The following is a 48,282-nucleotide window of genomic DNA, read 5'->3' as shown; positions in this document are numbered from 1 at the left end:
GGACGCGGAGGGCTGGCCCCGGCCGGGCCTCGCGCGCAGTTCGGGATCAGGCGGTCGCCGTCAGCGTGGCCGAGCGGCGGGGGATCGCGAAGGCGTCCAGCTCCGCGCGGGTCAGGCCGGTCAGGGCGGTGACCTCCTCGGCGCCGACGGCGCCGCAGTCCAGGCCGCGGACCAGGTAGCCGGCCAGGGCCTTGGCGGTGGCGGGCTCGTCCATCACGTCGCCCTCGATCTTGGCGACGTACGCCTTCAGACGCGCGGCGGCGGTTTCGAGGCCCTCGCGGTAGAAGGTGAAGACGGCCGCGTAGCGGGTCGGCAGGTGCGCCGGGTGCATGTCCCAGCCCTGGTAGTAGGCGCGGGCCAGGGCGCGGCGGGTGAGGCCGTAGTGCAGCTTCCAGCCCTCGTGGACCTTCTCGGTGGTGCCGATGGGCAGCACGTTGGTGGAGCCGTCGGAGACGCGTACGCCGGTGCCGGCGGCCGCGACCTGCATGATCGCCTTGGCGTGGTCGGCGGCGGGGTGGTCGCTGGCCTGGTAGGCGGCGGAGACGCCGACGCAGGCGCTGTAGTCGAAGGTGCCGTAGTGCAGTCCGGTGGCGCGTCCCTTGGAGGCCTCGATCATGCGGGCCACGGTGGCGGTGCCGTCGGAGGCCAGGATGGACTGGCTGGTCTCGATCTGGATCTCGAAGCCGATCCGCCCCGGGCGCAGGCCGCGGGCCGTCTCGAAGGCCTCCAGCAGCTGGACGAAGGCGGTGACCTGCTCGGCGTACGTGACCTTGGGCAGGGTCAGGACCAGGTTGTCCGGGAGCCCGCCGTGGGCGAGCAGGCCGGACAGGAAGATGTCCGTGGTGCGGATGCCGCGGTCGCGGACGTTGGACTCCATGCACTTCATGCGGATGCCCATGTAGGGGGCATTGGTGCCGTTGGAGTACGCCTCGGAGATCAGGCGGGCGGCGCGGGCCGCGGCCTGGTCCTCCTCCTCGTCGGAGCGGACGCCGAAGCCGTCCTCGAAGTCCACGCGGAGGTCCTCGATGGGCTCGGAGGCGAGCTTGGCGCGGACGCGGTCGTAGACCGGCACGGCCAGTTCGTCGGAGATGCCGAGTACCTTGGCGAAGGTGGCCGCGTCCGGGGCGTGCTCGTCGAGGGCCGCGAGGGCCTGGTCGCCCCAGGAGCGGATGGTGTCCGCCGCGAAGACGTCACCCGGTACGTAGACCGTGTGGATGGGCTGACGGGTGCCGGGGTCGCCCGGGTAGTGGCGCGCGAGTTCCGCGTCCACCGGCGCGAGGGAGGCGCTGATGCCCTCGCTGACCGCGCCTGCGAGGCTCGTCGCCACCTTCTCCTGCTGACCCATCGTGCACTCTCCTCTTTTCCGCTTCACGGAAGCTTAGATCCGCATAGCAGAATTTAGTCACGGGGTTCCGCTCCGTCAATGGTCCCTCCGACGCGTGGGACAAACGACTCGGGGCCGCGCGGTGAGAAACACCACACGGCCCCGGAGAAGTGGAGCTACGAAGAGAAGCGCAGGTCAGCCCTTGCGCGCCTTGATCTCCTCGGTCAGCTGCGGGACGACGGCGAACAGGTCGCCGACCACGCCGTAGTCGACCAGGTCGAAGATCGGGGCCTCGGCGTCCTTGTTGATGGCAACGATGGTCTTCGAGGTCTGCATGCCGGCCCGGTGCTGGATCGCGCCCGAGATGCCGGAGGCGATGTACAGCTGCGGGGAGACCGACTTGCCGGTCTGGCCGACCTGGTTGGTGTGCGGGTACCAACCGGCGTCGACGGCGGCACGCGAGGCGCCGACGGCCGCACCGAGGGAGTCCGCGAGGTCCTCGATGATGTGGAAGTTCTCGGCACCGTTGACGCCGCGGCCGCCGGAGACCACGATCGCGGCCTCGGTCAGCTCGGGGCGGCCGGTCGACTCGCGCGGGGTGCGGGAGACGACCTTGGTGCCGGTGGCCAGGGCGCCGAAGGTGACGGCGAGCGCCTCGACGGCGCCGGCGGCCGGAGCGGCCTCGACCGGGGCCGAGTTCGGCTTCACGGTGATGACCGGGGTGCCCTTGGAGACACGGGACTTGGTGGTGAACGAGGCGGCGAAGGCGGCCTGCGTCGCGACCGGACCCTCGTCACCCGCCTCCAGGTCGGTGGCGTCGGTGATGATGCCGGAGCCGATGCGGACGGCCAGGCGGGCGGCGATCTCCTTGCCCTCGGCGGAGGACGGGACGAGCACGGCGGCCGGGGAAACGGCGTCGTACGCGGCCTGGAGCGCGTCCACCTTCGGCACCACGAGGTACTCGGTGAACTCGGGGGCGTCGGCGGTGAGGACCTTGACCGCACCGTGCTCGGCGAGCACGGCGGCGGTGTCGGCGGCACCGGCACCCAGGGCGACGGCGACGGGCTCGCCGATGCGGCGGGCCAGCGTCAGCAGCTCGAGGGTGGGCTTGCGGACGGCGCCGTCCACGTGGTCGACGTAGACGAGAACTTCAGCCATGGGACTGCTCTCCTGCTATTGCGAAGTGTCTGGGGGCTATGAGGGGTGGCCGAAGCTCTTAGATGAACTTCTGGCCGGCCAGGAACTCGGCCAGCTGCTTGCCGCCCTCGCCCTCGTCCTTGACGATCGTGCCGGCGGTACGGGCCGGGCGCTGCGCCGCGGAGTCGACCGCGGTCCAGGAGCCCTCCAGGCCGACCTCGTCGGCCTCGATCTCCAGCTCCTCCAGGTCCCAGGACTCGACCGGCTTCTTCTTGGCGGCCATGATGCCCTTGAAGGAGGGGTAGCGGGCCTCGCCCGACTGGTCGGTCACGGAGACGACCGCGGGGAGGGAGGCCTCGAGCTGCTCGCTCGCGGTGTCGCCGTCACGGCGGCCGGTCACGGTGCCGTCCTCGACCTTGACCTCGGAGAGCAGGGTGACCTGCGGGACGCCCAGGCGCTCGGCCAGGATCGCCGGCAGCACGCCCATGGTGCCGTCGGTCGACGCCATGCCCGTGATGACCAGGTCGTAACCGGCCTTCTCGATGGCCTTGGCGAGCACCAGCGAGGTGCCGATGACGTCGGTGCCGTGCAGGTCGTCGTCCTCGACGTGGATGGCCTTGTCGGCGCCCATCGAAAGCGCCTTGCGCAGCGCGTCCTTGGCGTCCTCGGGGCCCACCGTCAGGACGGTGATCTCGGCGTCGTCGGCCTCATCGGCGATCTGCAGCGCCTGCTCGACGGCGTACTCGTCGAGCTCCGACAGCAGGCCGTCGACGTCGTCGCGGTCGACGGTCAGGTCATCGGCGAAGTGCCGGTCGCCGGTGGCGTCGGGCACGTACTTCACACAGACAACGATCCTCAGGCTCACGCCGGCTCTCCTACCGCATCGTCTTTTTCTGATACCGCCTTGTGCAGGCAGCATAGGCGCCTTGTCGGGCGGATCCCGGTCGGGGCGGCCCGCGCTCCGATGGGAATGTTACTCGTCAGTACACCGTGGGTTCCACCAAGTCGCAAGGCCGGTGAACTGTGATCTGTCCAACGCCCTCCAACCCGCCCCAACAGGGACGATTCAGTCGCGCAACGCGTTGAAGCGCCCCTGGTGGTACAGGAGGGGCAGGCCTTGCCCCGTGGGATCCCCTGCCGGGTTCCCGGCGACCGCCTCCGCGATGATCACACGGTGCTCGCCGGCGGGCACACGCGCCACGACCCGGCAGACCAGCCACGCCAGCACACCGTCCAGGACCGGGACCCCGTGCGGGCCGACGCTCCAGTCGGTGGCCGGACCGAAGCGGTCGGCTCCGCTCCGGGCGAACAGGCCCGCCACCTCCCGCTGGTGCTCGCCGAGTATGTGGACGCCGAGGTACTCGCTGTCGCGCACCGCGGGCCAGCTGGAGGACCCGGTGCCGATCGTGAACGACAGCAGGGGCGGCTCGGCGGAGACGGAGTTGAGCGAGGTGGCGGTGAAGCCCACCGGCCGCCCGCCGTCCGCGGCGGTGATCACGGCAACGCCGGCGGCGTGCCGACGGAAGACGGAGCGCAGGAGTTCGGGCGAGCCGGGGCGGACGGTGTCGAGGCGGGGGGACGGAGCCGTCGGGGCGGTCATGTGTCTTCCTTCTGCCGCTGCGATCGCGGGCACGGTCGGGGATCAGGGGTCGGGGCGTTCAGTGATCCCAACAGCGCGCGCTCGCGTGGCGGACGAGGTCTATGTGGACCCGGCCGAAGAGCAGGAGTTCAAACCGCATGCCGCCAGCCTGGCGATCTCCCGTGTACACAGTCAAGCGGGACGGGACAGATGTCAGGCGCGTCACGCTGCGTGCGGGCGCGCGCACCGGCGCGTCCGGGCCCGGCGGTCGAGCGGGCGCCATGTCATACCGCGGCCCCGAGGGCGGCGATCACGTCCACCTTGCGCGGCATCCCGGCCGCCCGCCGCACGACACGGCCCGCCGAGTCCAGTACGAGCACGGTCGGGGTCTTCTCGATGCCGAGGGCCCGTACGAGGTCCAGCCGTTCCTCGGCGTCGATCTCGATGTGTGCGACCCCCTCGACCATCGCCGCGACCTCGGCGAGGATCCGCCGGGTGGCCCGGCAGGGCTGGCAGAAGGCGCTGGAGAACTGCACGAGGCTGGCCCGCTCCCCCGGGTCCGCACCCAGTTCCGCCGCGCCCAGCCTGGTCGGCCCGTCCGCTCGCCCGAGCACCCGCACTCCGCCTCCGCCCGCCTTCATCGGCCTTCGTCTCGGCCTTCGTCCACGTACATCATCGCCGTACGCTCGTCCGAGGATCGGAGCGCGGCTCGGACCTGCGGAATTCCCGGCGTGACGAGAATCTCCCCGGGCGCGGGCCTCTGGACTGGCCAGCAGCCCGCGTATGGGGCACGATCCCCATGGCCGCGTACCTACGCTGCCGTAACTTCCGGCCGGGAGCACCTCCCCAGGCAGAAAGCGGGGTTCCGCACCATGGCTGAGCTCGTCTACCCCCCGGTGATCGGCGCCGCGCACACGCTGTTCCGGGCGCTCGACATCCGTATCGACATGAAGGGCACCGAGAACATCCCGCGCCAGGGCGGGGCGGTCCTGGTGTCGAACCACATCGGATATCTCGACTTCATCTTCGCCGGCTTGACCGCGCGGCCGCAGAAGCGGCTCGTGCGCTTCATGGCGAAGGAGTCGGTCTTCCGGCACCGGGTGTCGGGCCCGCTGATGCGCGCGATGAAGCACATCCCCGTGGACCGCAAGCAGGGTGAGACGGCGTACCAGCACGCCCTCGACTCGCTGCGGTCCGGCGAGATCATCGGGGTCTTCCCGGAGGCGACGATCTCCCAGTCCTTCACCCTCAAGAGCTTCAAGTCGGGTGCGGCGCGGATGGCGCAGGAGGCCGGTGTCCCGCTGATCCCGGTGGCGCTGTGGGGCACCCAGCGCCTGTGGACCAAGGGGCGGCCGAAGGACCTGAAGCGCAGCCACATCCCGGTGACGATGCGGGTGGGCGAGCCGATCGAGGCGCCGACCGACCAGTACGCCGGTGCGATCACGCGCAGGCTGCGCGAGCGGGTCCAGGAGCTGCTCGACTCCGCGCAGCGCGCCTATCCGACCAAGCCCAAGGACGCCACCGACTCCTGGTGGCTCCCGGCGCACCTCGGCGGCACCGCGCCGACGGCGGCCGAGGCCAAGGAGCGGGGCTGACCCCGCAGAAGCCATGAGCGACGGCCCCGCACACGGTGCGGGGCCGTCGCTCGGCCGTGCCCGGAGCTCAGTTGGGGTTCGCGGCGTGGGTCAGGGTCTCCCAGGCCTCGAAGTGGTTCTCGGTGCCCGCGGGGCGCCGTCCCTCGGTGAGCCTGCGGGTGTTCTCCATGGTGACGCCGAGCCGGGTGTGCAGGGCGTTGTAGCCGACCTCGGTGGCCGGCCCGATCCCCTTGACGACCTTGCCGCCGCAGAGCCAGGACGGGACCGCCTCGCCGAGTTCGTACTTCGCGTGGAAGCCCAGCGCGTGCCGGAACCGGTCCTTGAACTGCGGGTACAGGTCGCGGCCTTGGATCCGTGAGGTCTCGGCGACGTGCATGGTCGCCGCGATGGCCATGCCGGTGTGACCGAAGTCCCGGCAGGTCTCCTGGGCGAGTCCGTCCACGAAGGTGCTCTGGCCGTGCCAGTAGTCGATCAGCTCGCTCCTGGTGTCGATGTTCGAACGCGGCGGGTAGGCGGGCTGCGCGCCGTCGGACGCCAGGTAGAAGTAGGCGGGGACGCGGCCGAGGTAGATGCCCATCGCCTTGTCGTAGCTCGCGCGGTCGTCGAGGTGGACCGAGATGCCGACGGCCGCGTCCATCATGATCAGTTCCCAGTTGCCGTTGCTGTTCGGCTTCCCGCCGATCACCTCGGGCAGGTAGACCTCGCGCAGCATGGTGGCGAAACGCCCCTGGTTCGGCCAGCCGCCGGTGTACGTGTGCTTGATGATCTCGGCGGCGCGCGGCCAGGTGGAGCCGGCCCAGCCGCTCTGCAGCGGCGCGTTGCTGTTGGTGTGTTCCTTGATGATCGCGGACCAGGCGTCCATCAGCTCGATGGACTTCCTCGCGTGCGCGGCGTCCTTGGTGACGTACCAGGCGAGTGCGTGGCTGTAGGCGGCGATGGCGTCCTCGCGCTCGTCGGAGCAGCCGAGGTTCGGGTTGGAGTACGAGCCGCACTCGACTACCGCGCGGGGTTTCGCGGTCCGGGTCGGCGAGGCGTATGTGCTCGCCAGCATCTGGTCGTACGCAGCCTTCCAGGGCTGCCGACCGGCCTGTACCTGAGTACGGACGAACTCCAACTGGGCGCGGCTGCTGAGGACTCCGGGGTGCGCGAACTGCGCGGGGGCGGCCGGACGGGCGGGGGCCACGGGGGCTGCGGGCTCTGCGGGCGCCGCCGAGGTCGGGGCGGGAAGCAGGGTCACGGCTAAGCCGAGGGTCAGGGCGGCGAGCCCTGCGGGGATTCCGAAACGCATGGGGGCCTTCCGGTGGGAGGGGTTCCGGTGGGAGGGGTTCCGGTCGCCCGAAGATACTCATGCCCATGCCAAGTTGACAACGATGTCCGACAAGAAAGTTTCCTATCAGCCGTCAGCGTTCGCGCATCCGGCGGCGATGGGCCGCCACCCGGGCGCGGGTGGCGCACGTGCCGGAGCAGTACCGGCGAGCACTGCCCGGCCCCGTGGCCAGGAAGAACCGCCCGCAGCCCGTGGCGGCGCAGGCCCCCCAGGCGATCCGCCCGTACTCGGTGAGCAGTTGGGCGAGGGCGAGGGCGCCGGAGGCCAGGAACCAGTCGCCCCAGCCTGCCCCTTCGCCCCGGTCCACGTGCAGGTGCCAGGGGTGGCCGTCGTGCCGGGTCAGCCGGGGTCGGGTGGCGCATTCCTCGAACAGCGCGTTGAGCGCCTCGGCGGCCCGGTCCTCGTCGTTCTCGGCGAGCACCTCCCCCATCCGCCGGGCGGCGGCGCGCAGTTCCGCCGCGCTCGCCTCGGGGAAGGCCTCCTCGGTGAGGTCGGCCGGGCGTTCTCCGTGTCCGGCGAGCAGCTCCGCGAGTTCGGCGCGGGACAGTTCGGGGGTGGTGCGGACCGCCTCGGCGAGGTCGATCAGCCGCCGGGCGACCGAGAAGCCCCCTCCGGAGTCCACCATGCCTGGATCCTTTCCCCGTACACTCGAATGACGTAACGTCTTGTTCGCCTATCACGTTACACAATGCGGGGAGGGCCGGAATGGGCGGGTTCGGGCGTTACCTGGCGGCGGCGCTGGCCGCGCGGTTCGCCAACGAGGGCATGGGCATGGCCGTGGTGCTGCTCGCCCTGGAGCGCACCGGGAGCGCGGCGCACGGGGCGTTCGTCCTGACGGCCTGGCTGGTTCCGAACGTGCTGGCGGCCCCCCTCGCGGGCGCCGCCGCGGCCCGGACGCGCAGGCCGCGGCTGTTCCACGTGGGCGCGCTGGCGGGATTCACGGCCGCCGTGGCGGCCCTGTCCGTACTGCTGGGGCGGGCGCCGGCGGCGCTGGTGTTCGCGGTGGCGGTGCTCGGCGGGACCTGTGGGCCGATGGTCACGGGTGGGCTGTCCAGCCTGGTCACGGGACTGGTCCCGGCGGGGCCCGGGCGAGACCGGGCGTACGGCTGGGACGCCTCCACCTACAACGCCGCGGCGGTCACCGCCCCGGCGGCGGTCAGCCTGGTCGCGGCGGTGGTCTCGGCAGCGCCGGCGATGGGGGTCCTGGCGGCGTCCGGGGCGCTGGCGGCGGCGATGGCCGCGACCCTCGCGTACGAGGACCGGGGCGCGGGGGTGCCGAGGCGCGGGGCCCTGTCCGGAGCCGGCGCGGGGCTCACGGCGCTGTGGCGGGTCCGGGAGCTGCGGGCGATCACCTCGGCCACGACCCTGGCCTTCGTCGGCATCGGCTCGCTCACGACCACCTCGGTGCTGCTCGCCGCCGGGCTCGGCAGCCCGGGCGCCGGGGGCGTGCTGATGACGGCCTTCGCGGTGGGCGCCCTGGCGGGTTCGCTCACGCTGGGCCGGATGACGTCGGTGGAGCCCGGCCGGCTGGTGCGGTGGGCGCTGGTGGGGACGGGGGTGGCGCTGACGGCGGCCGCGTTCACGCCTTCCGTCGCGGTCACGGCCGTGCTGTTCGCGGTGGCCGGGGTGTGCGACGGGCCGCTGCTGACGGCCACGCTCCGGATCCGCTCGGAGTACGCCCCGGACGGGGTGCGCACGCAGGTGTTCACCCTGGGGGCGGGGCTGAAGATGACGGCCGCGTCGGCCGGCGCGGCCTTGGTGGGGCTCGCGGCCGACGCGCCCGCGGGGCTGCTGCTGACCGGGATCGCCGGACTTCAGTTCGCCGCGGCGCTGCTGCACGTGCTGACGGTGGGGCGCGGGCGCGTACCGGCGAAGGCGGTCACAGGGCCGTCGGCAGGTTTCGCCACAACTCCGGCCGGTCGGCGGAGCCCTGGAGCGCCTTGAGGGTGGCCGGGTGCGGGGCGGCGTACAGCTCGGGGTAGTCGATCTCGCCGAGCTCCGGGCGTACGGGGAAGGCCAGTTGCTCCGCCTCGATGTCGAACCGGGCGTCCACCCCGGGCTTGTTGCCGCGCGGGTCGACACGGGCCCAGCTCTCGCTGCCGGGCAGCCGGACCGCGACGAGCCCGTGGATCACGAGGTCGCTGCCGTCGTCGTCCGCGAGGAGGAGCTGGTAGCACAGGCCCGCCGGGATGCCCTGGGCGCGGAGCAGGGCGACGAGGGCGTGGGACTTGGCGTAGCAGATGCCGTTGCGCGTGCTCAGTACGTCGGAGGCGCGCCAGGAGACCCGCATGTCCCCGGAGTCGGCCGAGTGCGGGATGGTGTCACGGACGAACTCAAAGGCCGTCTTGGCGTATGAGTATGCGTCTCCGGTGGCGGACCAGAGGGCATCGGCGGTTTCCTGCACCAACGGATGCCAGTGGTCGATTACCTCATCCGAGGCAAGATAGGCATGGATATCGGGGTTCTGCTGGATCAGCTGCATGATCCGGAGCATAACCATGCCCCCGACCGTAGATCAATAGATTTACGGTCGGGGGCATAGCTATGCAGCATTCGACTCTATCGAGCCATCTCTTCCTTCAGCGCCTGGAGGAAGGCGTCGACGTCCTCTTCCTGCGTGTCGTAACTGCACATCCAGCGGACATCGCCGGCGCTCTCGTCCCAGAAGTAGAAGCGGAAACGCTTCTGCAGTCGCAGCGACACCTCGTGCGGCAGCCGCGCGAACACACCGTTCGCCTGCACCGGATAGAGGATCTCCACGCCGTCGGTCTCGCGGACGCCCGCCGCCAGCCGCTGCGCCATCGCATTGGCGTGCCGGGCGTTGCGCAGCCACAGGTCCTTGGCGAGCAGGGCCTCCAGCTGCACCGACACGAACCGCATCTTGGACGCCAGCTGCATCGACATCTTGCGGATGTGCTTCATCTGCCGGACCGAGTCCGGGTTCAGCACCACCACGGCCTCGCCGAACATCATGCCGTTCTTCGTGCCGCCGTACGACAGCACGTCGACGCCGACCGCGTTGGTGAAGGCGCGCATCGGCACGTCGAGCGAGGCCGCGGCGTTGGCTATCCGGGCACCGTCGAGGTGCACCTTCATGCCCTTGGCGTGCGCGTGCTCGCAGATCGCACGGATCTCGTCGACCGTGTAGACCGTGCCGAGCTCGGTGTTCTGGGTGATCGACACGACCTGCGGCATGGCACGGTGCTCGTCCTCCCAGCCCCAGGCCTGCCGGTCGATCAGCTCGGGGGTGAGCTTGCCGTCCGGAGTGGGGACCGTGAGCAGCTTGAGGCCCGCCATCCGCTCCGGCGCGCCGCCCTCGTCGACGTTGATGTGCGCCGTCTCGGCGCAGATCACGGCGCCCCAGCGGTCGGTGAGGGCCTGCAGGGCCGTCACGTTCGCGCCGGTGCCGTTGAAGACGGGGAAGGCCTCCGCGTACGGCCCGAAGTGGCTGCGGAAGATCCTCTGCAGGTGTTCGGTGTACTCGTCGTCGCCGTAGGAGACCTGGTGGCCGCCGTTGGCGAGCGCGACGGCGGCCAGGACCTCCGGGTGCACCCCGGCGTAGTTGTCGCTCGCGAAACCGCGTACCGCGGGATCGTGGTGGCGGCGGGCGTCGGTCTTCCCGGTATCGGTTCTCACGGTTGCGGAGTGAGCCACAGACGCTGTCCGTTCACATCGATTGCGGGCCGCTCCCAGACGCCGGCGATGGCCTCGGCCAGCTCCTTCACGTCGGTGAAGCCCGCGAACTTCGCATTGGGACGCTCGGCGCGCATCGCGTCGTGCACCAGTGCCTTGATCACCAGGATCGCAGCCGCCGCTCCGGGGCCCTCGTCTCCCCCGGCCTTGCGGAAGGAGTCGGCCATGGCGAGGGTCCACGCCTCGGCCGCCGCCTTGCCCGCGTTGTACGCGGCGTTGTTGGCGACCGGCTTGTGCGCGCCGGACTGACTGACCAGCACGTAGCGGCCGCGCTCGCTGCGCAGCAGCCCGTCGTGGAAGGCGAGCGAGGTGTGCTGGACGGTGCGGATGAGGAGCTTCTCCAGGAAGTCCCAGTCCGCGAGGTCGACGTCGGTGAAGGTCTTGCTGCCGCGCCAGCCTCCGACGAGGTGGACCAGGCCGTCGATCCGGCCGAACTCCTTCTCGGTCTGCTCGGCCCAGGCCTTCGTGGCCTCCAGGTCGAGCAGGTCCACGGTGTCGCCGGTGATCGTGGCGCCGCCGTGTGCGTAGCGGGCCGCGTCGACGGCCTCCGCCAGCCGCGCCGGATCCGCGTCGGAGGCGACGACGATCGCGCCCGCCTCGGCGAGGCGGAGCAGGGTGGCGCGGCCGGCGGGCCCGCCGGCCCCGGCCACCGCCACCACCGCTCCGTGCAGCTTTCCGTTGCCGTTCCCGGAGCCGTTCATCTGTGCAGCCTCCTGTGGGCGAGCGCTCACGCGGCGACTCGCTCGGCCTGCTCTGCATTCAGGGCGGTGATGCCCTTCGTGGAAGTAGTTCGCCCGTGCGTTTCAGATTTCACAACATCCTCCGCCGAAACGTCAATCACACCGGAAATTTTCATGGGAGGCAGAGTGTATCCGTCAGGAGCTGCGGTTCCTTCGTACGGGCCCATCATTTCCAGCGCACCCGCATACATGCCCTCCGAGAACCAGCGGCGACCGAGGCGGTAGAAGAAGCCCCAGCCCTTCCCGCCCATACGCTCGTCGCGGTCGTAGTCATGCCACCCCTTGTCGTGGCGCAGCTTCTCCAGCAGCATCTCGAAGCATGGGCGGTCCTCCGGCTTGGGCTTCCGTCCTCCTGCCAGGATGCTCTCGACTCGCCCCCACTGCTCGTCGGAGACGGTGAACGGGATCTTGACCCCGTTACCTCGGTGCCACTCCAGCATCGGGTCCTTGCTTCCACCGGCCCGACCGGACTTGCTCTCGCCGACGATGTCGACCCGGACCTGGAGCAGCTCCAAGATCCGCTTCTTGTCGGCTCGGTCAAGATCGTGGACGTTGGCGCCGACACGGTCGATCAGCGCGCGCATGCTCTCGGCTCGCCCCTCCTTGTGCTCGGCGTCCTCCAGCCATTCGGCGATGCGCTCCTGCTCCTCGCGGAGCTCCTTCTCCTTGGTGGCGATCTCTTCCTTGAGCTCAGTGATCAGCTTCGCGTCCTCCTCGTCGTCCTCGTCGAGCGAGGCGACCAGCATGGCGATCTTCTTGCGGCGGGTGTTCCGCAGCTTGTGTAGCTTGCCGTCGATCTCCAGCAAGCGGTCCCGGTAGGACTCTGCTCGCTCGGGAACGCTGCCCAGCCATTCGTCGATCAGCCCCTTGATGGCCTCGGGGTCGGTCAGGAGCTTCGCGACCTCGTCCCAGACCACCTTCTCCGTCTCCTCGCCGGGGATCTGCTTGCAGGTGTGTCCCTCTTCGGCGGTGGCCGCGTTCGAGCACCGGTAGATCACGTCGCCGTGCTGGTGGCGGGCCGAGCCGTACCGACTGTGGCCGCACGCGCTCACCAGGTGGCCGGAGAGCAAGTGGTTGCTGTAGGTGGTCCGAGGGGTGCCCTTCATGTCGTCGAGGGCCGCCTCCAGGGCCTTGCGCCGGTCTTCGGGCATGAGCTCGGGGAGGTCGATGCGGTACGAGGTGGTGATCTCCTCACCGTCCTCGTTCATGCCGGAGAAGCTGAAGTCCACGTAACCGCGGACAGCCACGCGCAGGCGGAGGACCAGGTTGTTGCCTTCCCAGAGCTTTCCGGTGCGGGTCCGGTACTTCAGCTCGTTCAGCTCCTTGGCGGCCTCGCCTCGGCTCAGCTTCTGGTCGATCATCAGCTCGGCGGCCTTGACGATCACCTTCTGCTCGTCGGGGTTGACGATGGGCTCGCCTTCCTCGTCGAGCATGTAGCCGAAGGGCGGGGCGCCGCTGGCCCAGCCTCCCCCGGAGACCTTCTTGATCCGGCCGCCCAGGGTGCGCTCCAGGATCAGCGCGTGCTCGACCTCGGCCATGTACGCCAGAAGAGAGAGCTGGATGCCGAACATGTCGTCGTTGGAGTCGATCCGCCCATCGGCGGTGGCGATGCGCACCTTCCGGCCTGTGACCTCGTCCAGCACGATGTCGGTCACGTCGTAGACCCAGCGGTGGATGTTGCGCATGGTTCGGCCGATGCGGTCCAGCTTGGCGAAGACGACGACGTCGATCAGGCCGGCATCAATGTCGGCAGTCATGCGATCCAGATCGTCGCGGTGTGCAAGTTTGCCGGACACTCCCTCGTCGCGGTAAACGTCCACAATGGTGTGCGGCACGCCCTTGAACTGGTAGTCGATCCATGCTCGGCATCGCTCGTCTTGCACATCCAGGCCGTAGCCGTCGAGCTGTCCGGATGTGGAAACGCGTAGGTAGATGGCGATTCGCAGGGTCTTGGTCTGACGGGGAAGTGTCTTGGTTCGCATGTGTCCCCCCTGGGCTCACGTATCAGAACGCACGAAGCCCCCCGGCCAGCAGGCTCGGGGGGCGTATCGCCGTGTGTGTAACTGTACCTACGTCAGTCCTTCTTTACCACCGGTCCGAGAAGGATTCGGGCGAGGCGTTCCCGCTCGGCTGGTGTCCACCCGGTCCTGCGCCACTCGACGCTCACGATGGGGCTCTGGCTCACGGCGCCACCCGCCCGTGCTTCTCGAACGCAGCGTGGGTGATGGGCATGCACCCGGCGAAGTGCTGCTCCATCTTCTCGGCGACCAGCTCGATCTCGCGCTGCGGAAAGCTCGGGAAGGTGCTCGCCTCATTCCTCGTCCGAAGGGACAGGAAGTGCATCAGGGAGCGGGCGTTGCAGGTGGCGTAGAAGGAGGTGAAGATGCCGACCGGCAGGACCATGCGGGCCACCTCGCGGGCAATGCCGGCCTTCAGCATGTCCTCGTAGCACTCGTAAGCCTCGGAGTAGGCGGCGAGCATGTTCGTTGCCATCCGGGCGAAGTGGGCGTCGCTCCCGTTACGGAACTCGTACGCCCCCGGCTTGCCCTCCTGTATCAGCGCCCGCTCTCGCGCTGGCACGTAGAACGTGGGGGCGAGTTCCTTGTAGCGGCCCGACTCCTCGTTGTAGGACCAGCCGGCGCGGTGGCGCATGAACTCGCGGGCCACGAAGATCGGCGCCTCGATGTAGAAGGTGAACGACGTGTGCTCGAACGGGCTGCCGTGCCGGTCCCGCACCAGGTAGTTGATCAGGCCCTCGGTCGGGCGGTCAGCGTCAAGGCTGTCGCCTCCGATGGTGGAGACTCGGGCCGCCGCGGTGACGTCGTAGTCCATGGCGCTGGTGCGGAACGCCTGCACCGTCACGTCGGAGCGGTAATTGAGCTTGGTCATGGAGTGCAGACCTCCCGGGTCTCGTTGACCTGGCGAGCCCAGGCGTGGTCGGTGATCAGGGAGCCGCTGAGCAGCCCGAGGATGAAGATGGCGAGCATGAACGTCACGATGACGGGGGTGTCGTTACGCCTCACTGGCGACCTCGTCGTACATGTGGAGCTCGTTGACGTGGTGCACCGTGGTGCCGTGCAGCGCCTCCAGCCGCGCGAGTTCTTCGCGGAGTCGGCCAGCCTCCCGACTCAGGCCGAGGCCGGTGTGGAAGACCCTCTTGGGTCGCCTGCCGCGGAGCTGGGCGAAGGCGGCGACTCCGTGCAGTGTGAAGACCTTGTCCCGGTTGAACTCGGGGTAGGCGCGAGCCTGATGAAACCCGTAGACGATCAGAATGTCGTCCTCGTTGACCGGCTCAAGGGGTCCGATGTTCAGCGTCACTTACACAGCCTCCCCGGCGTGTATCAGGGCCTCGCGCAGCGCGGCCACCGTCTTGGTTCCGTTGTTCTTCAGGTCGTGCCGCTCCTTGCGGAGCGCTTCGATCTCGCCGGCCATGCGCTGGACCCCCTCGACCACCCGCATCATGTTGCGAGGGCTCCAGACGTTCCCGTCCAAGGGGTTGGTGCTGAGCTCGACGCCAGCCGCTTTGGCGATCAGCGCGACGATCTGCCGGGCCTCGCCGCCCCTGCTGTTCTCGGCATACGCCGCGTCGCAGAACCCGTCTTCGCGGCAGGGGCGTGCGCGCCTGGTCGGCGACGCCAGGGGCTCACTCGCGGGGCAGTCGCGAGCAGTCTCGAAGACGATCGACTCGCTTCGGATGTCCTCGGTCAGGCTGGCGATCCCGCGGGCCTGCTCCTTGACGCGCTGGCCTTCCTCGATCCAGTCCCACCCGTTCATCACGCGGCCACCCGGGCCTCGTAGGAGCTGCGGGACTCTGCGGTGAGGTGGAACCCGCCGAACTCGCAGGAGTAGACGCGGTGCTCGATCCTCAGCCCGCGCCTGGTGCCCTGCGCGTCACCTCGCCGGCCTCGCTTGGCCTGCGCCTTACCGAGCGCCTTCTCGGCGTTGGAGCGGCTCATGAAATCCCGCTTCACGCCGCACTCGCACTGCTTCCAGTTCGTCACAGCTCGTTTACTCCCTTCGCTGCACCGCGCTTGGCGGTGGTCTTCTTGGCCTTCTTGGCGGCCGGGTCGTCCTTCACGAACTTGTTACAGTTGCACGTCGAGAGGTGGCACTTGCCGCGGCTCGCCCCGTCGACCGCGTGACTCCACGGCGCATGCCCGCAGCCCTCTGCGTAGCAGTAGCCGGGCCAGTTCTCCTTGCCCTCGGCGTTGGCCAGGGCAATGCCGGAGGATGTCAGGGGCACGACTCGGCCGGTGCCCCCGACGCTCATCTTCTTGGCGAAGCTCTCCGCTTCAGCGACGGCGCCGAAGGGGCCGAAGTTCAGGCCCTTGGTGCCGTCCGCCCACGTGTGGACCATGACAAACAGGTCCCGCATCTGGAGCATGTCCCCAACTTCCTTGATCACAGCCTTGGCGAGCTGCTCAGGACTGTCGAAGGTGGGGTCTTCGAGGATGTCGACCACCCTCTTGATCTCGTGCGCCCTTGGGGTGATCCTCACTGGCGCTCGCCCGCGGGGACCTGGCCCTCCTCCACGACCTCATGGCCCCAGGCGTACTCCTGGTTGACCATGTCCTGCGCCATCGCCACCAGCTCCTCTTCGCTGTAGTCGGCGCCTTCGTCGAGCGGGCTGTAGAGGGTGCTGTCGGTGCCGATGTACTTGCCTTCGATCTCGACCTTCAGGTATCTCACTGCCGGCCTCCTCTCGTCTGCCATCCTCAGGCCGGGGGCGACACCCCCCGACGACCCCCCTCCGGAGGTTTCGGCTTCACTTGCACACTCAGGCCAGTGGGGCGACCAGCTCCCCAAGGAGAGGCCCACTCCCGGCCTCACGCCTGTCGGACGCCTCCGCGTACCGCATGACCAGCCCCTTCAGTCTTCCGGTCTCGCTCACTTCTCGCTCCCCTTCTCGATGACTCGCACGCCCCACCGGCGGACGTTGACGTAGGCGATCATGTTCTGTGTCGCCACCTTGCTTGGGCTGCACCAGTCGCCGCCCCGCTTGAACAGGGGTGTATCCCGCTTGTCCTGAATCTCGATCTCCGTACCGTCAGGCAGTTCGTCGAGTTCCCGGATCGTTCTGATGGTCACAGTGTCACACCAGCGCAGGTTGCACAAGTTCCGCGACTCCGTGGAGCTTGGCGTGCAGCTCCTCCACCGTGCCGTCGTTCACCAGGACGTGGTCGAAGGGCCAGTCGTCGAGAGCGGTCTCGCTTACGTGCACTCGGCCGTACTTGTCCTTCGTTGGGCCGACCCCGGGCCTCTCCAATCGGATCACCACTCCCCCGCGGTCGGCAATGGCCTGCGCCTCGTTGGGGAAGCGCACGTCAGTCACGACCAGGCCGGCCGCGTCGATGTGCGAGGCGAGCAGAGCTTCCACCCAGACCTCCGAGCCGAGCACCTTCCGGCCGGCATCCGTCCCGGTGCGCTGGAGCAGGGCCCGCACCTCCGGATACGTCACCTTGGCGTACTCCCAGCCAGTCGCATCGACCAGCGTCCGCAGGCGCAGGTTCCCGGCGCCGTACTTGCCAGGGATCAGGGGGTTCACCGCGTACAGGAACTCGCGCAGCTTGTCGGCGAAGGCTGCCTGCCTCCAGCCCCTCTCGATCAGGGCGTTGGCCGCCTCGTCCTTCCCGCTGCGGGCGTAGCCCGCCAGTCCCACGATCAGGTCGGTCACTCCCCCGCCTCCTTCTTCCACAGTCGCCGTTCACGGCGCCGAACCAGGCGCCGAATCCAGTGGCCCTTGTCGCCCTCGTCGGCGTAGCGGCCCTCCACGACGCGACTGCCCGCGCTCACGCTGTCACCGTTCTTGGACTTGGCCTTGGTTCGCAGTGCGGCCGGACTCTTGCGGCCGGTGCCGGGTACGGGCTCGCTCACTCGTCCTCCTCCTCGTCGTACTCGGGGTCGAAATCGACGGTCACTCTGGCGATCCGCCCGTTCTGGATCTCGGCGTAGACGGGGTAGCCACCATCACCCCAGAGGGTCGGGATGGACAGGGCGATGCCGGGCCCCGCGGGTTCGGTCACGTCATACGGCTTCTCGCCGAACGGCGACCGGTCGCACCAGTCGGACCACGTCTTGATGTGGTGGCTCGCATCGCCCGTGACCGTGTAGCAGGGATCACCGATCATGATCGTGCCGGAGTCCACGGACACCGTGCCGATCTGCACTCGCTGGTCACTCACTGTCAGTCTCCTCGGGGTAGTAGGGGAAGATCAGGCGGGCCGCTTCCTCGTGGCCTGCCTCGCTCAGCTTCTGGGCGGCGTCACGCTGGACGGCTCGCACCAGGTCCATCAGCTCGGCCTCCTTGTCCTGGAGGTCGTGGCCGTAGAGGTCGTACGTCATGCCAGCCAGGGCTACCGATGTGGTCGGCGCCCAGCGGGGGCCGTCCTCGGTGTACTCCCAACCATCTCGGTCCCGTGCCACTCAGACCCCCGCGGTCTCGTAGTGAAAGTCCTGGTTCAGGTCGCCAGCCTTGACGAACTCGCCCTCCAGGCCGACGAACTCGCGGTTCTGAGTGACGGCAACCGACTGGACGCGGGTGCGACCCTCAATGAACGCGATGCCCTGGTCGGTGATCGACCACCTCAGCCCCTCCTCGCGCCGGGCGAGGCCGAACCAGCCCAGCTTCGCGAAGACCGCGTACTCCGAGTTCGTCAGGCCGATCTCCTCGCGCTTCAGCGCGTCCCCTCCGCTCACGTACAGCTTGCCGAGACCGCTGACCTCGGACTTGCCCAGGCGGTACCGCTTCTCCACTGTCGTGCTCCTCTCGGATGGCAGGCTCATCAGCATCGGGATGCCAGCCCGATGGACCGCACCCCCGAAGGGGCGGGTTTCGCCTTACGTTGGTCTGATCCAGCGGGCATACACGGCTCGCCCGTCTGCTCTCATGCGCACTCGGCGCTCCCAGCCGTTCGGGTAGGTCTTCACCCATACGCGGTCGGTCAGCCGGGCGTCCCTCCATCCAGAATGGGCGAAGACGATGCCCTGCCGGCCGAGGTCGAAGCGTTCGATGTGATTCACGATCAGCCCTTCAGCGGGGGAAGTCGGAGGGCGCCTGTTCGGGGCGGCTGAGGCAGCGGTGGGAGCTGGTACTGATACGCAATCAGGGTCGGGATCTCGTCGGGAGCGGCCACCCTGTTCGCGACGGCCACCTGGTAGACCTCGGCGAAGAGGGCGACGCTGCGCTTGACGATGTCGCTGTAGCTCAGGCCGGTAGGGGCCAGCGTCGCGATGTCTTTGGCCAGGGCCTCGTCGATGCGGGCGGCCAACTGGCGGGGCAGCTTGTTCATGCCGGGATCAGCTCCTCCAGCACGTCGCCCACCTCGTTGACGATCCCCTGGTCGATCAGGGCCTGGGCCACGCGACCGTAGTGACCCTGAAGGGTCCAAACCAGGCCGCTTCCGATCAGGACGGCGAACAACTCGACGACCTCGTCGATCTCCAGCTCACCCGCCTCGAAGCTCATCAGGTCGATCGCGATGTCCTTCATGCGTCCCATTTCTGCGTGCTCCTTCGCTCTACTTGGTCAGTTCAGTCAGGACGGCGGCCGAGAGCAGGGGCGGGACGGCGTTGCCGACCTGCTGGTCCTGCTCTGCCGCGGTCCCCTGCCAGGGGTGGTCGGCGGGGAAGGTCTGGAGAACGCCGGCCTCTTGGGCGGTCACTCGGCCGATCTCCTGATCTCCGATGCGCCACTTGTTGCGCCCGACCTTGCCGGTCACGGCGAACGCGGGCCGCACCGCGAGGCGTACCCCGCGCTTGGAGGCGTCACCGCCCGTGCCGTAGTTGCTGCGCACGTACTCGCCTCGCACGGGGAGTCCGGCGCTGGTCAGGGCTTCGGCCTGACTGACCCACTTGTGGACCCCGTCGTCGAGGCGGTCCGGGTCCTGCGAGTAGTACCGACTGTGGGTCGGAGCCGGCAGCTTCACCGGTTGCTCCAGGTGGGCCGCGAGGATCGCGCGCTTCCGCGTCTGCGGTACACCGAACTGCTCGGCACTCAGTACGTCGGTCGCAACGTGGTAGCCCCACCGCTCGGCAAGGATCGCGGCGAACGCCTCCCAGATCGGGCGGACGGTGGGCACCTGCTCCAGGAGGATCCACTGGGGACGGTGCCGGGCGATCACGAGCAGGGGCTCCAAAACCAGGATGCTGCGCTCGTCGAGGGTCTCGTCGTGCACGAGGGCGATGGCCTCCTCGGGCAGGTACCCCTTCGCGACCAACTCCGCGGCCTTCACGAGGTGGTCCAGGGCGGCACGACCGGCGCCGTTTCCCGTGGTGCTGAAGGTCTGGCAGGGCGGGCCGGCGGTGTACCCGTCGAGGTCGCCCCACCCGTACCCGCGAACCTCCTGGCTGCGGACGTCGGCATGCAGGCGCTCGAAGCCTGCCGCTCGCGCAGTGGCCACCGCGGCCGTCTCTCGCTCGACTCCCACGATGCGGCCCTCGATGCGGGCGAGCCTCTTCCCTGTGCTGCAACCTCCGGCTGCGGCAAAGTCCTCACGTATCACGCTTCAGTCCCACTTTCACACATGGTTGGCTCGTCAGGGCCGAAGATCCACTTCGGTCGACCACCTTTCGATGGTTTCGCCTTGGGTGCGACGGTCAGGCGCCGAGCCGGTCGATGCGCTTCTGCCACTCGGCCGCCTTGACGTCGTTCTCGTCCGCCTCCAAGCGCAACTGCCGGGCCTCGCCGGCCTTGCGGTCACGCTCGTACTCGAAGAGCCGCCGAATGCTGACCCGCTGCCAGTCCGGGTTGTCCTTCTCGAACTGGGTCAGGACGTCCTTCTCGATCTCGAAGAGGGAGTTGTACGCCTTCGCCTCGTACTTCACGCTCTGACCCTGGTCGTTGCGGTAGCCGCCGCTGTAGCGCGACAAGCTCGTCCACTGCGAAATGCGACTGCCTTCCAGGTGAACGCTCAAGCGGCGGTCATACTCGTCCTCCGCAAGGCGAGTCATGGTGTGCTCGATCCCGTACTTCCGGCCGCGCACCTTGACGAACCCAAAGTCGGTGTCGCCCTTCCAGTCGGGGTCGGTGCTGATCTGCACGCGGCCACTGATCTCCTCGGTGACCTTCTCCCCGCGCCACCCCCCGCCGTACGTCTTGCGCTCCGCCGTCAAGATCCGGAGGTAGAACGTGGTGTCCGCGAACTTGATCTCGAACTCGGGCTCGTTGCTCATCTGCTACACCTTCACAGTCGGTTGGCTCTTCAGGGCCGGAGATCCACTCCAACCGACCCCCGAGGGGGTTTCGCCTTCCTGTTGGTTACAGTAGCACTACCTGCGCAGGTTGCACAGCTTCAGCCGTAACGAACCTCGTCGAAGCAAGCGATCTGGATGATCGCGTCAGCCGCGTCGGCGTCGATGTGACCGGTGTCGATGCCGCGGTCGTCCCTGTTCCGCCAGGCGTCCAGGACGTAGCCATGGATCGCCCGATTCACGTACTCCTGGCCGGGGTCGAGCAGTCTGGCGAAGGCCAGCCGGACATCGTCCTTGCTCAGGTAGTTCACAGAGTCGACCTCGCGCACGTCATCGAAGGGGAAGATCGGATGCGGTGCCGTCCCCTCGATGATGGTGTACTCCTTGCCCGCGGGCAGGCCGGCGAACTCCTCGTCGTTCGGCTGCGTAGCCCAGTAGGTGATGCCCCCCTGGGAGGCGGTGTCGACGATGTCCTGGACGTTCTCGTCGGTGAGCTTGGTCATGATGCTCTGCATGATCACTGGTCGGTGTCCTCTGCGACGACGGCCCGGTGAGTCCGGGACGATTCGATGAACTCAGGGAAGATGGTGATCATCCGGTGGGCGTGGACCTGCGGGTGCACCAGGCGGCTCAGCAGGAGCTCGCCAGTGGGGCAGCACCCGTCGATGCAGTTGTCCCAGTGGACGACCAGCGAGTCGTCCTCGTCCCACATCTCGTTGATGGCCCGATCGAACGCGGCCTGCTGCTCGTCCCCGTGCGGCTTCGCCAGGATCTCGCGGAGCCGTGCGGTCCAACGCTCGAAGCGCTCGTCGATCTCAGTCATCAGGCACCCGCGGTGATGCGAGTGACGGCCGGCGAGTCCTCGTACTTGTTCCGGCGAACCTCTCGGCGGGCGAGGGTGACGGCCCTGTCCTTGCGCTTCGAGTCGCGGATGTTCAGGTCGTGGTCACGGAACTTCGGGGTCACTGTCGTGCTCCTCGCTGTTTGGCCTGGCTCATCAGGGCGTGGGCTGCCATCCCTCGCCGACCCCCGAAGGGGTTTCGCCTTACCGCTCCTCCCGCTTCTGTCGCAGGAACTGCCAGTGGAGCCAGGTGTACGACAGGGCCCACCAGGCCCCGTTGCCCTTGCGGTACTTCTTCAGAAAGAACTTCCACAACTCGCGGCTCACTCGCCCTCCTTGGTCAGCAGGCTGGCGAGGATGTCGAGGATTTCCTGCGTCCCCGATCCGTCGCCGATCACCTCGCGAATTTCCTCCTCGGGGATCAGCTCCATCGGCAGGCTGTAAATCAGACCTGCGACTCTGTCGCTCAGGTCGCACAGGGTGTGCCACTCGGGGGTGGCGGGGTCGTACTCCTCGCGCCACTCGTCGACCTCGCGCACCGTCTGAAGCAGGCCGCGCACCTTCTCCTGAATGGTCTGCATGTTGAGTCCGCCTCCACGTTGTTGGCTGCCATCGTCAGGAGGTGGGCGCCGCCCCACCCCGACCCCCGAAGGGGTTTCGGCTGGTCACACTTGCACAGTCAGGCCACGACGAACAGTTCCAGTTGGTCGGGGTTGTAGCCGAGCACGTTCCACCGGTAGACCTCGGTCGCCTTCTCCAGGAAGTACTCGTCCCGCGTGGTCTCGTACTCCTCGGCCACCACGTCCCAGTTGACGTCGTCGGGCCGGCACCACTGGCTTCGGTGAGTCGTCGACTCGTCCTCGTAGAAGCGCTGCGCGATGGCCTCGTCATCCGCGCAGGTGTCAACCATGGTGTGCTCGCGCTGGGCGTGCTCGACGGCCTCCTTCAGGGCCGCCTCGAACGCCTCCCACTCACGCTCGCTGTAGTCCGACTCGTCGAGGATCGGGTAGTCCTGAAGGGACAGGGCCAGCTTGGTCGCTTCGATGAACGCGGCGGTGAACTCCTCCTGCTCGGGCAGGCACTCCTCCCCGTCGCACTCGATCGCGCAGTAGAGCTGGCAGTACGTGCTGTCCTCGTCGCGCTCGCAGTCGTCCTCATGCTCCCAGGTGGGCTCGCACTCGCACTCCTCGTCCTCGTAGGTCTCGTAGACCTGAACGTAGATCGTCCGGAGGGAGCCACAGGCCCAGTGCCTCGACGTGCCGTCGATGACATGCTCGTCGTGGTCGCCGGCCGCGCCCTTGATCAGGCCGAGGGCGGTCAGGTAGTTCGACTCCTCCAGGAGGTCGTCGCCGTAGTCGGCCCAGTGGAACACCGCGCCGTGCGTGGTGAACAGTCGGTCGTCGTAGAACGCGGCGTTGCTGGGCTGCTCCAGCGCTTCGCGCGCCGCCTTCTCCAGGGTCTCCCTGTCCAGCTCCATGGCTCACTCCCGTGCTCGTGCAGGCTGGCATCGTCAGCGATCGAGAACCACCTCGACCGGACACCCCGAAGGGTGTTTCGCCTTGTGTGTGCCGCACCTCTCCCGAAGGTGGTCACGGAGAGGGGGAGGTGCGGCGAGGTCATGCCGACTCGACGCCGGCTGCCCTCCTGAAGTGACCGGGCTCCCCCGTACTGTCCTCACGGTTGCGCCGTGCATCGAGTAAGGCTTGAGTCGGCTCTTCCTGCGTCATGTTGTGCCTCTCGGCTTCGTTGTTCACGACTTGCTCTGGCTGGCTCATCAGTGACCGGGAACCACCCGGCCAGACACCCCGAAGGGCGTTTCACCTTGATGCAGTGACAGTATCACACTTGCGCAGCTTGCACACTGACTGCCATGAACACCACGTCGGGCTCACCCGCGGTCCAGTTCGGAACCCGCTCGGTCTCTACGAACCCGAACCGCTTGTAGAACTCGGGCAGGAATCCGTCGAAGCAGTCGAGCCGGCTCGCGCCCTTGTGGTTCACCGCGTCCCAGACCAGGTCTTCACCGCGCCCCTTGACCGTGCTGAACAGGCCGATCAGCGTGCCGTCCTGGGACACCCCGAAACCGGACTGAAAGTCGCTGGTCAGGTAGTACCTTGCTCCGCGCGGCATCTCCTCGGGCTTGCTGGTCGCTTCGGCGATCCGCTCACTACCGTTCCTCGCCCAGTCAAGGGCGACGGTGTACTCGGACCAGGAGGCGGGGTGCATGTACGTCGTCATCATCAACTCCGATGGTTGAGCAGGCTGGCTCATCAGCGACCGGCTACCCAAGCCGGCCGGACACCCCGAAGGGCGTTTCGCCTTGGTCAGTGCTCAGTGACCTCGTCGATCTCCCGCACCAGGCCATCGAAGCCGTCGTCGTCACCGAGCTCGGCGAGCTGGTCGTCCAATCCATCCCAGACGTCGTCTTCGGTCATCTCGGCGAGTGCAGCCACCGTGACTCCCTTGATCCTCGCCATCTCCTCATCGCTCAGCTCCCGCTCGTGAGAGCTGACTTCGGTCCAACGCACGGTGTACGGCATCTTGGTCTCCTCGGCAGAGCAGGCTGGCTCATCAGCGGCGGGCTACCCAAGCCGGCCGGACCGGGGGACCCTTGCGGGCCCCGCGGTTTCGCCTTCAGTTCCCAAGCACTGCGGCAGCATCAGGGGGGAGCGGAATGCCCTCCGCCCTCATCACCCAGTAGCAGGCGTACTTGTCGCCCGACTCCCAGCAGACGTCGTCCGTGCCGTCCAACCAGCCGTCGTTGTAGGCGGTCACCACATCGGACTCGGAGGTCGGGGCCTGCGCAGGGGCGGTGAGCCCCCACGCAGTGCCCGCACCGATCACCAGGCCCACCAGGAGGCCAGTCAGAGCCTTCACTTGCTCAGCACCTCCGCCTTGGCCTCGATCGCCTTCTCGTGGGCATCGGCGATCCGGTCGGCGAACTCCCACTGAAGGGCGACCAGGCCGTTCTTCCTGAGAGCCCGGTTCTGGGCGGCCTGCAACTGGCCGGCGACGATGGACTCGGGGGTCTTGGCAAGGGAAACGCTCATGACTACTCCTCAGGGTTTGAGCAGGCTGGCTCATCAGCGACCAGGAACCACCTGGTCGGACCACGCCCCCCGAAGGGGGCGGGTTTCACCTTGTCACACTTGCACACTGTCGCGGCGAAGAGCGGACGTGCGCTTTGCGGAAGTCTTGCGACTCCCCCCGACCCTTGCGGGTCGGGCCTTACTGCACTGTTTCGGTCAGGTAGTGCGTTCCTGGGCCAACCCTCTCTCGGCTCGCGCCTTTCGTTTCCCGTCCGGTTTCCCGTCCGTTCCGTTTCCGGCCCTCGTTGCGAAGAGAGGGTTGGCCTCGACCGACACCTACTCCCCTGCCCGACACCCCTGGCTTTGAGATTGGACGCCCGCTCTCGATGCCAGGGACTGCGCCTCAGACAGGATTCCGATGGCGGCTGTACCCAAGAGGTTCCGCTGGGAACTTGGGGCTGCCGGCCGATCTGAAAGGAGGGTCGTCCCCCTCTACGGCTGCGCTTCCCGAGCGCCATGCTTTGCTCTGCTACCCACCACACCCGAAGGTTGCGTCGTCCCCGCAAGCGGGGGGCCGATGGGCCACGTGCCGAAGTCTCGTCGTGCGGTCCTGCTGTGTTGCTGAAGCGACAGTATCACACTCGCTTCGGGCTATGCAACTTGCGCTTGCTTGGCTTGGCTTGCTGCGGATGAGCCGTTTACCACCGGTCGCAGTACGTTCCCGGGTGCATCGGTACCCCGGTCACTCACTCGCTTGCCTGCCTTGCTGAGCTCGACTCTACAGGAGTTGGGCCCGTTGTGCAAGTGTCGCTTGCCGTTCCGTCCTGCCTGCCTTGCGGCTTGCAGTGCGTCCCGGTGTGGCGACAGACAGAACTCTGCCCCACTTGCACAGCTTCCGTCAAGTCGCGCTGGTCAGAGGGTGTTCGGGGCCCTTGGGTGGCTGTCTGACGCGCGCTCTCGGCTCGGCCGGCCCCTTCCCGCATGGTCTGGCCGGCCCGGTCATCCATGGCTCTTGCGACCGCGCCAGAAGGAAGGCGCGCAGAGGGGCGCGCGAGGGTAGCACGGGCCTGAGAGGGGTGGGGGGGTGACCCCCGGAGCGCCGGCAAGAGGACCGCCAAGTCATACCGGCCAAGATCGCGCCACGGTTTCAAGGTCGATCGGAGGAGAGCCCCAGAGTGCCGGCGAGGGCCTGGCGAACGTGGCCAGCAGTCAGCTCGATCCCCGGATTGGCGACGGCGAAGAGACGCAGCTTCCCGAGCGGGGAATCGGCAGGCGGGGGCGTCTCGGCCAGCTCGGCACCAGCGATCTGGAGGGCGAAGGTGAGGTCAGGGTCGTTGCTCATGGCCCCCAGCGTAGGGCGTAGGACCGACAGCCAGCACTGGATTACCGGGGCGCGGCAGCGCCCCCAGGGCGTGAGCGGCCTTGCTCTGTGGCGCCCCTGGGGCGCCCCCGCGGCTTCGCCCCCTGCAACCCCTTCGCCGTCGCCTCAAGCTCTGTGGCCGCCGCCAGGCGGCCCAGCCTCGAAGGCCACTTGTGTAAGTGTGACTACGGTCACATGAAGGAGCCTGCAACAAGCAGCCTTCGGTTTCGATCCTTGTAAGTAGAAGGGCAAGTTCGTAAGTAGAAGTAGCAGGCTGGAGGCCCTGGCGGGCCTCGCTGACCAGAGCTCCTTACGAACTTCGCAAGTACAAGACTCCCCCGGGTTGGCAGCTTCGAGCAGCTACCTCTTCAGGTAGGACGTCACCGGGGGTTCACTTTCACGTCGGGGGTAACGATGCCGAACTGGGAAGGGTCCGACAGGCGTTCCCGCCTACCGAAGGACTGGCCCAAGATCCGGCTCAAGGTCTTGCGGCGAGACGGAGGGCAGTGCACCGCGCTGACAGAAGCGGGTGGACGCTGCGACTCGACCGCATCCGACGTGGACCACATCATGCCAGGAGATGACCACAGCCTCTCGAACCTGAGATCGCTGTGCTCCTGGCACCACAAGCAGAAGAGCAGCCGGGAAGGTGCGGCGGCCTACGCCGTCAAGCGACGTGCGATCGAGAGGAAGTTCCGACGCACCGAGCAGCACCCCGGCCTGCTCTGAGACCCGCGCTCCAGGCTCCTCCCCCGCCTGTTGAGTGCGAGCGCCCCCGAGTCCTCCTCTCGCTCGGGCGAGGCGCCGGCCCCTGGCTCACCACCAGGGGCCCGAGAGGGTCGGTAGCTCAGTTGGAAGAGCGGCGGAGTGAAATCCCGCAGGTCGCAGGTTCGAGTCCTGCCCGACCCACTGTCAGTGATGCTGGCAGCACTGACACAACCAACTCGCCCAGCCGCGCATACCGGGCCGCGCGTTGTAACGCCCGATGAACTTCAAGGAGGTGAGCGTTGACCCCGTTCGAGTACGCATGGGCCGCCTGGGCTGGGGCCTTCGTCGTGATCGAGGGCATCGCCCTCTACCGCAAGCAGCCGGGAGACACGCTCTCCGAGCAGGTCTGGCGGATCTTTGGCACTCGGCGCGACGTCGAGTACACCGCGAAGGGCGCGCAGCCCCGCGGCCTGCTTCGAGCTCGCCGGTTCGCGCTGGTCGCGTTCCTGGCTTGGCTCGCCGCGCACTTCCTGACGGGAGGCGCGGTGTGAACGTCCTCTACTTCACGTCTCCGTTCTGCCGGCCCTGCCGCTCATTCGGTCCGCTCCTGAAGGGCGAGCTTGCCGAGCGCGGGATTGAGCCGGAGACGGTCTTTGTCGATACTCAAGGCGGCCTGGCCAAGGCCACCTCCTACGGCGTGTCGAGTACCCCGACCGTCGTCATCGAGCGGGATGGCGAGGAGATCAGTCGCTTCACTGGCGCACTCCTCGGCGATTCACTGCGGGACGCTCTCAGCGTCCTGTGACGAAAGGAGGTGACCGTGGGCGTTCGAGGCCCCATCCCGAACCGTGAATCTGACCTCGCGCGCCCCCGGTCGCGTAAGGGGTCGGACGAGCAGGAGACCAAGCGCGGGCAGATGCGAGCGGTATCCATTCCGCGCGCTGACCCCGACTGGCATGAGGCGGCGAAGAAGCTTTACGACTCGCTGCGGAAGTCCGGTCAGAGCGACTTCTACCAGCAATCCGACTGGGCCTACGCCTGGGCGCTGATGGATGACTTCTCGCACTACAAGAAGACGTCCAAGCGCTCGGCACAGATGGCCCAGACCCTGTACTCCGCCCTCGGAAATCTCCTGGTGACCGAAGGCGATCGGCGCCGTGCGCGCATTGAACTGCAAGAGCCGGAGCAGGAGACCACCTCCGCAGCCGTGCTCGCCATCGCCGACTACAAGCAGGATCTCGGGGTGGACTGATCATCCGGAGGTGAGCCTTGGCGAAGCAAGCTGCGCTCACCCCGGAGGAGATCGACCTCCTGGAGCCGAGCTTCATCGGCCCCACCTGGCAGAAGGACGCCTTCGGGCGTTGGACCCTGCCGGACAAGACGCTCGGCTGGCAGATCGCCGGCTGGGCTGCTGAATGGCTTCGATCCGAAGAGGGCGGGCCCTGGAAGTTCACCAGGGAGCAGCTCCGCTTCGTTCTCCACTGGTACGCCGTGGACAACCTCGGCCGGTTCACCAACCGCAAGGGCGTCCTCCAGCGCATGAAGGGCTGGGGCAAGGACCCCTTGCTCGCCGTCCTCTGCCTCGTCGAGCTGGTCGGGCCGTCGCGCTTCTCCCACTGGGACGAGGCCGGCGAGCCGGTAGGCAAGGCCCACCCTCGCGCGTGGGTTCAGGTCACCGCGGTCAACCAGTCGCAGACCACGAACACGATGGCGCTCATCCCGTCCCTGATGTCGGACGCCTTCAAGGCGAAGTACGACGTCAAGGACGGCGCGGTGCTCATCCGCGCGAACGGTGGCAAGGCCCGCCTCGAAGCAGTGACGTCGTCGTACCGCGCCCTCGAAGGCAAGCGGACGACGTTCACCCTGCTCAACGAAACGCATCACTGGGTGTCCGGCAACAACGGCCACAAGATGTACGAGACGATCGACGGCAACGCGACCAAGCAGGACAGCCGGTACCTCGCGATCACAAACGCCTACTTGCCCGGCGAAGACTCTGTCGCTGAGCGGATGCGCGAGTCGTGGGAGAAGATCCGCGAAGGCCGGATGGCCGACGTCGGCTTCGTCTACGACAGCATTGAGGCGCACCCGGAGACTCCGCTCACTGCGGAGGCCCTGCGCATCGTCATCCCGAAGATCCGCGGTGACGCGGTCTGGCTGAACGTGGACGCGATCATCCAGTCCGTCATGGACGCGACGATCGCACCTTCGCGCTCCCGGCGCATGTGGCTGAACCAGGTCGTGGCCGAAGAGGACGCGATCTACGGGCCGGCCGAGTGGGACCCGCTGCTCGACGAGGGCAAGAGCCTGAAGCCGGGCGACGAGATCGTCTTGGGGTTCGATGGCGGCAAGAGCTCAGACTCGACGGCCTTGGTGGCTCTCCGCGTGCGCGACATGCACGCGGTTCTCCTCAACATCTGGGAACACCCGGAAGGCGAGGCGGCCAAGGACTGGACGGTACCGCGGCACGAGGTCGACAGCGCGGTGCACGAGGCGTTCCGCCTCTTCGAGGTGAAGGCGTTCTTCGCCGACGTCGCCCTCTGGGAGTCCTACATCTCCGACTGGTCCGAGACCTACGGCGAGCGCCTGGCGGTCTCCTCGCCGGTCGGCAAGGACTCGGTCGGCTGGGACATGCGCGGCTCGCAGAAGGCCCTGACGATGGCGCACGAGCGCCTGATGCGGACGATCTTCGACAAGAGGCTCTCCCATGACGGAGACCTCACGCTTCGCCGGCACGTGCTCAGCGCCCGGCGCCGCACGAACAACTACGGCATCGGCTTCGGCAAGGAGTCGAAGGACTCGCCGCGCAAGATCGACGCCTACGCCGCTCTGATGCTGGCGCACGAGGCCCTGTACGAACTCCGGGCCCGCGGCAAGAAGGTGCGCAAGCGCACCGGGCGCGGCTACTTCATCTGACCCTGTGCAAGTGTGACCAGAAAGGTGGTGAGGCATGGCCGACACCAGCCCAGCATCGCTGGCGAAGGAACTCCTCGCCATCCTCGACCGTGACGCGGATCGACTCCAGCGGATCGACAACTACATCCACGGCAAGCATGACGACCCGTACATGCCGCCCCAGGCGGATGCGGAGTACAAGCTGCTCGCGCAGCGGGCCGTCTCCAACTGGATGCCCTTGCTCATCGGTACGCCGGCCCAGGCTCTGTACGTGGATGGCTACCGGCCCGGCAAGCCGGAGGCGGGCCTTCCCCAGGCGTCCTCCTCGTCGAGCGTGCAGTGGTCCCACTGGCAGCGCTCGCGCATGGACGCCCGCCAGGCCGCGGTCTACCGCGGTGCCCTCGGTTTCGGTCACTCCTTCGTACTGACGGAGAAGACCGCGAAGGGCGTCATCTCGAAGGGGCTCTCGGCGAAGAAGACCGCGGCCCTGTACGAGGACCCGGCGAACGACGAGACGCCGTACGCCGCACTCACGATCGTGTCGAAGCCAAGGAGCGAGACCCCCGGCAAGGCCCGGATGTGGGACGGCAAGTTCGAGTACGCCGTCACCTACAAGTCGCTGACCGATCCCGACTCGGTCAAGGTCAGCGCCCTCCGGCGGCACGGCGCGAGCGAGTGTCCGGTGACCCGGTTCGCGTCCTCGGTCGATCTTGAAGGACGCACCATCGGCGTCATCGAGCCGATGATCGCGCTCCAGAACCGCATCAACCAGACGATCTTCGATCTGCTGGTCGCACAGACCTACACCTCACACGAGGTGCGGTACGCGACCGGCATGGCGCCGCCTCTTGTGATGGAGCTGCTCGACGAGGCTGGCCAGGTCACCACGGACCCCGCGCTCGCGGTCGACAGTCGGCCCAAGCTCGACGCGGCAGGCAACCCGATCCCGGCTGCGATCAACCACAATGCCAGGCGGTTCCTGTTCGCAGAGGACCCGGACGTGAAGTTCGGTTCCCTGCCTGCTGGCCCGATCGGTTCGCTGATCGACTCGGTGGACATGAGCATCCGGCACCTGGCCGCGATCTCGCAGACCCCGCCTCATCACCTGCTGGGTCAGATCGCGAACCTCTCCGCCGAGGCCCTTCTCGCCGCCGAGACTTCACTGAGCCGCATGATCGCGGAGTTCCGGAGCATCTTCGGCGAGGCGTGGGAGCGGGTCTTCCGCCTGGCCGCCGAGCTCGAAGGTGAGACGGCCGCGGCCGACGACTACTCCGGCGAAGTCCAATGGCGCGACATGGAGTCGCGTTCGCTCGCGCAGGCCGCTGACGCTCTGGGCAAGCTCGCCGCGCAGCTCGGCATTCCTCTCCGCGGTCTGTGGAAGCGAGTGCCCGGTGTCACGCAGACCGAGTACGAGGACTGGGTGGAGATGGCCGAGGAGGATGACTCTGTCGGCCAGCTCGCTACCGCTCTGACTCGGGCGACTCCCGGCGCGAGTACGACCGCCCCGCTCTCCAGTGAGGCGGTCGCCGCGTGACCGGCCCGGCCCACCAGGCCGAGGCCGATCGTGCAGCCGTCGCATTCCAGGTGGCCCTGACCCAGATCGGGGCAGGGACCATCACGGATGCGCTGGCGCTGTGGCAGGACGTCCCGGCTGCGAGTCGGGCGTCGACCGCGGGCTCCTGGCTGAAGCGGGCCATCACGATGGTGATGACCAGGCGGCGCATGAGTCGCGATCTGGCCCGCGCTTACTACCGCTTGGCCCGCGCGTTGAGGACGGGGACGACCGTCGCCGATCCGTACCACCCTGAGCCGACGTACATCACGCTGGACACCTTGCGTCGGGAGTTCGCAGACCTGGCTGGAACCGCTGAGAGCCCCCAGGAGGGGCGTGCAAGTGATTCCGAGACCAACACCCCAAGTCCCTCCTCGGAGGCCGCGACCGGCGAGCCTGGGGAAGCCTCCGAGGAGTCTGAGGACGAGGAAGCCGATCGGATTCTCGTCGAGGAGCTTGAAGGTCTGCGCGAGGAAGAGGAGCGGATCGAGCGGGAAGCGGAGCAGGAGCTCCGCAGCGCGCTGGAAGCCCTTGGGCCCAACAATCTCCAGAAGAAGGTCGACAAGATCGACGGCGCCCGGAGTGCCGACGAGGTCGACAAGCTTCGAGAAGAGGCCCACCAGCAGGCCGGCGCCCGGCAGGCCGCAGCCGCGGAGCGTATCGCAATGAACGGTGGACGCTCGACTGTCTGGAACCACGCACAGCGCGACCGCAGGGCCCTTGGCTACATCAGACTTTCGCGCTCAGGCACCCCTTGCGGGTGGTGCGCGATGCTCATCTCTCGTGGACCTGTCTACCGCTCACGCAGCTCGGCTGAGTACGCGGACGGCGACAAGTATCACGACAACTGCCACTGCTACGCGGAGCCCGTTTTCTCCCGCGAGCAGTACGACAGCTCGTCTGCGTACGAGCTGAACCGCCGGTACGAGGAGCTGTGGCCCAAGGTCACGCGCGGCCTCACCGGCAAGGCGGCTGTGTCCGCCTGGCGCCGGTTCATCCGGCAAGAACAGAAGGCCGCAGCCCAGGAGGCTCGGCGATCCACAACGAGCGTCCAGGAGGCGTGACAGTGCCCGAGCAGGAAACCACCGAGACCACCACGGAAGAGACCGTCGAAACGCCCCCGGAGGGCGAGACCCCCGCGGGTAACGAGACGACCTCGACCGAGGAGCAGCCCGAGGAAGTGCCGGCCGCGGTCCTCCGCAAGGAGCTGACCGACGTCCGCGCCGAGGCGGCCAACTACCGCGTCAAGCTGCGTGAGGTCGAGGCGAAGTTCGCCAACGCCAAGACGCCCGAGGAGTTCGAGGCTGCGGTCTCGGAGCTGAAGGCGCAGAACGAGGCGCTGGAGCGACAGATCCTGCTCAACAACGTGGCGGCGAAGTACGAGCTCCCCGCGGCCCTGGCCAAGAGGCTCACCGGCATCACGCCGGAGGAGCTGGAGGCCGACGCCAAGGAGCTTCAGAAGCTCGTCGCTCCCGCCACACCCGAGTCGCTTGGTGGTGGCCTCGACCCCGAGGTCGACTCCGACGACCTCGACCCGGTCAAGGCCGTTCAGGCAGCCCGCCGCAACCGCTACTGACCGCCCCTTCTGGCCAAGTGTGCAAGTGACGCACGCCAAGCCTCCCCCTTCCTACCGACAGGAGTAACAACCCGTGGCCGAACACGTCATTGTCAAGCCCGAGAAGATCGCCGCGACCGCGGCGGTCGCTCTGGAGCAGGCTCTCGTCGTCCCCGCGCTCTTCCAGCGCGAGGGCATCGATCAGTACAAGGGCTCCGCGAACGACACCATCAACGTCAAGGTGGAAGGGGTCCTCCCCTTCCGCACGTACGGATGGCGCAACAACCGCAGCTCCCCGATCACCTTCGACGAGTACGCCGAGAAGACCGTCGCGGTCTCCTTCGGCGGCAACATCTACAGCGCCGTCAAGCTGACCGACGAGCAGCGCGACTTCGACCTCAACGGCTGGGCCAAGCTCATGACCAAGCAGACCGAGGCCATCGGCCGCGGCCTGGAGCGCGGCGCCGTCGACACCCTGAAGAACCAGACCTACGCCGTCACCCTGGGTGGCTCGGTCGACGCTGACGGCGCGGGCCCGGGTACCGCGGTCCGCTCCCTGCGTAAGACCCTCATCAAGGCGCGGGACATCCTCAACAAGTTCATGATTCCGAAGGCCGGTCGCGTCCTCCTGGTCGGCTCCGACTGGGAGATGGCGCTCCTCGGCGACCCGGATCTGAACCTGGCCTCCAACGTCGGTGAGGCCGAGGCAGTCTCCTCCCTGCACGAGGCCACGATCGCCCGGCGCTACGGCTTCGACATCGTCGTCTCGCAGGAAGTCGCTCCCGACGCCGCGTACGCGATGCACCGCTCGGCGTTCATCTTCGCGACCGGCGCCCCGAGCGTCCCGGCGTCCGTGACCGGCGGCTCCGCCTCCGCGAACGGCGTGGCCATCCGCTGGCTCCAGGACTACGACGCGAACTACCTGACCGACCGCTCCGTGGTCAACACCTACAAGGGCTTCCGCTCCGTCAAGGACCAGCTCCTGGGTGTCGACGACGTCAGTGGCCAGGCTTTCGTCTCCGTGCACGAGCACTTCGTCCGGGCGATCAAGCTCGACCTGGACGCGACGGTCGACGTCCTGCCGACCGGCTCCGCCCCCGCGGCTGTCGAGCTGACCGCCATCACGGGCGTCGGCAACGCGGCCTGATCGGCTCAGTGAGTGGGGCGGGTTCCCTCGGGGGCCCGCCCCTCCCCGTGAGTGAAGGAGAACCATCTTGGCGAACTTCGCCACACTGGCAGAGCTGCAAGCCCGCCTCGACTGGACGCTCGACGCTGACGAGGAGCGCATCGCGAACTCGGCCTTGGAGGACGCCTCCGACCTGGCCAGCCACTACGCAGGCCGCGACTGGCCGGCGGGCGCAGCCCCTCGCATGGTCAGGACGATGGTCCTGAAGGCGTGCAAGCGGTACATGGACAACCCCTCCGGCTACACGCAGTCCCGAGCAGGCGACGAGACCCTGGGCTGGAACGACACCCAGGGCGAGAACGCGGGCACTGTCCACTTCACCAACGAGGAGCAGAAGCTTCTTGCGGGCATCGGCGGGCGCAAGCCCGGCCTGGTCTCCGTGCAGGTCTCGGCCTGGAACTCGGTACGCCGGCCCGTGACGGCCGGCCTGGTCCCCGTTGATCCGCCCGGCGCGGACTTCCCGTTCTTCGCGGACGAGGTGGAGCCCTGGTGACCTCGATGCAGCGCAGGCGCGGCCAGATCGCGCTGGTCTGGAAGTCGAAGACCATCATCGACAACCGCGGCAATGCGGTCGTGGTCGCGGACGCGGACGGCCCTCACGCAGTGCGCGCCGCATTCATTCCGCAGCGCTCGGCGAAGGCTGAGGTGCCCGGCCAGCAGGTCATCAACATCACCCGCATGATCGTGGAAGCCCACCTCGACGGCGTCGAGCTCTGGTCCCGCGTCGAGGCGATGGGCAAGACCTGGGACATCGTGACGCCGCCGGCCTACCACCACGGCACCCGACAGACACGGCACTGGTCCATCGACATCCGCCAGAGGCCCTGATGGCGCGCATCTACCAGAAGGTGGGCAGCAAGAACATCGAGGAGTTCATCGCCCTCAACGATGGAGTCGTCCACGAGCTGGACAACCGGACCTTTGAGATCGCGGTCCGAGCCGAGACGTACCTCCAGGAGCACCAGGACTACGAGAAGGAGATCGAGGAGGAGACCGGCGTACGCGCTGATGGTCACTCCTTCATCGACATCGAGCGCGGAAAGATCGACCGCTACGTCGTCCTCAACGACGAGCGCGGCCAGAACGCGGCTTTGAGCATCGAGTACGGCCGCGACGCCTACGAGGTCGAGCGCACTGACAAGGACGGCAACACACGCACGATCCAGGTCGGCGCCATGCCCGGACTCTACGTCCTCGCCCGCGCGAGCAACCTGCCCAAGAAGCGGAAGGGGCGGGTGAATCCCTGATGGCCGGACTCCCCGCCCACATCAAGGCGATGGCCGAGCTCTCGCCCGTCGAGGATCTACTCCTGCCCATCTTGCGCGAGGGGCTCCCCGGCATCCCGGTGAGCTCGCTCATCTCGGCCAACCAGACGTTCCCTCTCGTACTCGTCCGCCGCGGCGCCTCCTTTGGGGAGCACGCGGGCGACACCCGCTTCACGGACTCGGCGCAGGTCTCCATCCAGACGTTCTGTGCCGACCCGAACGGCGACGAAGACGCGGCGATCCTCGCCGAGGCTGCCCGCGTCGTACTCCGCGACGCCTGGCTCAGCCAGAAGGTCATCCCGGGACGCGGCCACCTCACGCGAGTGGAGCTCTCCTCGGCTCCTCGCCGCGTCACGGACTGGGCGACAGCCGCAGGGCCCGTTCAGTACGCCGACCTCCCCACGGGCGTGTGGCGCTACGAGTCGATCTACCAAATCGACATCCGCAAGCCGCGCATCCGCCCCTACCCCGTCTGATCTCTCAGCAAGGAGACGCCTTCGTGCCCATCAACGACAATGCCACTCTGGTCATCGGTAGTGGTAACTACTTCACCGCGCCGGCCGGAACCGGCATCCCCGAGAACCTCCTGGTCCCGACCACCCCCTGGGCGAGTGTGGGTCACACCAGCCTGGAGGACATCTTCGGCATCACGTCCGAGGGTGGCGAGGCCACGGTCATCGGGACACTCCAGAACAAGAGCCTGCGCACCAAGTACAGCGCCCGCGTGGAGCAGATGACCTTTACCCTCCAGCAGTTCGACACGGCGGGCCTGAAGCTCTACTACGGCTCGAACGCGCCGATCCTTTCGGACGGCAGCGTCGGCGTTCCGACCGAGCCCGAGCCGACCATTTCGGCTTTCCTCGCGGTCTTCGTGGACGGCGAGAACCACTTCGCGTTCTACGCTCCCAAGGCTGAGATCTACCGGGCCGACGACCTCGCGCTCGCGGACACCGAGTCCCTCGCCGGCCTGCCCCTCGGCGTCAAGCCTCTCGCCTACGGCTCCAACGCCTGGACCTACGCGGTGACCCCGCTGGGCGGCGGTGTCGTGGCTACGGGCGCTGTCGCCGGCACGCCCGGCTCCTTCACTCCGAGCGGCGCCACGGCCCCGGCCAATCTCGCCGCGCTCTCCGCCGTGATCGCCTCGCCGACCTCGGCCTGGACCACGGGCCAGCGCGTCGTCCTCGGCGACGCCTCGACCGCCCACTGGGACGGCGACTCGTGGGAGACCGGCTCGGCGGCCTGATCCTGAACTCCCCTGGTGTGCAAGTGATGCGGACCTCTTGCACGCCAGGGGGCTCCTTCCGGAGCTCTTCCTGAATGTCCGCGCCCCCTTCCCCAACAAGCACAGGAGGTCCGCACCCCCATGGCCAGTTACACCCTCGACGACATCCGCGCCGCAGCCGAAGCGAAGTACGGCGCGACTGAGATCAACTTCGGCGACGACGTCTGCCGGCTGCTCAACCCGCTCCGCCTCCCGAAGGAGAAGCGCGCTGAGCTCCTGGCGATCCAGGACCAGCTCGACGGCGAGGATGCCGACCAGGAGGAGGTGCTGGTTCAGGCGATCCGGCTCGTCGCAGAGTCGCAGGCCGCCGCGAACAAGCTCCTGAAGGTCGTGGGGTCCGACCTTGCCATCCTCGCCCAGATCTTCGAGACGTACGGGCAGGGCACCCAGGCGGGGGAAGCCTGAGCCTCGCCCGGCTCGTAGACGACTACGGCGAGGGCCTGTACCCCGACCTGCTTCTCCACTACGGCGTCGACCTCACCGAGGTCATCGCGGGTCGGGGTCCGGCCCCCTCTCTGGTCCTCTCACTGGTGCAGAGGCTTCCGGACACAGCACTGACCATCGCCCTCGCGTCGGGCGGCAGGGAGCACTTCGGTTGGGGCGTCGACCGCCACCTGGCCGCAGACCTGTATGACGCGCTCAACCAAAACACGCGGGCAAGTGGCCAGTGGGGCAAGAAGGGCGCCCCGAAGATCCCCGAGTACCCGCGCCCCAAATCGAAGCCGAAGTGCACGGGCCCGAAGAAGGCCAAGTCCGTCGCCGACATCTACAAGGTCTTCTCACGGAGGTAGTCCATGCCCGCAGGGCAAGTGATCGGGCGTGTGTCGGTCAAGGTTCTCCCGGACACATCCGACTTCCGCCGCCAGGCACAGAAGGATCTCGACAGGATCGAGAAGACGCTCAAGCTCACCGTCGCCACCAAGGTTGACATGAGCGGCGCGTCACGTGAGTACCTGGAGCAGTTGCGCATCATCAACCAGCGCAACCGCAACATGGACTCCAGGAAGATCCGCTTCCACGCGACGATCTCCAAGGACGGGATGACCCAGGCGGTCTCCAAGGCTGTCCGGGACCTGCAAGACAAGGCGAAGCAGAGCAAGATCAAGTTCAAGGTTGACGACGTCGAGGTCACTGGCGACATCAAGCTGAAGCTCGATCAGCAGGCGGCCGACGACGCCAAGGACGCGATCGAGCGCTGGAAGCGGGACGTCAGCCCCGTCGAGGTGCCGGTCAAGCTCGACTTCGGGACCGCCGCAGCCGCCGCGGTCTCCGCGCACATCGCGGTCCTGACCCGGCCTCGCACCGTGCAGATCCTCCCCAAGCTGAACAACACGGCGGTCGCCGCGGTGGCGACGTCCCTGGCGGCCCTCTCCGGAGCGCGCGTTCTGAACAGCATGTTCGAGCGGCTGGGTCGCACGCTGAAGAACCTGGACAAGACCGTGCCGATCATCGGCATGCTGGCCACGGCCATCGCCGGCCTCGCAGGCTGGGGACTGACCGCGGCGAGCAACCTGTTCGCCCTGTCGTCGTCCCTCGCTCAGATCGGGCCACTCGCCCTCCTCCTCCCCGGCCTGCTCGGCGGAATGGCGGTCGGACTCGGCGTCACCATCGCCGCGTTCAAGGATTTCAACAAGATCCTCCCCGAGGTCAAGGGCAAGCTCTCCGAGCTCCAGAACGCCATCTCAGAGAACTTCTGGGCGAAGGCGAAGGAGCCGATCCGCGAGCTGGTCGACGGGCTTCTGCCCAAGCTCAGCACCGGCTTCAGCAACGCGGCCACCGAGATCGGCGGCTTCTTTGGTGCGTTCGCCAGCGATCTCCAGGGCGCGCTGGACCCCGCGCTCGACCAGATGTTCACGGACCTCTCCGCTTCCATCAAGGTCGCCACTGGAGGCACCCACGCCTTCGCGGGCATCATCACGACCCTTGGCCAGGTCGGCACTTCCTACCTTCCCGAGCTGGCCAGCTGGTTCGTCTCCATCAGCGAGCGGTTCGACACCTTCCTCAAGGCGGCGCAGGCAGACGGCCAGCTGGACGGCTGGATCAAGACCGGCATCCAGAACCTGAAGGATCTGGGCGGCGTCCTGTCGAACCTCGGCGGCATCTTCGCGGGCATCTCCCGCGCGGCCACGGAAGCCGGCGGCTCCACCCTCGGAATGCTGAACGACACCCTCGCAGGTGTCCACAAGGTCGTCGACAGCCCCGGCTTCCAGACCGGCCTGTCGGCCGTCTTCGAGGCAGCCCACACCGCGATGTCCAACATTGCGGACGTCTCCGGGCCCGCGGTGAAGAACCTGTTCATCACCCTCGGACAGCTCCTGACGTCGATCTTGCCGCAGGTCGGCACAATCATCGGCACCGTCATCGGCTCCATCTCTGCCGCGCTCGCGCAACCCGCGGTCGTGCAGGGCGTTCAGTCGATGTTCAACGGCATCCAGGTGGCAGTCCAGGCCCTCGCCCCCGCGATGGCTCCGCTCAGCCTGGCTCTCGGCGCCCTGATGAACGTCATCTCGACGTTCATGATGATGCTCGGCCCGCTCGTCTCGGCCGCGCTCATACCGCTCGGGCAGGCGTTCACTCAGCTCGCTCCGATGATCAGCCCGATCATTACGCTGCTTGGCGGCACTCTGCTCGGCATCTTTCAGCAGCTCACGCCAATCATCGCGAGTCTGGTTCCGGTCGTCGGCACTGCGCTCGGTGCCGCATTCCAGCTCCTGGGCACAATCCTCCCGGTTGTCGCCCAACTGTTCATGCAGATCATGCAGGCGGTCGCCCCGCTGATCGCCCAGCTCGTCACTGCGCTGGTCCCGATCATGGCGGTCATCGCCCAGGTCGTGGCTCAGGTCATCTCGGCGGTCATGCCGCTCGTCGCGATCCTGCTGAACATCATCACGGCGATCATCACGCCGCTGATCCCGATGATCCAGACGATCGTCGAGCAGTGCCTGCCTCCGCTCGCCGACGCTTTCACCCGCGTCGCCGAGGCTGTGCAGCCTCTGCTTGCTGCGCTCCTTGCGGTCATCAACTTCCTCATGCCGGTCTTGGTCCCGATCTTGCAGTTCATCATCGAGATTCTGGTTGGCGCACTGACCGCCGCAATCAACGGCGTGGCCCTGGTGCTCGAAGGTCTCGTGATGGTCTTCACCGGCGTGTGGGACTACATCGTCGGGTATTTCACGATGGTCTGGGGCATTTTCGAGGGCCTGTTCACGGGCAACTGGGACACCTTCAAGGAGGGCTTCAGTCGGCTCTGGTCCGGCATCGTGGACATGCTCCACGGCATCTGGAACATCATCCTCGGCGCGCTCGAAATCTTCTTCAGCGTCGGCATCCTCGGCATCGCGGGCAAGGGCTTGAAGGCGATCGGCCAGTTGTTCAAGTCGGGCTGGACGGCCGTCAAGGAGATCGGCGAGTCGCTCTGGGCGTCAATCGTCTCTCGGTTCGGATCATTCCTGACGACTCTGCGAGACGCCCCCGGCGCCGCGCTGAGCGCGATCCTGCGGTTCTTCCGTGGGGCGTGGGACGACATCAAGTCGGCCGTATCGCAGGCCGGTGAAGCGATCGTCAACTCCGTCAGGACTCACCTCGGCAGTGTGGGCACCTTCTTCAGCGAACTGCCCGGCAAGATCCTCGGCTTCCTCTCCGGCTTCGGGTCTCTCCTGACCGACGCCGGCAAGCGCCTGATCCAGGGCCTGATCGACGGCATCTCCGGGATGATCGGCAAGGTCAAGGACAAGCTGAAGAACCTGACCGACATGCTGCCCGACTGGAAGGGCCCGGCGCACCGAGACAGCATCCTGCTGCGGGACGCGGGCAGGCTCGTCATCGACGGCTTCATCAACGGCCTGGAGTCCAGGTACGACGCGGTCCGCAAGTCCCTCCAGGGACTCACCGACGACGTCGGCTCGACGGTCATCAGCGCTCCCGCGATCAGCCAGTTCAACGCCGCCGGAGTCAACGGCGCCCTCGCCGGCATGGACGCTTCCTCGATCGGGGGTGGCGCACGAGTTCTCAACTACTACGCAGCCCCCGGCTCTTCGCTCGGCTCCGAGGAAGACCTGTTCACGGCTGCCACCCGAGCACGAATGGTGGGTTGGTAACAGATGGCGAAACTCCTACTGGAGAACGGCCGGGACACTCTGAATCTCAACGAGGTGGCAGAGGTCGGAACGGGGATGCAGGCAACAACTGGCGTGTCCGGTCTGGGCCTGCCCCCCGTCTCGGTCCGTTGGCTCGAAGGGGCCGGCGATGGCGCGGTGTACCGCGGCAGGCGCGTCCTGGCGCGCGACATCGACATCCCGCTCGACATCGTTGGGCGGGACCGCAACCACCTGAAGCAGCTCACGGTCCGGCTGGCGAAGATGCTCGCCGGACCGTGCAGGCTACGCATCCTCGAAGACGACGACACCGACTGGCACACAGACGTCGTCCGTGTCGGCGGCGGGCAGTACATCTACGGTGCCGACACCATCGGCAACAAGGATCTCCAGACGGTGATCACGCTCCGGGCGGGCGATCCGTACTGGACGAGCTCACGAGCCTCACAGGCGACGGTCGGTGCCGTCGTTGGCGGAAGCGCGTTCGTGTCCTCCTTCCTGTCCATGCCCGTCGCCTCCTCGCAGGCGATCGGCTCCATGACCCTGGAGAACACGGGCGACGCAGTCGCCTACCCCGTGTGGACCATCGTCGGCCCGGGTGACAGCTTCCTCGCCGTCTCCCCGGCCGGCGAGCGGCTGAAGTGGGACGGCGAGCTCCTCGCCGGACAGCAGCTCACCATCGACACCCGCAAGGGAACGGTGGTCGACCAGTCCGGCGCCAACCGCTACGCGGAGCTCGACACAGCCCCCCGCTTCTGGTCCATCGAGCCTGGCGTCTCAACCGCCGAGGCCAGTCTCCTGAACGTCACAGCGGCCTCGAAGATCGTATGCACCTGGCGACCTCGGAAGTGGATGGTGGTCTGACAGATGAAGATGACAGACCTCACCGTCGAGGTCCGCAACAAGCAGCTCGAACGCCTGGGTGTCATACGCCCGGAGGAGCTGGTGCTGGAGCTGGAGGATGCGTTCAACAACGTCGGAACCTGGAAGGTGACACTCGCCGCCGAGCATCCGCTCGCCGACGAACTGCGCCTTCCAGGCTCCGGCCTGATCATCACCGGCACCACGGACGTGCTCATGTCCGGCCCCACCACAGCAAACGAGTACGCAGCCACCCCCGAGGACCCGGGCGGCTCCATCGTCTTCAGCGGGATCAGCGACACCTCGATCCTGCTCGACTACCTGGCCTACCCCCAACCGTCCAACGTTGACCCGACAAGTCAGACGGAGTCACACGACGTCCGCACCGGCAAGGCCGAGAGCGTCATGCATGCCTACGTCAAGGCGAACGCGGGCGCGGACGCGCCGGTCTCACGGCGTAAACCGCGTCTGACGACGGGGGCCGATCTGAGCCGCGGTCCAACAGTCACCAAGAGCGCCCGTTTCCCCGTGTTGGGCACCCTGATCTCGGAGCTCGCCCTCCTGGCGGACCTCGGTTTCCGGATCGTCCAACGCGATGGCGACCTGGTCTTCGAGACCTACGCCGTCACCGACCGCACGGCCTACATCCGGCTGGACGTACAGAACAACTCGCTCTCCGGCTCGCGCGTCTCGATCGGCGCCCCCGGCGCCACTCGCGTGATCGTGGCCGGCCAGGGCGAGATGGTGAAGCGGAACTTCCGCGAGGTCACCACCGTCGAGTCGCTCGCCGTCGAGTCCGAGTGGGGCCGACGCATCGAGGTCTTCCAGGACCAGCGCAACACCAACGACGACAAGGAGCTCGACCAGTCCGGCCTGGAGCTCCTCGCCGAGCAGGGTTTCACCGCAATCGGCGTGCAGGCCGTCCCCGCCGAGGACAGCTCGATGGAGTTCGGCAAGGACTGGGGCATGGGCGACCGCGTCAGCGTCGTCGTGGACGACCACGAACTGACGTCAACAGTCACCGGCATGGTCTTGAAGGCGGACAGCGAAGGCTTCCGGCTCGGCGCCCTGCTCGGCACGACCACCGGCTTCAGTGCCGACGCGAAGACGAATCAGCGAGTGCAGAACACGGAGAAGCGCATCAGCGAGCTGGAACGCAACGGCAGCGCCGGCGGCGACGAAATCATGCAGATCATGAAGGTGTGGTGACGTGGCAAGTACAAGAGCGAAGGCGTTCAGCCGAGGCGTAGCCCCAACTGCCCAGACCACGGTCTACACCGTCCCCGCCGAGGGGCAGGCCATCGTCACGAACATCGTGTGCACGAACACCACGAGCGCGGCGATCGGCATCACCGTGAAGCTCGACTCCTTCTCAATCCTCAGCAGCGTGGGCGTCGCACCGCACGGTGTGGTCGCCCTCGACATCACCCAGCCCATCGAGGCCGGGGACACGATCCAGGTACAGGCAAGTGCGGACAACCTCGTCGTGCACATCAGCGGAGTGGAGGTGAGCTGACCTTGAGCATTTCGATCATCCCGCTCCCGGCAGAGTCCGGCACGGTAGGCGCCCCCGGCCCCTCGGGCATGGACGGCGTGGACGGCCTCGACGGCAGCAAGATCTACACAGGCTCAACCACGCCCTCGTCGGGTACCGGCGTGGACGGCGACTTCTACATGCAGGTCACGCAACGCACGGACCTCGGCGTGCAGTCGACCTCGCTGTACGTCTGGAAGAAGACCGGCTCAACATGGGCCATCCAGGGCGACGTCATTCGAGGTGCCCGATTCCTCCAGACTCCGGTCGGTATTCCCAGCTCGACCGGCGTCGCAGGAGACATGGTGCTCCGCACCGACACCGGCAACATCTACCAGCACAACGGCACCGCCTGGGTGAACGTCGGCAACCTGAAGGGACCGACCGGAGCCACCGGGGCTACCGGCCCTGTCGGTCCCCGCGGTGACGCAGGAGCGACTGTGCACACCGGGTCGAGCACGCCCTCGACAGAGCTCGGCGTGGACGGCGACCTCTACATGCAGACCACCGAGACGACGTATCTCGGAGTCACCAGCACGACAGTCAACCACTGGCTGAAGAGCGCGGGCGCGTGGGCCAAGATCGGCAATGACGTGCGCGGCGCGGCCTGGTACGTCAGCGCTACCTCAATCTCCAGCGCAACCACCAAGCCCGGTGACCTGGCCCTGCGGACGGACTCGGGCAACCTGTTCCAGCGAGGCGAGTCCAACTGGGGCGACCCCATTGGCAACCTGAAGGGTCCCGCCGGCCCGGCAGGCCCTACGGGGCCTCGCGGCCCCGCCGGTCCCGCTGGCGCCGAGACGCCGGTCGTCACTGTCGCCGACATGTTGGCCGAGAGCAGCTTTTACATCGCGCACCGCGGCTCCGGCTGCGAATACCCCGAGCACACGATGGCGGCGTACGAGTCCATCGTTGCGGCCGGCGCGAAGTACATCGAGGTCAGCGTCAACATCACCGACGACGGCACCCTCGTCTGCATCCACGACACCACGCTTGATCGCACCACCAATGCCACAGGTCCGGTCTCCAGCCGCCCCTACTCCGACCTTCGCGCCAACGTCCGCACGGACCTGCCGGAGCTCCTGGGCCCGAACACCACGGGCGAACGGCTGCCGACCCTGCGAGAAGTGCTGGACCGCTTCATCGGCAAGGTCGTGATCTTCCTGGAGGCCAAGTCCAACCAGGCCGTCGACCCGATGCGTAACATGCTCGTCAACTGCTACCCCAACTTTGAGCAGTCGGTGATCTTCAAGGCGTACTACACGTCAGGAGTGTTCGCCTGGGCCAAGTCGGTCGGGATGACCACCTGGGGGTATGTAGACGCGGGCACCACGGACGCGCAGGCCGATACCTACGGTGCGAACATCGACATGTGGGGCCTGCCGTACGACATGACCGACGTCCGCATGGCTGCCTTCGTCGCGCGCGGCAAGCCCTGCATCTCCTGGGAGGTGCACCGCAGGTCCGAGGCGGCCCGCCTGAGCGCGCTCGGCGTCAAGGGCAAGATGTCTGCCCAGTGGCTCTACCTCACCCGGAACACCCCGTTCGGCACCAGTGACAACTTCGCCTCGAAGGTGAAGTCGCCGGGCATGATCGGGCTCGCCGGCTACGACACCAACTACACGCCCCGCTGGGCCGCTGACGGTTCGATCTACTTCGAGAACCCGACGAACCGCACCCTGCTCATGGGTCGGATCTCGAACCCGACTCCCCCGGCGAGCTACAAGATTCAGTTCGACATGAAGTGGGACGTGCTCCCGACTGCGCTGATCCACTCCGGGATCGCCTTCGGCAAGGTCGCTGACGACGAGTACCGCTTCTCGTTCGCCAACCCGAGCGGTGGCTACCACATCGTCATGCGAGCGAGCGGCAACCTCCAGCTCTACTCACACACGCAGGGCCTTACAAGCGGCACCATGCTTGCCCAGTCCCACCCGGGCACCGTTCCACCTGAGCTCGTCCCCGTGGCGGGTCAGTGGATGAGCTTCGAGGTCGAGGTCACCGCGACCCAGGTCATCGTTCGTCGAACCGATGTGGCGTCGACCCCGGTGACCATCACCTCGAACAACACGACGCACAGAGGTGGATACATCCACCTCTCCACCGGCTCGGTCGTCACTGCCTCGCAGTCCCCGCGCTGGCGCAACGTCAAGGTCATCTGACCCCGCACACGTCGAACCCCCTGACGCCTCGCGCTCAGGGGGTTCCTCCACTTCAGGAAGGAACCCCTCAGTGGCTCAGAGCTCCTACCCCTTCGATGGGCAGACCACCAGCGAGACCCAGTACAGCCAGTTCTTCCGGGAGCTTCAGGACAACGGCGTCTGCGCCGACCCCTTGCAGTCGGACCTGAAGGTCACTGGCGACGGCTCGGGCATGAACGTCAAGGTCCAAGCCGGCAAGGCGATCGTTCGCGGACACGCCTACGCTTCGACTGCGGTCGAGACCCTGACCATCGCGGCTGCTGACGCGAGCCCGCGAACCGACCGTGTCATCCTGCGCCTCGACCCGGCCGCAAACTCGATCGTGCTCGCAGTCATCAAGGGCACACCGGGCGGCGGAATCCCGACCCTGGCCCAGTCCGACACCGGCACTTACGAGATGGCTCTGGCGAACGTCTCCGTGGGCGCCAGCGCTACCACGATCCTGGCTGGCGATGTCACTCAGCAGCGCCGCTTCATCGGCAGCCGCATCGGCGTGTGGAGCACCAGCCTCCGACCGACGACCCCGCGACAGGGTCGACTCGGCTTCAACGTCGATGCGAATCTGTGGGAGTTCTGGGATGGCAGCACCTGGAAGGATCTCGCGCCGACCGTCACGTGGTCGACCATCACCGGCAAGCCGACGACCTTTCCGCCGAGCACGCACACCCACCAGGCCCCGACGTGGGGCGACGTGACGGGCAAGCCGACCACGTTCAACCCGGCGCCGCACTTCACGTCGTGGGACGAGATCGTCAACCAGCCCGCGACCTTCCCGCCCTCGACGCACTACCACGACTGGAACAGCATTCAGGGCAAGCCGTGGACCTTCCCCCCTGATGGCCACACTCACGGCTACCTCGAAGCAGGAGACACGATCTCCTGGGCCAACGGCTCAAAGCAGCCCCACGCCCGAGGCGTCTCGGGCTCTGGCACCTACTACGCGGTGTGGGTCCGCGGGGACGGCGGTTTCTGCCGCAACACGAGCTCGATCAAGTTCAAGGAGAACGTCCGGGACTTCGAGATCGAGCCCGAGGGCGTGCTCGCGCTCAAGCCGAAGATCTACGACCGCAAGGCCGAGACCAACGAGGCCGGCGACGTCGAACAGGGCAACAAGGACGAAGTCGGTCTCATCGCCGAGGAGGTCGCCGAACATCTCCCCTGGATCGTGAACTACCTCGACGGCGAGATCGACGGCCTGCGCTACGACCTGCTCGGCGTCGCGCTCCTGCCGGTCGTCCAGCGCCAGGAGGAGCGGATCAGGTCCCTGGAGGAGCGCCTGGCCGCGTTGGAGGCCAAGTCCTGATGACCAACCTCGCCCTCGAACCCAGTGTGCAAGTGGCGCTCGTGACGGCCGGAAGTGCCATCGCAGTCGCCTTCGTTGGTGTGGCCGCCGAGTTCATGCGTCGCCAGGCCCACGCCCTTGGCGAAGTGCGCGAGCACGTGCAGGAAGCACGCGACCAGGTGGCCAACACGCATTCGACGAACCTGCGCGACGACCTGGACGCGGTGGCCCATCGCATTGATCGGGTCCTCGCGCTCCAGGTGCGGCACAGCGAGGACATCGCCGCCCTCCGTACGGACATCGCCCACGAACGCCGCGAGCGCCTCGCCGTGGCCGAACGTCTCGACGACCACGTAGCGGCCACCACCGTCTGACCCACCCACCCCTGAAGGCCCTGTCTCCACGCGAGGCGGGGCCTTCGGCGTTCCCCCTGGAGGTACATCCCTTGTCCGTCTCGATCGTCTCCCGCTCCGAATGGGGCGCCAAGCCCTGGAACGGCACCCCCAGCTACGTCAGCCTCAGCCAGCGCACCGAGTTCTTCGTCCACTACGACGGCGGCGACCACGTCAATCGAACCGGCAACTCGGTCCCGCAGGCGATCGAGCGCGGGCACCTCGGCCAGGGTTGGGCCGGCATTGGTTACAACTTCGTCGTCGACCAGGACGGCGTCGCCTTCGAAGGCCGCGGGTGGACGCTTCAGGGTGCCCACTGCCCCGGCCACAACGTGAGCGGCCTCGGCGTACAGATCGCGATCGGCGGCGACCAGCAGCCTTCGGCGAAGGCCCTCGCAACTGCTCGCGCGCTCTACGACGAGGCGTGCCGAAAGACCGGCCGCACCCTGGCGATGAAGGGGCACAAGGATGGCTTCGCGACGGCCTGCCCCGGCGGCCCGCTGTACGCGTGGGTCAAGGCGGGCATGCCGGCTGACGGGTACGAGTCCGGCCCCAAGCCGGAAGAGCCCGCGGCCTGGGACGGCGCCTTCCCCGGCGCGAGCGCGTTCGTTCTGAGCAAGAGCCACCCGGCCGTGACCCTGCTCGGCCAGCGGCTGGTCGCCCACGGCTACGGCTCGCACTACAGGGAGGGCCCCGGCCCGACCTTTGGCGAGGCCGACCGATCGGCCACCGAGGCGTTCCAGAGGGCGCAGGGCTGGACTGGATCGGACGCTGACGGCTACCCCGGCGCCGAGACCTGGAAGCGGCTCCTGGTTCCCCCGAAGCAGGCGCCCGCCCCGGCGCCTTCGAGCATCGTCGCGCTGAACCCCGCGGTGAAGCCGGGCGTCCGGCACGCGCAGGTCCAGGAGCTCCAGCAGCTCCTGATCAAGGCGGGCTACGGCCCGATCCCCGGCGCGTACAGCACCTACTACGGCCGGGAGACCCAGAAGGCGGTCGCCAGGTTCCACAACAAGAACCCCCAGTACCGCGCGGCCGGCACGTCGTACGACCCGGCGATCGGCAGGCGCGGCTTCGTCGAACTCCAGAAGGAGGCAGGACGCAGGTGAGCAGGCACGCGAAGGTGAGCTCGAAGGGGCTGGGCGTCATTGCTCGGGCCCTACCCACGAAGTACGAGAGCAAGACTGGACTGGTCGCATCCGTCCTGGGCGTGGCCCTGTCGGTGGCCGCGGTCGTCGCGACCGACTACCCCGAGGTGGCTGTCGCCCTCCAGGCGCTGACTGCCTTCGGGTTCGTCGAGCAGTCCAGCTCGGAAGAGTGAAAGAAGCCCCCGCGGCACGTGGCCAGCGGGGGCTTCTCTGTCGCCTCAGCCCCTCTTTGACGCCTCGATCTCCGCAAGGGACGTGATCTTCGGTCGCCGCCGCGCGGGCGTCGCCTTCTTGGCGGTGGCCGTCTTCCTGGCGGTCCCGCGCTTCGGCACCACAGGTGGCGGTTCGGCCTCCGTCCCGGGTTCCGCCCTCTGCTGCCCGTCCGCCTCTTGCAGCCATTCCTCGAACGGCACGGCATGCTCTTCGCACAGATCCTTCGAGATGCTGCGCCCGTCGCTCGATGTGATGGTGTAAGTCCTGGCAGGGAACTTCTGATCGATGTCGCAAGCTGTCACT

66 protein-coding genes, 1 tRNA gene and 8 other RNA genes (1 of these 75 running past the window's edge) are annotated in these 48,282 nt (G+C 67.5%); 28 read left to right on the top strand and 47 right to left on the bottom strand.

From position 1 onward, the window contains the following. Window positions 1–46: 46 nt before the first annotated feature. The 5 genes from ACFV9H_RS17200 to ACFV9H_RS17180 all read right to left on the bottom strand — a co-directional run bounded on the left by ACFV9H_RS17200 (window position 47) and on the right by ACFV9H_RS17180 (window position 4,681). Window positions 47–1,345: a DUF6986 family protein gene (locus ACFV9H_RS17200; protein ID WP_385398582.1), complete on the bottom strand. Its 1,299-nt coding sequence runs from the start codon at window positions 1,343–1,345 to the stop codon at window positions 47–49. Window positions 1,346–1,519: 174 nt separating this feature from the next. Then, window positions 1,520–2,482: an electron transfer flavoprotein subunit alpha/FixB family protein gene (locus ACFV9H_RS17195; RefSeq protein ID WP_385398580.1), complete on the bottom strand. Its 963-nt coding sequence runs from the start codon at window positions 2,480–2,482 to the stop codon at window positions 1,520–1,522. Between the two features lie 58 nt (window positions 2,483–2,540). After that, window positions 2,541–3,326: an electron transfer flavoprotein subunit beta/FixA family protein gene (locus tag ACFV9H_RS17190; RefSeq protein WP_385398577.1), complete on the bottom strand. Its 786-nt coding sequence runs from the start codon at window positions 3,324–3,326 to the stop codon at window positions 2,541–2,543. 201 nt (window positions 3,327–3,527) lie between these two features. Then, the gene (locus ACFV9H_RS17185) at window positions 3,528–4,061 is read right to left on the bottom strand and encodes a flavin reductase family protein (RefSeq protein ID WP_385398575.1); all 534 of its coding nucleotides are present in this window, start codon (window positions 4,059–4,061) and stop codon (window positions 3,528–3,530) included. Between the two features lie 263 nt (window positions 4,062–4,324). Then, window positions 4,325–4,681: a thioredoxin family protein gene (locus tag ACFV9H_RS17180; RefSeq protein WP_385398573.1), complete on the bottom strand. Its 357-nt coding sequence runs from the start codon at window positions 4,679–4,681 to the stop codon at window positions 4,325–4,327. A gap of 231 nt (window positions 4,682–4,912) precedes the next feature. Here ACFV9H_RS17180 and ACFV9H_RS17175 point away from each other — a divergent pair, with 231 nt between their 5' ends. After that, a complete protein-coding gene (locus ACFV9H_RS17175) occupies window positions 4,913–5,635 on the top strand; it encodes a lysophospholipid acyltransferase family protein (protein WP_385398570.1) in 723 nt (240 codons plus the stop codon). A 67-nt stretch (window positions 5,636–5,702) separates the two neighbouring features. Here ACFV9H_RS17175 and ACFV9H_RS17170 read toward each other — a convergent pair whose 3' ends face one another. Then, window positions 5,703–6,923, bottom strand: a complete 1,221-nt coding sequence (locus ACFV9H_RS17170) for an alginate lyase family protein (protein ID WP_385398567.1) — start codon at window positions 6,921–6,923, stop codon at window positions 5,703–5,705. A 112-nt stretch (window positions 6,924–7,035) separates the two neighbouring features. Next, on the bottom strand, window positions 7,036–7,587 hold the full coding sequence (locus tag ACFV9H_RS17165) for a CGNR zinc finger domain-containing protein (protein ID WP_385398564.1): 552 nt from the start codon (window positions 7,585–7,587) through the stop codon (window positions 7,036–7,038). 80 nt (window positions 7,588–7,667) lie between these two features. On the opposite strand from ACFV9H_RS17165, the gene ACFV9H_RS17160 reads away from it, so the two are divergent. Beyond that, window positions 7,668–8,906: an MFS transporter gene (locus ACFV9H_RS17160; protein WP_385398563.1), complete on the top strand. Its 1,239-nt coding sequence runs from the start codon at window positions 7,668–7,670 to the stop codon at window positions 8,904–8,906. On the opposite strand, the gene ACFV9H_RS17155 is transcribed toward ACFV9H_RS17160, so the two are convergent. From ACFV9H_RS17155 to ACFV9H_RS16965, 39 genes are all read right to left on the bottom strand, one after another. After that, window positions 8,842–9,444, bottom strand: coding sequence for a transglutaminase family protein (locus ACFV9H_RS17155; RefSeq protein ID WP_385398560.1), 603 nt, complete (start codon window positions 9,442–9,444; stop codon window positions 8,842–8,844). The genes ACFV9H_RS17160 and ACFV9H_RS17155 overlap by 65 nt on opposite strands. 77 nt (window positions 9,445–9,521) lie before the next feature. Continuing rightward, the gene (locus tag ACFV9H_RS17150; RefSeq protein WP_385398557.1) at window positions 9,522–10,616 is read right to left on the bottom strand and encodes a threonine aldolase family protein; all 1,095 of its coding nucleotides are present in this window, start codon (window positions 10,614–10,616) and stop codon (window positions 9,522–9,524) included. Further along, the gene (locus ACFV9H_RS17145; protein ID WP_385398554.1) at window positions 10,595–11,356 is read right to left on the bottom strand and encodes an SDR family NAD(P)-dependent oxidoreductase; all 762 of its coding nucleotides are present in this window, start codon (window positions 11,354–11,356) and stop codon (window positions 10,595–10,597) included. The genes ACFV9H_RS17150 and ACFV9H_RS17145 overlap by 22 nt, the downstream gene beginning before the upstream one ends. Window positions 11,357–11,382: 26 nt before the next feature. Continuing rightward, window positions 11,383–13,377, bottom strand: coding sequence for a recombinase family protein (locus ACFV9H_RS17140; protein ID WP_385398551.1), 1,995 nt, complete (start codon window positions 13,375–13,377; stop codon window positions 11,383–11,385). 199 nt (window positions 13,378–13,576) lie between these two features. Further along, window positions 13,577–14,284, bottom strand: a complete 708-nt coding sequence (gene thyX / locus ACFV9H_RS17135; RefSeq protein WP_385398548.1) for an FAD-dependent thymidylate synthase — start codon at window positions 14,282–14,284, stop codon at window positions 13,577–13,579. 123 nt (window positions 14,285–14,407) lie between these two features. Then, the gene (locus tag ACFV9H_RS17130) at window positions 14,408–14,713 is read right to left on the bottom strand and encodes a hypothetical protein (protein WP_385398545.1); all 306 of its coding nucleotides are present in this window, start codon (window positions 14,711–14,713) and stop codon (window positions 14,408–14,410) included. Next, a complete protein-coding gene (locus ACFV9H_RS17125; protein WP_385398543.1) occupies window positions 14,714–15,169 on the bottom strand; it encodes a hypothetical protein in 456 nt (151 codons plus the stop codon). Beyond that, window positions 15,169–15,396, bottom strand: a complete 228-nt coding sequence (locus ACFV9H_RS17120) for a hypothetical protein (RefSeq protein ID WP_385398541.1) — start codon at window positions 15,394–15,396, stop codon at window positions 15,169–15,171. Before ACFV9H_RS17120 ends, ACFV9H_RS17125 begins: the two co-directional genes overlap by 1 nt. Beyond that, complete coding sequence (locus tag ACFV9H_RS17115; protein ID WP_385398539.1) at window positions 15,393–15,857, bottom strand: hypothetical protein; 465 nt, start codon at window positions 15,855–15,857, stop codon at window positions 15,393–15,395. The genes ACFV9H_RS17120 and ACFV9H_RS17115 overlap by 4 nt, the downstream gene beginning before the upstream one ends. A 32-nt stretch (window positions 15,858–15,889) precedes the next feature. Next, a complete protein-coding gene (locus tag ACFV9H_RS17110) occupies window positions 15,890–16,084 on the bottom strand; it encodes a hypothetical protein (RefSeq protein WP_385398537.1) in 195 nt (64 codons plus the stop codon). Window positions 16,085–16,095: 11 nt separating this feature from the next. Further along, window positions 16,096–16,160, bottom strand: an RNA gene (locus tag ACFV9H_RS17105) — hammerhead ribozyme type II. A gap of 122 nt (window positions 16,161–16,282) precedes the next feature. Then, a complete protein-coding gene (locus ACFV9H_RS17100) occupies window positions 16,283–16,483 on the bottom strand; it encodes a hypothetical protein (protein WP_385398534.1) in 201 nt (66 codons plus the stop codon). Between the two features lie 4 nt (window positions 16,484–16,487). Further along, on the bottom strand, window positions 16,488–17,069 hold the full coding sequence (locus ACFV9H_RS17095) for a hypothetical protein (protein ID WP_385398532.1): 582 nt from the start codon (window positions 17,067–17,069) through the stop codon (window positions 16,488–16,490). Continuing rightward, window positions 17,066–17,269: a hypothetical protein gene (locus ACFV9H_RS17090; RefSeq protein ID WP_385398529.1), complete on the bottom strand. Its 204-nt coding sequence runs from the start codon at window positions 17,267–17,269 to the stop codon at window positions 17,066–17,068. Before ACFV9H_RS17090 ends, ACFV9H_RS17095 begins: the two co-directional genes overlap by 4 nt. Then, window positions 17,266–17,577, bottom strand: coding sequence for a hypothetical protein (locus ACFV9H_RS17085; protein ID WP_385398526.1), 312 nt, complete (start codon window positions 17,575–17,577; stop codon window positions 17,266–17,268). The genes ACFV9H_RS17090 and ACFV9H_RS17085 overlap by 4 nt, the downstream gene beginning before the upstream one ends. Next, the gene (locus ACFV9H_RS17080) at window positions 17,570–17,737 is read right to left on the bottom strand and encodes a hypothetical protein (protein WP_385398524.1); all 168 of its coding nucleotides are present in this window, start codon (window positions 17,735–17,737) and stop codon (window positions 17,570–17,572) included. Before ACFV9H_RS17080 ends, ACFV9H_RS17085 begins: the two co-directional genes overlap by 8 nt. A gap of 81 nt (window positions 17,738–17,818) precedes the next feature. Further along, the gene (locus ACFV9H_RS17075) at window positions 17,819–18,148 is read right to left on the bottom strand and encodes a hypothetical protein (RefSeq protein WP_385398522.1); all 330 of its coding nucleotides are present in this window, start codon (window positions 18,146–18,148) and stop codon (window positions 17,819–17,821) included. Window positions 18,149–18,163: 15 nt separating this feature from the next. Continuing rightward, window positions 18,164–18,233: hammerhead ribozyme type II (locus ACFV9H_RS17070), an RNA gene on the bottom strand. A gap of 184 nt (window positions 18,234–18,417) precedes the next feature. Then, entirely contained in the window at window positions 18,418–18,684 is a 267-nt protein-coding gene (locus tag ACFV9H_RS17065) for a hypothetical protein (RefSeq protein ID WP_385398520.1), read from the bottom strand. Continuing rightward, on the bottom strand, window positions 18,681–18,893 hold the full coding sequence (locus tag ACFV9H_RS17060) for a hypothetical protein (RefSeq protein WP_385398518.1): 213 nt from the start codon (window positions 18,891–18,893) through the stop codon (window positions 18,681–18,683). Before ACFV9H_RS17060 ends, ACFV9H_RS17065 begins: the two co-directional genes overlap by 4 nt. A 19-nt stretch (window positions 18,894–18,912) precedes the next feature. Continuing rightward, window positions 18,913–19,821: a DNA cytosine methyltransferase gene (locus ACFV9H_RS17055; RefSeq protein WP_385398516.1), complete on the bottom strand. Its 909-nt coding sequence runs from the start codon at window positions 19,819–19,821 to the stop codon at window positions 18,913–18,915. A 169-nt stretch (window positions 19,822–19,990) separates the two neighbouring features. Beyond that, entirely contained in the window at window positions 19,991–20,566 is a 576-nt protein-coding gene (locus tag ACFV9H_RS17050) for a hypothetical protein (RefSeq protein WP_385398514.1), read from the bottom strand. Window positions 20,567–20,685: 119 nt separating this feature from the next. After that, window positions 20,686–21,087: a hypothetical protein gene (locus tag ACFV9H_RS17045; protein WP_385398512.1), complete on the bottom strand. Its 402-nt coding sequence runs from the start codon at window positions 21,085–21,087 to the stop codon at window positions 20,686–20,688. 14 nt (window positions 21,088–21,101) lie between these two features. Beyond that, window positions 21,102–21,407, bottom strand: a complete 306-nt coding sequence (locus ACFV9H_RS17040; protein ID WP_385398510.1) for a hypothetical protein — start codon at window positions 21,405–21,407, stop codon at window positions 21,102–21,104. Beyond that, a complete protein-coding gene (locus ACFV9H_RS17035; protein ID WP_385398508.1) occupies window positions 21,407–21,550 on the bottom strand; it encodes a hypothetical protein in 144 nt (47 codons plus the stop codon). The genes ACFV9H_RS17040 and ACFV9H_RS17035 overlap by 1 nt, the downstream gene beginning before the upstream one ends. 17 nt (window positions 21,551–21,567) lie before the next feature. After that, an RNA gene (locus tag ACFV9H_RS17030) (hammerhead ribozyme type II) lies at window positions 21,568–21,630 on the bottom strand. After that, entirely contained in the window at window positions 21,630–21,752 is a 123-nt protein-coding gene (locus ACFV9H_RS17025) for a hypothetical protein (protein ID WP_385398507.1), read from the bottom strand. The genes ACFV9H_RS17030 and ACFV9H_RS17025 overlap by 1 nt, the downstream gene beginning before the upstream one ends. Next, window positions 21,749–22,006, bottom strand: a complete 258-nt coding sequence (locus ACFV9H_RS17020; RefSeq protein WP_385398505.1) for a hypothetical protein — start codon at window positions 22,004–22,006, stop codon at window positions 21,749–21,751. Before ACFV9H_RS17020 ends, ACFV9H_RS17025 begins: the two co-directional genes overlap by 4 nt. Before the next feature lie 19 nt (window positions 22,007–22,025). Next, window positions 22,026–22,088: hammerhead ribozyme type II (locus ACFV9H_RS17015), an RNA gene on the bottom strand. Between the two features lie 16 nt (window positions 22,089–22,104). Next, a complete protein-coding gene (locus ACFV9H_RS17010; protein WP_385398503.1) occupies window positions 22,105–22,902 on the bottom strand; it encodes a hypothetical protein in 798 nt (265 codons plus the stop codon). A gap of 18 nt (window positions 22,903–22,920) precedes the next feature. Then, window positions 22,921–22,985, bottom strand: an RNA gene (locus tag ACFV9H_RS17005) — hammerhead ribozyme type II. A 200-nt stretch (window positions 22,986–23,185) separates the two neighbouring features. Beyond that, window positions 23,186–23,248, bottom strand: an RNA gene (locus ACFV9H_RS17000) — hammerhead ribozyme type II. 16 nt (window positions 23,249–23,264) lie between these two features. Further along, a complete protein-coding gene (locus tag ACFV9H_RS16995; RefSeq protein ID WP_385398501.1) occupies window positions 23,265–23,696 on the bottom strand; it encodes a hypothetical protein in 432 nt (143 codons plus the stop codon). Then, window positions 23,682–23,746: hammerhead ribozyme type II (locus ACFV9H_RS16990), an RNA gene on the bottom strand. Before ACFV9H_RS16990 ends, ACFV9H_RS16995 begins: the two co-directional genes overlap by 15 nt. Before the next feature lie 3 nt (window positions 23,747–23,749). After that, complete coding sequence (locus ACFV9H_RS16985; protein WP_385398500.1) at window positions 23,750–23,965, bottom strand: hypothetical protein; 216 nt, start codon at window positions 23,963–23,965, stop codon at window positions 23,750–23,752. A 94-nt stretch (window positions 23,966–24,059) separates the two neighbouring features. After that, window positions 24,060–24,302 (bottom strand): hypothetical protein, encoded by a 243-nt coding sequence (locus ACFV9H_RS16980; RefSeq protein WP_385398499.1) that lies wholly within the window; start codon window positions 24,300–24,302, stop codon window positions 24,060–24,062. Further along, window positions 24,299–24,475 carry a hypothetical protein gene (locus ACFV9H_RS16975; protein ID WP_385398497.1) on the bottom strand — a complete coding sequence of 59 codons (177 nt, stop codon included), beginning with the start codon at window positions 24,473–24,475 and terminating at the stop codon, window positions 24,299–24,301. The genes ACFV9H_RS16980 and ACFV9H_RS16975 overlap by 4 nt, the downstream gene beginning before the upstream one ends. Window positions 24,476–24,494: 19 nt before the next feature. After that, an RNA gene (locus ACFV9H_RS16970) (hammerhead ribozyme type II) lies at window positions 24,495–24,566 on the bottom strand. Between the two features lie 1,035 nt (window positions 24,567–25,601). Continuing rightward, window positions 25,602–25,796 carry a hypothetical protein gene (locus tag ACFV9H_RS16965; RefSeq protein ID WP_385398495.1) on the bottom strand — a complete coding sequence of 65 codons (195 nt, stop codon included), beginning with the start codon at window positions 25,794–25,796 and terminating at the stop codon, window positions 25,602–25,604. 588 nt (window positions 25,797–26,384) lie between these two features. Between ACFV9H_RS16965 and ACFV9H_RS16960 the strand changes: the two genes are divergently transcribed. The 26 genes from ACFV9H_RS16960 (at window position 26,385) to ACFV9H_RS16835 (ending at window position 47,939) form a co-directional block, all read left to right on the top strand. Beyond that, window positions 26,385–26,543, top strand: coding sequence for a hypothetical protein (locus ACFV9H_RS16960; protein ID WP_385398493.1), 159 nt, complete (start codon window positions 26,385–26,387; stop codon window positions 26,541–26,543). Between the two features lie 107 nt (window positions 26,544–26,650). Continuing rightward, window positions 26,651–26,723: transfer RNA gene (locus ACFV9H_RS16955), tRNA-Phe, on the top strand. A 98-nt stretch (window positions 26,724–26,821) separates the two neighbouring features. Continuing rightward, a complete protein-coding gene (locus tag ACFV9H_RS16950) occupies window positions 26,822–27,073 on the top strand; it encodes a hypothetical protein (RefSeq protein ID WP_385398491.1) in 252 nt (83 codons plus the stop codon). Beyond that, window positions 27,070–27,327, top strand: a complete 258-nt coding sequence (locus ACFV9H_RS16945; RefSeq protein ID WP_385398489.1) for a thioredoxin family protein — start codon at window positions 27,070–27,072, stop codon at window positions 27,325–27,327. The genes ACFV9H_RS16950 and ACFV9H_RS16945 overlap by 4 nt, the downstream gene beginning before the upstream one ends. 15 nt (window positions 27,328–27,342) lie before the next feature. Further along, a complete protein-coding gene (locus ACFV9H_RS16940; protein WP_385398487.1) occupies window positions 27,343–27,774 on the top strand; it encodes a hypothetical protein in 432 nt (143 codons plus the stop codon). Window positions 27,775–27,791: 17 nt separating this feature from the next. After that, on the top strand, window positions 27,792–29,438 hold the full coding sequence (locus ACFV9H_RS16935; RefSeq protein ID WP_385398485.1) for a terminase: 1,647 nt from the start codon (window positions 27,792–27,794) through the stop codon (window positions 29,436–29,438). A gap of 34 nt (window positions 29,439–29,472) precedes the next feature. Further along, entirely contained in the window at window positions 29,473–30,951 is a 1,479-nt protein-coding gene (locus ACFV9H_RS16930) for a phage portal protein (RefSeq protein WP_385398483.1), read from the top strand. Then, on the top strand, window positions 30,948–32,033 hold the full coding sequence (locus ACFV9H_RS16925) for a hypothetical protein (RefSeq protein ID WP_385398481.1): 1,086 nt from the start codon (window positions 30,948–30,950) through the stop codon (window positions 32,031–32,033). The genes ACFV9H_RS16930 and ACFV9H_RS16925 overlap by 4 nt, the downstream gene beginning before the upstream one ends. A gap of 2 nt (window positions 32,034–32,035) precedes the next feature. Beyond that, window positions 32,036–32,545, top strand: a complete 510-nt coding sequence (locus ACFV9H_RS16920; RefSeq protein ID WP_385398479.1) for a hypothetical protein — start codon at window positions 32,036–32,038, stop codon at window positions 32,543–32,545. Window positions 32,546–32,618: 73 nt separating this feature from the next. Continuing rightward, window positions 32,619–33,671 (top strand): hypothetical protein, encoded by a 1,053-nt coding sequence (locus ACFV9H_RS16915; RefSeq protein WP_385398477.1) that lies wholly within the window; start codon window positions 32,619–32,621, stop codon window positions 33,669–33,671. Between the two features lie 67 nt (window positions 33,672–33,738). Continuing rightward, window positions 33,739–34,203, top strand: a complete 465-nt coding sequence (locus tag ACFV9H_RS16910) for a hypothetical protein (protein WP_385398475.1) — start codon at window positions 33,739–33,741, stop codon at window positions 34,201–34,203. A gap of 5 nt (window positions 34,204–34,208) precedes the next feature. Continuing rightward, window positions 34,209–34,538, top strand: coding sequence for a phage head-tail adapter protein (locus ACFV9H_RS16905; RefSeq protein WP_385398584.1), 330 nt, complete (start codon window positions 34,209–34,211; stop codon window positions 34,536–34,538). Beyond that, window positions 34,538–34,957 carry a hypothetical protein gene (locus ACFV9H_RS16900; protein WP_385398473.1) on the top strand — a complete coding sequence of 140 codons (420 nt, stop codon included), beginning with the start codon at window positions 34,538–34,540 and terminating at the stop codon, window positions 34,955–34,957. The genes ACFV9H_RS16905 and ACFV9H_RS16900 overlap by 1 nt, the downstream gene beginning before the upstream one ends. After that, window positions 34,957–35,451: a hypothetical protein gene (locus ACFV9H_RS16895; RefSeq protein ID WP_385398471.1), complete on the top strand. Its 495-nt coding sequence runs from the start codon at window positions 34,957–34,959 to the stop codon at window positions 35,449–35,451. The genes ACFV9H_RS16900 and ACFV9H_RS16895 overlap by 1 nt, the downstream gene beginning before the upstream one ends. Window positions 35,452–35,474: 23 nt before the next feature. Beyond that, window positions 35,475–36,218, top strand: coding sequence for a hypothetical protein (locus tag ACFV9H_RS16890; RefSeq protein ID WP_385398469.1), 744 nt, complete (start codon window positions 35,475–35,477; stop codon window positions 36,216–36,218). A 120-nt stretch (window positions 36,219–36,338) separates the two neighbouring features. Continuing rightward, entirely contained in the window at window positions 36,339–36,662 is a 324-nt protein-coding gene (locus tag ACFV9H_RS16885) for a phage tail assembly protein (RefSeq protein WP_385398467.1), read from the top strand. A 125-nt stretch (window positions 36,663–36,787) separates the two neighbouring features. Then, window positions 36,788–37,048, top strand: a complete 261-nt coding sequence (locus tag ACFV9H_RS16880; RefSeq protein ID WP_385398465.1) for a hypothetical protein — start codon at window positions 36,788–36,790, stop codon at window positions 37,046–37,048. Between the two features lie 3 nt (window positions 37,049–37,051). After that, window positions 37,052–40,354: a hypothetical protein gene (locus ACFV9H_RS16875; RefSeq protein ID WP_385398463.1), complete on the top strand. Its 3,303-nt coding sequence runs from the start codon at window positions 37,052–37,054 to the stop codon at window positions 40,352–40,354. 75 nt (window positions 40,355–40,429) lie between these two features. Further along, on the top strand, window positions 40,430–41,215 hold the full coding sequence (locus ACFV9H_RS16870; protein ID WP_385398461.1) for a phage tail family protein: 786 nt from the start codon (window positions 40,430–40,432) through the stop codon (window positions 41,213–41,215). A 3-nt stretch (window positions 41,216–41,218) separates the two neighbouring features. Beyond that, window positions 41,219–42,421 (top strand): siphovirus ReqiPepy6 Gp37-like family protein, encoded by a 1,203-nt coding sequence (locus tag ACFV9H_RS16865; protein WP_385398459.1) that lies wholly within the window; start codon window positions 41,219–41,221, stop codon window positions 42,419–42,421. A gap of 1 nt (window position 42,422) precedes the next feature. Beyond that, window positions 42,423–42,728: a hypothetical protein gene (locus ACFV9H_RS16860; protein WP_385398457.1), complete on the top strand. Its 306-nt coding sequence runs from the start codon at window positions 42,423–42,425 to the stop codon at window positions 42,726–42,728. A gap of 2 nt (window positions 42,729–42,730) precedes the next feature. Continuing rightward, the gene (locus ACFV9H_RS16855) at window positions 42,731–44,908 is read left to right on the top strand and encodes a glycerophosphodiester phosphodiesterase family protein (RefSeq protein WP_385398455.1); all 2,178 of its coding nucleotides are present in this window, start codon (window positions 42,731–42,733) and stop codon (window positions 44,906–44,908) included. 70 nt (window positions 44,909–44,978) lie between these two features. Then, window positions 44,979–46,250 carry a tail fiber domain-containing protein gene (locus ACFV9H_RS16850; RefSeq protein WP_385398453.1) on the top strand — a complete coding sequence of 424 codons (1,272 nt, stop codon included), beginning with the start codon at window positions 44,979–44,981 and terminating at the stop codon, window positions 46,248–46,250. After that, window positions 46,250–46,603 carry a DUF2746 domain-containing protein gene (locus ACFV9H_RS16845; RefSeq protein ID WP_385398451.1) on the top strand — a complete coding sequence of 118 codons (354 nt, stop codon included), beginning with the start codon at window positions 46,250–46,252 and terminating at the stop codon, window positions 46,601–46,603. Before ACFV9H_RS16850 ends, ACFV9H_RS16845 begins: the two co-directional genes overlap by 1 nt. A gap of 71 nt (window positions 46,604–46,674) precedes the next feature. Beyond that, window positions 46,675–47,727: a peptidoglycan-binding protein gene (locus ACFV9H_RS16840; protein ID WP_385398449.1), complete on the top strand. Its 1,053-nt coding sequence runs from the start codon at window positions 46,675–46,677 to the stop codon at window positions 47,725–47,727. Continuing rightward, a complete protein-coding gene (locus ACFV9H_RS16835) occupies window positions 47,724–47,939 on the top strand; it encodes a hypothetical protein (RefSeq protein WP_385398447.1) in 216 nt (71 codons plus the stop codon). The genes ACFV9H_RS16840 and ACFV9H_RS16835 overlap by 4 nt, the downstream gene beginning before the upstream one ends. 45 nt (window positions 47,940–47,984) lie before the next feature. Here ACFV9H_RS16835 and ACFV9H_RS16830 read toward each other — a convergent pair whose 3' ends face one another. Next, window positions 47,985–48,282, bottom strand: partial view of a hypothetical protein gene (locus ACFV9H_RS16830; protein ID WP_385398445.1) — the 3' portion only. 11 nt of this gene lie beyond the right edge of the window; the window shows 298 of its 309 coding nt (coding positions 12–309); the start codon falls outside the window, past its right edge; it ends in the stop codon at window positions 47,985–47,987.

It is taken from the genome of Streptomyces sp. NPDC059874 (assembly GCF_042731135.1).
Classification (GTDB): Bacteria; Actinomycetota; Actinomycetes; order Streptomycetales; family Streptomycetaceae; genus Streptomyces.
Note: the sequence above shows the minus strand (reverse complement) of the source record. Positions and strands in the feature narration are given on the sequence as shown.

Excerpts from the sequence above, each read along its gene's own strand:
- ACFV9H_RS17200 (WP_385398582.1), bottom strand. The coding sequence starts at position 1,345 with ATGGGTCAGCAGGAGAAGGTGGCGACGAGCCTCGCAGGCGCGGTCAGC.
- ACFV9H_RS17195 (WP_385398580.1), bottom strand. The coding sequence starts at position 2,482 with ATGGCTGAAGTTCTCGTCTACGTCGACCACGTGGACGGCGCCGTCCGC.
- ACFV9H_RS17185 (WP_385398575.1), bottom strand. The coding sequence starts at position 4,061 with ATGACCGCCCCGACGGCTCCGTCCCCCCGCCTCGACACCGTCCGCCCC.
- ACFV9H_RS17180 (WP_385398573.1), bottom strand. The coding sequence starts at position 4,681 with ATGAAGGCGGGCGGAGGCGGAGTGCGGGTGCTCGGGCGAGCGGACGGG.
- ACFV9H_RS17175 (WP_385398570.1), top strand. The coding sequence starts at position 4,913 with ATGGCTGAGCTCGTCTACCCCCCGGTGATCGGCGCCGCGCACACGCTG.
- ACFV9H_RS17170 (WP_385398567.1), bottom strand. The coding sequence starts at position 6,923 with ATGCGTTTCGGAATCCCCGCAGGGCTCGCCGCCCTGACCCTCGGCTTA.
- ACFV9H_RS17165 (WP_385398564.1), bottom strand. The coding sequence starts at position 7,587 with ATGGTGGACTCCGGAGGGGGCTTCTCGGTCGCCCGGCGGCTGATCGAC.
- ACFV9H_RS17160 (WP_385398563.1), top strand. The coding sequence starts at position 7,668 with ATGGGCGGGTTCGGGCGTTACCTGGCGGCGGCGCTGGCCGCGCGGTTC.
- ACFV9H_RS17155 (WP_385398560.1), bottom strand. The coding sequence starts at position 9,444 with ATGCAGCTGATCCAGCAGAACCCCGATATCCATGCCTATCTTGCCTCG.
- ACFV9H_RS17145 (WP_385398554.1), bottom strand. The coding sequence starts at position 11,356 with ATGAACGGCTCCGGGAACGGCAACGGAAAGCTGCACGGAGCGGTGGTG.
- ACFV9H_RS17140 (WP_385398551.1), bottom strand. The coding sequence starts at position 13,377 with ATGCGAACCAAGACACTTCCCCGTCAGACCAAGACCCTGCGAATCGCC.
- thyX (WP_385398548.1), bottom strand. The coding sequence starts at position 14,284 with ATGACCAAGCTCAATTACCGCTCCGACGTGACGGTGCAGGCGTTCCGC.
- ACFV9H_RS17125 (WP_385398543.1), bottom strand. The coding sequence starts at position 15,169 with ATGAACGGGTGGGACTGGATCGAGGAAGGCCAGCGCGTCAAGGAGCAG.
- ACFV9H_RS17080 (WP_385398524.1), bottom strand. The coding sequence starts at position 17,737 with ATGACGTACGACCTCTACGGCCACGACCTCCAGGACAAGGAGGCCGAG.
- ACFV9H_RS17065 (WP_385398520.1), bottom strand. The coding sequence starts at position 18,684 with ATGAACAAGCTGCCCCGCCAGTTGGCCGCCCGCATCGACGAGGCCCTG.
- ACFV9H_RS17060 (WP_385398518.1), bottom strand. The coding sequence starts at position 18,893 with ATGGGACGCATGAAGGACATCGCGATCGACCTGATGAGCTTCGAGGCG.
- ACFV9H_RS17050 (WP_385398514.1), bottom strand. The coding sequence starts at position 20,566 with ATGAGCAACGAGCCCGAGTTCGAGATCAAGTTCGCGGACACCACGTTC.
- ACFV9H_RS17045 (WP_385398512.1), bottom strand. The coding sequence starts at position 21,087 with ATGACCAAGCTCACCGACGAGAACGTCCAGGACATCGTCGACACCGCC.
- ACFV9H_RS17040 (WP_385398510.1), bottom strand. The coding sequence starts at position 21,407 with ATGACTGAGATCGACGAGCGCTTCGAGCGTTGGACCGCACGGCTCCGC.
- ACFV9H_RS17020 (WP_385398505.1), bottom strand. The coding sequence starts at position 22,006 with ATGCAGACCATTCAGGAGAAGGTGCGCGGCCTGCTTCAGACGGTGCGC.
- ACFV9H_RS17010 (WP_385398503.1), bottom strand. The coding sequence starts at position 22,902 with ATGGAGCTGGACAGGGAGACCCTGGAGAAGGCGGCGCGCGAAGCGCTG.
- ACFV9H_RS16995 (WP_385398501.1), bottom strand. The coding sequence starts at position 23,696 with ATGAGCCAGCCTGCTCAACCATCGGAGTTGATGATGACGACGTACATG.
- ACFV9H_RS16985 (WP_385398500.1), bottom strand. The coding sequence starts at position 23,965 with ATGCCGTACACCGTGCGTTGGACCGAAGTCAGCTCTCACGAGCGGGAG.
- ACFV9H_RS16975 (WP_385398497.1), bottom strand. The coding sequence starts at position 24,475 with ATGAGCGTTTCCCTTGCCAAGACCCCCGAGTCCATCGTCGCCGGCCAG.
- ACFV9H_RS16965 (WP_385398495.1), bottom strand. The coding sequence starts at position 25,796 with ATGAGCAACGACCCTGACCTCACCTTCGCCCTCCAGATCGCTGGTGCC.
- ACFV9H_RS16960 (WP_385398493.1), top strand. The coding sequence starts at position 26,385 with ATGCCAGGAGATGACCACAGCCTCTCGAACCTGAGATCGCTGTGCTCC.
- ACFV9H_RS16930 (WP_385398483.1), top strand. The coding sequence starts at position 29,473 with ATGGCCGACACCAGCCCAGCATCGCTGGCGAAGGAACTCCTCGCCATC.
- ACFV9H_RS16905 (WP_385398584.1), top strand. The coding sequence starts at position 34,209 with ATGCAGCGCAGGCGCGGCCAGATCGCGCTGGTCTGGAAGTCGAAGACC.
- ACFV9H_RS16900 (WP_385398473.1), top strand. The coding sequence starts at position 34,538 with ATGGCGCGCATCTACCAGAAGGTGGGCAGCAAGAACATCGAGGAGTTC.
- ACFV9H_RS16895 (WP_385398471.1), top strand. The coding sequence starts at position 34,957 with ATGGCCGGACTCCCCGCCCACATCAAGGCGATGGCCGAGCTCTCGCCC.
- ACFV9H_RS16885 (WP_385398467.1), top strand. The coding sequence starts at position 36,339 with ATGGCCAGTTACACCCTCGACGACATCCGCGCCGCAGCCGAAGCGAAG.
- ACFV9H_RS16875 (WP_385398463.1), top strand. The coding sequence starts at position 37,052 with ATGCCCGCAGGGCAAGTGATCGGGCGTGTGTCGGTCAAGGTTCTCCCG.
- ACFV9H_RS16870 (WP_385398461.1), top strand. The coding sequence starts at position 40,430 with ATGCAGGCAACAACTGGCGTGTCCGGTCTGGGCCTGCCCCCCGTCTCG.
- ACFV9H_RS16865 (WP_385398459.1), top strand. The coding sequence starts at position 41,219 with ATGAAGATGACAGACCTCACCGTCGAGGTCCGCAACAAGCAGCTCGAA.
- ACFV9H_RS16845 (WP_385398451.1), top strand. The coding sequence starts at position 46,250 with ATGACCAACCTCGCCCTCGAACCCAGTGTGCAAGTGGCGCTCGTGACG.